We start from the raw sequence: 57,671 nt of genomic DNA, 5'->3' as shown, positions 1-57,671 counted from the left end.
ATTTCCGCTTAGACAACAACGCAATCGATTTCAGCGACTCGCCGCGGTTGCCAGGGTAAAGGTTCAGTCTCCAGAATAAGAACCTAAACCCAGAAAGCCGCCTAAGTTGGCCGGTAATATCCAGCCGGCGGCCAAGAGCCGCCGCATTAAACATCCTCTCTGTATTTACGCGCATCCAATTGATATTTCTTCAATTTGCCGTAAACCGCCCGTGGTGTTAAGCCCATCGCGACGGCCACGTGTTTGATGTCTCCCTTGTGGGCTTGCAGCGCCCGGCTTAAAAAAACCTGCTCGGCATCCGCCAGGGTTTGCTGCTTGTAGGCACTCCAGTCCGCAACGATACCGGACTGCGGTTTCCGGTCCAACTCCAGCTGCGTCAATTCAGTGCTGTTACAAAACAATACGCTGCGCTCCAGGGTATTTTCCAATTCGCGCACATTGCCGGGCCAGTCGTAGGCCCGAATCCGTCCCATGACTTCCCTGCTCACCGAATCGACATTTTTGCCGTATTTGTCGTTCAGGCGCTTCAGGATCAACTGCACCAAATACGGCAAATCTTCCGGGCGTTGCGCCAGCGGCGGAATCCATAAGCGCACCACGTTCAAACGGTAAAACAAATCCCGCCGGAACAGACCCTGCTCGACATGCTGCGCCAACTGTCGGTTGCTGGCGGCGATAATGCGCACATCCACGCTCAAGGTATGCTTGCCGCCGACCCGTTCCATCTCGCCTTCCTGCAATACCCGCAGCAAGCCGGTCTGGGCGGCGGGCGACAATGCATCGACTTCATCCAGAAACAAAGTACCGCCTTCCGCGCGCTCGAAAAAACCCTGATGTACTTCCACCGCGCCGGTAAACGCGCCCTTCTCGTGGCCGAACAAAGCGGTTTCGATCAAGGTTTCCGGGATGGTGCCGCAATTGATGGCGATAAACGGCTTGTGGCCGCGTTCGCTCATGGCATGCACCGCGCGCGCAATCAGTTCCTTACCGACGCCGGTTTCGCCGTTGATCAGCACCGTGGCGCGGGTCGGCGCCACCACTTCCACCTGCTGCAAGACTTTCTGCATGGCCGGCGATTTGGCGATAATCACCGGCGCCGGCTTGGCGGCGTGCTGCTTGGGCTTGCTCCACCAGACGTTACGCATGCGTTCTTCGATCAAGGAATGCAAGGCCAGCATTTCCATTTTGGCGTCGGGCTGATCCTGGCGCCGGTACTCCAGTCCCGGTTTATCCGCCGCCGCGTTGCAATCAGTGTGAATGCAAACTTCACACGCGCCGTCTTGGCGGGCTATGCTTTTTTTGATTTCGACCTTGGCATAGCCGAAGTTACGGGCGGCGATGCCGCCGAACACGCTGGAGGTCATCCGGCACAATTCCGGAAAATTGGTCACCCCATCCCCGAACGGACAGCGGCTGTTCACCACCGTGACGGTGTCGTTTTCCAGCGAAGCCAGGGAAAAATTGCCGCCGATCCGATTCTTCAGGCCCAATATCAGATCGATATAGCTTTCCCTATCCAATTCATGTTGTTTACGGTATTCGTCGCGGTAGGTCTGCTCGAAATACTGGCCGGCGCTCTTGGCAATGCGTTCGATCAGGGATTCACAATAGCCGCCGCCTTCCTGTTCGCAGGCATGCATCAATTCCAGAATGAAAGTCTGCAGAAAAAACACCGGAGAAATTTGGGAAAAATCGTGCTCGTTCATAAGGTTTTTTGAAATTTAATTTCACTCATTGAAACACAGCTTCCATCGACGCCCAAATCAAAAAGACATCCTCTTTGATTTTAAAGGCAAAATTAGCGCGGATGGTTTGGCCCCAAAAATGCTCTACCGAAGCGTGGCCGGTTTCTTACGGCCGCGCATACCGCCGCAATAGACGGCGGATGACAACAAACCACACTGGAGACCTTACATGAGCGATAAACCAGCTTTAAATCCGCATCCCCTCAGCGAATACGTAGCCTGGGCCGGCAACCGCAACCGCGAGCCCATTCTTGGCGTGCTGAAGGAGAAACTACCGACGGAAGCGGGCCGGGTGCTGGAAATGGCCAGCGGCAGCGGCATGCACATTAATTTCTTCGCCCCGCATTTCGAGCATCTGCATTTTCATCCCACCGACAAGGATGAAGAAGTGTTCGACAATATTAAAAAGCTGACCGCCGACCACGCCAACGACAACATCGCCGACCCGGTACATCTTGATCTGACCCAGCCGGATACCTGGTTCAACCCCGGCGATAAAAACAGCTTCGACGCCATTTTCTGTATCAACATCTTCCAGGTCGCGCCGATTTCGATTGCCGACGGCATGATGGAATGCGCCTCGCACCTGTTGAACGACGACGGCATTTTGTTGATCTACGGCCCATTCCGCGTCGAAGGCGCCTTCACCACTGAATCCAACGAGGAATTCCATAAAACCCTGTCCTCCTACGATGTGCCGGAATGGGGTCTGAAAGACGTGGCCGACTTGAAAAAAGCCGCCGCCAATCACGGCATGGTGTTGAAGGAAATCATCGACATGCCGGCCAACAATTTCTCTTTAATCTTCGGCCGCGCCTGAAGGAGGTACAGCATGAGCAACATACTCAACGAAGTTTTAAGCGCCAACCGCAACTACAGCGCCGATTTCGACAAAGGCGACCTGCCGATGCCGCCCGGCCGGCGCTTCGCCATTTTGACCTGCATGGACGCCCGCCTGGACCCCGCCAAATACGCCGGTTTGTCCGAAGGCGACGCCCACGTGATTCGTAACGCCGGCGGCCGCGCCAGCGATGACGCCATCCGCTCGCTGGTCATTTCCTACAAATTGCTGGGTACCAAAGAGTGGTTTGTGATTCACCATACCGACTGCGGCATGGAGACTTTTACCAACGACATCATGAGCGATTTGTTGAGCAAAAGCCTGAAAACCGCCAGCGTCGACAGCAGCGGCTGGCACGATTGCGGCGAGGGTCCCGGCTGCACGGACGGCAAATTCATCAACTGGCTTACCATCAAAAACCAAGCAGAGAGTGTTACCGAAGATGTGGCACGCATTAAATCCCATCCGCTGGTACCGGCGAATATTCCGGTCTACGGATTTATTTATGATGTTAAAACCGGCCAACTTATCGAAGTACCTGCCGCCACGGCGGCCGGCCGCGCCGGATGACGGCCAAGCCGCAAGCGGCGCTGGTGCTGGGCGTGGGGCCGCTTGCGGGCCTGGGCTCGGCGTTGGCCCAACGTTTCGCCGCCGCCGGTTTACAGGTATTTATTGCTGGCCGCAGTCCAGCCAAGCTGGCTTTGGTGGCGCAAGCCATTGCCGGCCAAGGCGGCGCGGCCACCCCTGTCATTGCTGATGCGACTTGCGAAGCCGATGTGTTGCGTCTGCTTGCAACGGTAGCCGAGGCCGGCGGCGAACTGGCGATTGCCACTTACAACGTAGACAGCAATATGCCGGCGCCCTTTTTGGATACCGATTTGGCAACCTTTACCCAACTGTGGCAACAAAACAGCCTGGGGGCGTTTTTGTTCGGCAGGGAAGTGATCAAGCAGATGTTGCCTCGGCAACGCGGTACCTTGATTTTCACCGGTGCCACCGCCTCGTTGCGCGCCAAGCCGCCGTTTACCGCTTTTGCGGCGGCCAAGGCCGGCGTGCGCGCCTTGGCGCAAGGCATGGCGCGGGAATTCGGCCCGCAGGGTATCCATGTGGTGCATGCCGTCATCGATGGCGTCATCGACGGCGACCGCGCCCGCGGCCAGTTTCCCAAATTTGTCGAAGCGAAGGGCCGGGACGGCTTGTTGCAAGCCGCGGCGATAGCCGAAACCTATTGGCAATTGCATTGCCAGCATCCCAGCGCCTGGACCCATGAACTGGATTTACGCCCGTTCAAAGAGCCGTTCTAACTGAATTCAACAGAGGTAAAACCATGAAAGTATTTTTATACGCGGAATATCAAGTCGCCATTCCCTTCGGGCAAATCGACTGGCGTCCCATCAACGTGGACATGAAACAATTTCCGGGCTTGCAATCGAAAACTTGGTTGAGCGGCGTCAACAACCAAACCGTCGGCGGCTTTTACGAATTCGATTCGGTCGAAAACGCCCAGAACTATATTGACGGCTTATTGCTGCCGTTCGCGAAAAAGGTCAACGGCAATCTGTCGGTGAAACTGTTCGACGGCGAAATTACCCGCGAAGCCAATATCGGCATGAATTCGCCGTATTATTCGACAGTATAAGCCTATGAAAGCTGTTGAGCCGACAGCGGCTTGGCGCCGGATCAACGCATTTGCCGGCAGTTAAAGATCTTGCCGGCTAGCGGCCAAATCCAGGTGGTTCAAAGGCGGGGATTACCTTACCATTTTTTAAAGGTTAACTCGCCGGGCGGGCACGGCATAAATAATACACAGCGCGGCCACTGCCGCGGTTACGTGCTTAATTGCATGCCCGCCCATAAACCCCAGGATCGAAAAAATCCGGCTGTCGAAATGCTCCAGCAACTTGGCGATAAAGTACAGCGCAAAAGCCGCCAGCAATAGCCGATTACTCAAATAACGCTCCGGAAACATAAGCAAAATAAACGGCATCAGCAGGATAGGTAGAAACTGCACCAACAAGTAAGGCCGCAAGTCGCCACGGCCCAAGGATTCGGTCCATGACCAGTAAAACGCCGAAGCCACGCCCGCCGCGACCAACAGCCATAGCCTGTAACGGTTTTGGCTTGGCAAAACCCGCTCCCCCAGCAGCAACGAAAACAAGGCCATGAAGGCAACCGTCATCGGCAACCTGTCCCACAACAGCGTATCGTTTGAAGGATTGGCGTGATAGTAGGCCGAACCGAAGCCGACCAGTAATACACTCCAACACATAACCCGGTAAGCCTCGGCGCTTTGCGCTTGCGAAAGCCTTCCAAGTCGGTATAAACCGAGACAGCCGGCCACCGGAAACGGCAGATTCGACACCACGTTCCAGAAGTTCGCCAAGCCGCATAACGATCTGGCATCGGCAAAATTATGGTAGGCCGGATCCTGCGAGATAGGATCGACCAAGAACAGCGCCAAGCTTGCGATCATGGCAATGCCGCCGAGTATGGTGGTACGGTGATTATCAGATAGCATTTTTGCCGCCTATCGGAACCGGGTAACGATAATAAAACCAGGGGCAACGACGCATCGGCAAGCAGTATCGCGATGGGGTTTTCTAAACTTTAAACCGCGCCACAATGGACTGCAATTGGGACGCCAGCCCCTCCATTTCCCGCGCGGTCTTGGCATTGCCGTTTGAGGCCGCGTTACTTTGCTCGGACATCTGCGCAACCCGCTCCACCTGACGGCCGATTTCATTGGTAGCCATGCTTTGCTCCTGGATGGCCACGCAGATATCGGCCACGGCAACGCTGACATGTTGGGTGCCTTGCTGGATCTTTTGAATGGATTCGCCCGCCGATTGCGTGGTGGAGAGTTCATGGTTGACCTTGTCCACGCCGATATTCATGCTGGAGACCGCTTCCTGGGTTACATTTTGCATGTCGGCGATCATGGCGGCAATGTCCAACGCCGAATTGGTGGTCCGCTTGGATAGGTTGCGCACTTCATCGGCGACCACCGCAAAACCTCGCCCCTGATCGCCCGCTCTGGCCGCCTCGATAGAGGCATTGAGGGCCAACAAATTGGTTTGATCGGCAATTTCCCGAATCACCTGAACGATGGAATTAATTCGGGCGGACTGTTGATCCAACTCCCGCATCTTGGTGGCCGACTGCCGCACGGCATCGGCAATTCCATTCATTTCCGCTACCACCTTGAGAATAACGGCCGTGCCATGGTCGGATAATTGGTTGCTGTTTTCGGTAATCGTTTGCACTTGATTGGCGTTGTCGGCGACCTGTTCTATGCTGGCGCTCATTTCTTCTATCGCTGCCGCCATCGATGAAGCGGCATTGCTCAGATCGGCGGTTCCGGAAGCCATTCGGTTGGAACTTGAGGCAATCGATTCGGAAAAATGCAACACTTTTGCGGCGCTTTGGTTGACTTGCCGCATGCTGTCATGCAGCCCGTCCATCAGTCGATTGAATGCGGCGGCGGTTTGGGCAATTTCATCGCTACCGTCCACTTGCAGCCTGAGGGTCAGATCGTTATTGCTTTCTATACGATCTATGGTGGCATGCAAGGCATCGATACCCCCGGCAATGCTGACGGAAACCCGGTAGGCCAACAGGGTGGATGCCAGAAAAATAATCGCACTAATCGATGTACCCAACCAAAAGCCCTGTTTGGCGGCGGCGGCCTTGTCGCTCGCCATGGCTTTGATTCGGCCGGCGAGGGACTTCTCGATGACGTGCATGGCGTCGATACGCGCCGTGGCGCTTGCAAACCAGGCCGTGGCCTCGATACCTAAGCCGCCGCCATTGGCATTATCCAGCGCGGCCTTACGCATGCTTTCGACCATCAGGAAAGGTCCGCTTTCTTCGGCTGTCCGATGCTCTTTACGGATTTCAGACGGCGCATAGTCGGTAAAAAAATGCAGATAGGCTTTTTGCGCCGCCATGTGCCCCACAAACGCCCGATAGCGTTCCGGGGTAAATTCGCCGGCGGTAAACACGCCCGTCATCAAGGCGCGTTCCTGGCCGCTGCGTTCCTTGGCATTCATAAAAGCGTTGTAAGCCGTCATCAGCCTGATAAGCTCTGTATCGCCGCCATGGTCGGATATGGCGGGAGTGATTGCCTGTATCTCGGCAATGGCACGGGTGTAACGCGCGGCGGCTTCTTCGGCTTTTATATCCAGGCCGGAAACCGACTGGCGGGTATCCGTCAACATCGCCAAGTTATGCAGGGCGGTGTCGACCCGGTCGGTAACCGGCTTGGGCAATGCCGTTTTTTGCAGCGCCGAGTACAGCGTTACGACATCATTCAATGCCCGGTCGGTTTCCGCCCGGAACAAGGGCAGTTCACGGACGAATTTGGCGCCGCCGGATTGGATGAAACCGAAGCTGGAACCGCGCTCGACCTGCAGGGCATGCGTCAACCCGCCCAGACCCACCGAGAGATTGATCAGTTTCTCCGTGCCAACCATCTGCCGCCAATTTCTATAATTATTGTGGACGCTAATTCCCGAATACGCCAAAACACACAGTAAAAGCGGCGCCAGCAACAGGGTAAGCTTTTGGTAAATAGACAGCTTATTCATGGTTTTATCCCGGTTTTTTAATTTCGCCAGCGACTGGAAGACGAATTGAGTTGTCCGCAGGCCGCCAGGACATCGTCGCCTTTGGCGCCCCTTATCAAAGTCGGTATCTTAAACGCATCCAAAGCTTCCTTGAACTTTTCGACTGTTTCCAAGCCCGGCGTTGCATAACGTGAGCCAGGGAAGGCATTGAAGGGAATCAGGTTTATATAAGCGCTTTTGCCGGCCAGTAGCGTTCCCAATTTATTCGCATCATCCGGAGCATCGTTAAAATCCTTGATCAAAATATATTCATAAGTAACAAATTGCTTTTTCGCTAACGGTATCCGGTCGATAGTTGCCAACACTTCATCCAGCGGATACTTTCTGTTAATCGGAATGAGCTCATTGCGTTTTTGCGCGAACGGCGAATGCAGGGATAACGCCAGGTTAACTCCGGGAATTTCCTTGCTCCATCTTTTCAACCCCGGAATATAACCGGCCGTGGAAATAGTGATTTTTTGCGCGCCGACCGAGGCGCCGTGTTGGGATAAAAAAATTTCACAGGCTTTTTTAACGGCATCAAAATTATGTAACGGTTCGCCCTGCCCCATAAAGACAATATTCAAAATCCGCTCTTCTCCTGGCCTGTTGGCCGCCAGCCAGCGCCAGGCCTGTAAAAATTGCCCGACAATTTCACCGGCAGCCAGGTTTCTGGTAAGCCCTTGTGCTCCGGTAAAACAAAAAGAACAATTCATCGCGCAGCCGACCTGCGACGAAAGACAAAGGGAATATTTGTTATTAAACGGGATAAGGACGCTTTCTACCTTGTATTTGTCCTTGAGCTTGAACAGAAACTTTACCGAACGGTCTTTTTTTGACTCGTAAACCGTATAGACTTCCGGCAGCGAAAAGTCGAAATTTTGTGCGAAAAAGTCCGCCGAGGATCTGGAAATTTTGCCCCGACAACAACCGAGATTCTTTTTCTTGTAATACCAGTTAAAAAGAACCGACGCTGTTGAGGAGTTAAAATCATTCCGGCCGGCAATCGCTTCCAGTTCGGCAAAATTCAACTCGTAAAAAGATGGTTTCAAACGACTCCCCAAGCAATATCAATGTTCCTTCCGCGCGCGTTGCATTGCAAATATCGGCGGCCAATCAAATTTCAATGCCCCGGTTTACGCGAACGAACCGGGCAGCGGCGGATGAGCCGAACCGGCCGCTCACTCCTTGCTGTTTACCAGCATTTCCACCAATTGCCGGACTTTATGTTGAACGATACGGGTGTTATCCGGCCCCATCCGCAGCATTTGCCGGGCGACCGGATTCAAAGCTTCCAGTTCGGCATCGGCATATTTATAAAACAGCGCATGTTTATTCAAGGCTATCGGCCGTTCGAGCACGGGCGCGGCCAAAATTTGCGCGGCGGATTTCAAGAACAGATCTTCCATGGGGCGTTCGGCCGGATAGCCGAATTCGGCATACACTTCCAGCAGCAGCGGTTTAAATTGCCGGTAAACCTTGCCGGCGGCCTGGACATCCAGCGCATCGATGGCGGCGGCCAGTTTATCGTAACGCCGATAGCCTTGATTGCTCATATATAAGCCGTCGGCGCGCTCTTCCACCACGAAAGCCTCGGTTTGCTTTAGAAAACCCAGGTGCTTTTGCAACCGCAAGCCTTGCGAGAAATCGTTGGCAATTGCAAGATATTTTCCTATCAAGCGGTCGGTCTGCAACCAAGGCGAAAGCGCGGCGGACACGCCCAGCATGGCATCGCGAAACGGCTGGTCGCTGGCGGCGAGTGCCGGTAATTCAAAGGGCTGCTCGGGTAGTTCGGTTTCGGCAATGGCCGCGCCGTCCGCGGGCTCTTCGCCAACCGGATTCTCAACGGCATTTCCAAGCCGGGGCAGGCTGAGGGTTTGTATGCCCGGCTCTGCCGGCGACTGTTGCAAAGTTTGCCAATAAAACCAGCCGCCACCGGCTGCAACCGCCAGCAATAAAACAGCAGCTGGCGCCTTAGCGCCGGGCCTTTTGTCGTCCGTCAAATCGTAACGTCCCATGGCTTTTACCTCCAAAACAGCAAGGCAGTTAGCATATCATGCGGCCTGCCCATGCCAAACCCGATACCGCCAAGTCAAAACCCTTGCGAATTCCAATACCACCGGCAAATCGGAGCGACCGGACAGCGCGCCAAGAGCGTATACCGTGGCGCGGTCAACCAAACATTCGACTCAACGGATAGCAAGCGTTTCCGCGACACTTCGATATGTGTTGCTATCGGCGCGGACCGGCCTTTAGCGCTTAGCTGTGCGCCGCCGGCCGGCCGGTTTTGCCGTAGCTCTAGCTGTTGGCGAGGAACGCCCCGGCCGCGCCGAACCAGCCTTGGCGGGTTGCGCTGAATTTTGGCTAGCCTTGGGCTTGCTGCTCGTCACTTCCAGCGAGACCTTTTCATAGCCCGTATCGGCCACGCGCGGAATTTCCCGTTTCAGCAGTTTTTCAATGGCGGCCAGCAACCAGGCCTCCTCAGGATCGACCAGGGATATCGCCTGACCGTCGGCGCCGGCACGGCCGGTACGACCTATGCGGTGCACATAATCTTCCGCCACTTGCGGCAAGTCGAAATTGACCACGTGCGGCAGCTGATCGATGTCCAGGCCGCGGGCGGCGATGTCGGTGGCAATCAAGGCGGTGATTTTGCCGGCCTTGAAATCCTCCAGGGCCCGTACCCGCGCGCCCTGACTTTTATCGCCGTGCAAGGCGGCGCAGCGGATGCCGTCCTTGATCAATTGCTTGCTCAAGCGGTCGGCACCATGCTTGGTACGCACGAATACCAACACTTGCTGCCAGTTTCCGTTACCTATCAAAAAAGACAGCAGTTCGCGCTTGTATTCGCGCTTGATTGGGTAAATCAATTGCGACACGGTATCGGCGGCGGCATTTTTTCTGGCGACGGCAATTTCCACCGGGTCATTTAAAATCTGTTCCGCCAACGCACTGATTTCCGGCGCATAGGTGGCGGAAAACAGCAGGTTTTGCCGTTTGGCGGGCAACAGGGCAATGATTTTGCGGATGTCGCGAATGAAGCCCATATCCAGCATGCGGTCAGCCTCGTCCAACACAAAATGTTCGACTTTGGCCAAGCTCAAATGCTGTTGCTGAATCAAATCCAGCAGGCGTCCGGGAGTGGCGATAACAATATCGGTACCGCGCTGAATTTTTTGTATCTGCGGATTGATACTGACGCCGCCGAAAATCGCCTCGGCAAAAAACGGTAAATGCTTGCCGTAAGTTCTGACGCTTTCATACACCTGCATGGCCAACTCGCGGGTAGGGGTCAAAATCAGCACTCTGACCGGGCGCGGCTTTTGCGGTATCACCTGCCCCTGCAGGATTTGCAGCAACGGCAAGGTAAAGCCCGCCGTTTTTCCGGTTCCGGTTTGGGCTCCGGCCAACACATCGCGACCTTGCAAAATAACCGGAATGGCCTGAGCCTGAATCGGCGTGGGTGTATGGTAGCCTTGCTCGGCAACAGCTTGAAGTAACTGCTCCGATAGAGCCAATTCTGAAAACAACATGTATCAACCTTAATTTAGCGCCGCGTCTAACGGCAAATAAAATCCTACTGCGAATGGTATTTTTATTAAAAACCTATACAATTCAACAGGGCGATAAAAAAATAGACCCAGGCAGGCAAGCATAACCGCTAGAAGGAGAGGCCAAATGAAGCCAGACAAACGTAGTCACAACCGCATCAAACCCAAAGGCCTGCGGGCCGGATTAATCTTTAACTCGGCACAACGGGAAATTGCCTTGGATGCAGATATTTTGGACATCAGCTATAGCGGCATTCGGGTTAAATTAAAACAGCCCATTGCCTCGGATATGACAGGCAATATCCGAATCAACATGATACTGCCGGAATCTAACACGCCGTTTTGCGTACACGGCATTTTAAAACATCAGCCCGCAAACGACGAGTGCGGCCTGCATTATGTCGACCATGTGCACGGTTCCATCGACGATTTGATGTTCGAGTGCGTGGAACTTGACGAGACCACGGTATTGATCAAAACCACATAAAGCGACCGTCGGCTGCCGCCAAGAGCCCCGTTTTAAGCGCTAATCAGAAAGCGCACCGCGTCCAGCCGTAATTGGGCATCTTGTATGCTTTCGTGCGCCAGCATGGTCATTTCCTTCAGTTGCTGGATTTCCTGATCCTTGATGGCGGGGTTGATTTTTTTCAACCTGACCATGCGCTTGATTTCGCCGGTGAAAGCCGCAATCATCTGATTGCCGCTCTCGGTAATCAGCCCCCGCATCAGGGCTTTGGCTTTTTGTTCGCCAACATTGATCATCTCCTGAATATGCGGGCGTTGGCTGTTTAAAAACTGGCCAATCTGCTCCCTGTCCACGCTTTCGCGCGTATCCAGCATGGAATCATGCGATATCGCGGCGGTCAGGTCTTTTTTGTTTTGATCGATCAATACCCTTAGCGGCGTGGGCGGTAAAAAACGGCCTATCCGCAACTCCGCCGGAGCGCTGCATTCCACGATATACAACAGCTCCAACAGGAATTGGCCGGCCTTCAGTTGCGGCTGTTTGACGATACTCACCGCAGCGTTGCCGGTCTCGCTAGACAATACCAAATCCATGGCCGCCAGCACCATAGGATGTTCCTGAGTCAAAAACTGCATGTCTTCGCGCGCCAGTGCAATGTCGCGGTCCACGGTTACCGTCAAGCCATCGTCCTGCAACATCGGAAAATGCGCGATACGCAAATTCTCGCTGGGCCAAAGAATATGGCAATCCCTGGAATGATACTCCACGTCCACGCCATAACAGTCGAACAGCGCTTCCATGTATGGCCACAAACTGCCGTCGTTTTCGATGGCATGCAGCTGTTGAATCAAAGCGGCCGCTTCCGCCGGCCGGCAGGAGTTCAACTCCAGCAGCTGGTCGCGGCCGTTCTGCAACTCGGCCTCTATTTGTTGGGTGAGTTCGCGAGTAAGCAAAATGAAAGCGTCGATCTCGGCCTGATCGCCACTGTCCAACAAGCGGCTCAGTTGCCCGTCCAATTGCTTGGCGACCTGACCGGCCGCCGAACAATTATGCCGGAAGGCATCCAGGCCTTCTTCATACCATCGGAACAACAAATGCCGCGAACTATTCAGCAGATAAGGGATATGAATTTGAATGACCTGTTTCTGGCCGATGCGGTCCAGTCGCCCTATGCGTTGTTGCAACAAGTCCGGATTGCGCGGCAAATCGAACAAAATCAAATGCCGCACAAATTGAAAATTTCGCCCTTCGCTGCCGATTTCAGAACACAGCAGCACCTGCGCCCGGCTTTCGTCGTCGGCAAAAAACGCCGCCGCCCGGTCCCGCTCGACTATGCTCATGCCTTCATGAAATACCGCCGCCACATGACCGAGATGCTGACGCAACAATTGCTCCAGTTGAATCACCGTCTCGGCGCGCCGACATATCAACAAGGCCTTTTCCTCGCCCAGGGCTTTCAGCTTGTCGACCAGCCAGACGAAATACGGGCTGTCGGCCAGACCGGTTCCCGCTTCGCCTTCCAAGGGATAAGCATATCGTTGTCGATCCGGAAAACCTTGCACGGTATGCCGGGAGTTTCTGAACAAAATCCGCCCGGTGCCGTGATGGTCCAGCAACAATTTGGTCAATTCCTCCCGCACTTCGGCATCGGCCGGGCGCTCGCCGAATTGCTGCAACAGTTTCTCGACATTGTCATGTTGCAGCAGGTTTTTAAGTCCGGTCAGTTCGTCGCCGCTCAAAGCTTGCCCGGATATCAAGCGATTAGCCAATTCCGCAACCGGGGCAAAACGGCTTTCTTCCTCGATAAAGCGTTGAAAACTGTAGAAACGGTCGGGGTCGAGCAGACGCAAACGGGCAAAGTGGCTTTCCTTGCCCAACTGCTCCGGCGTTGCGGTCAGCAAAATCAATCCTTCCACGCTATGGGCCAATTGCTCGACGAACAGGTAATCCGCACTGGGCGCCTGTTCGCTCCATTCCAGATGGTGAGCTTCGTCAACCACCACCATATCCCAACCTGCATCCAGAGCTTGGGTTTGCCGCTCCGGAAAATCGGCAAAAAACTGCTGGCTGCACAACACCAATTGTTCGCTCGAAAACGGATTTTCTTCCATGCTCGCCAAACAGCGGGTTTCATCCAACAGGCTGAAACGTAAGTTGAAGCGGCGGATCATTTCCACCAGCCATTGATACATCAGGGCTTCCGGCACCAATATCAGTACCCGTTGACTCAGGCCGTTAATCAAGCGGTGTTGCAGAATCAAACCGGCTTCAATGGTTTTTCCCAAACCCACTTCGTCGGCCAGCATAACCCTGGGCGCGATACGATTGGCTGCCTGATGGGCGATATACAACTGATGCGGAATCAAGGCCGCTCTCGCCCCCTGCAAACCCTTGACCGACGATTGTTGATGGCGCTGCTGGCGGCGCCAGGTTTCATAACGCAAACCGAACCAGGCACTGGGATCGAATTGCCCGGTAAACAGGCGATCCTGCGGCTTGTTGAATTGAATGTGGTGATTCAGTTCCATTTCATCGATTTGCTGAAACTGCCCCTCCTCATCCAAACCGAAATAACTCAGCAAGCCGTTTTGCTGCTGCACTTGTTGTACGGTAATTTTGCAATATTCGGTGGACTCGATCACATCGCCCTCGGCGAAACGCACTCGGGTCAATGGCGCGTTATCCCGCGCGTAAACCCGTTTATCGCCGGTGGCTAAAAACAGCACGGTGACGCGGTTAAATTCCGCCTCCAAAATCATGCCCAAACCGAGTTCCGATTCGGTATTACTGATCCAGCGTTGGCCGGGGGTGAAGTCGTTCATGGAAATATAAAAAAGCAATTAAAAGAGATAATTAAACGCGCCCAAAGACTGCGTCATTATTTGATATAAAAAATTTATAGAAACTTAAGCAAGGGCTTTTTCGCGTACATTATTCAAGGGCCATTGTAAAGCCGCAAAAAAAACGGCAAATGTCATCAAGGTTGTCTGCGGCTCGTCGATATATTCGTCCGTCAACCCCAAACCTATCATGGCTATCATGGACGGCACGATGGCAATAGGAATCGACTCTCCTGAATCAAGCAATTTCCATTGATGTCGAAAACCAAAACCGATCAACAGTATAAATAACAGCAGGCCAATCCAGCCTTGTTCGAGCCACACCTGGAGAAACAATTGTTTGCTATGCCAGGGTAAATGCTCGAAATCGCTAATCCAAAACCAATGGTTCAATCTATTATCAAAGTCGGAGTTTTTTAAAATTTGCACGCCGGAAGAATCGGTAATCTCAATCGTATCGACAGACATTATGCCGCTGCCATAATTGTGAATTTGTAAGGTCGGCGGCCAATCCAACCATCCCCGGCGGCCCAAATTACCCGAATTAAAAGACCACTGCAGCGTTTGCCATCCGCCCAGTTTCAAGCGGAAGTCCTTTTTTACACAATCCGGCTGCCACTGATCGCTAAATAAAATGTGTTTGTGGCAGATATCGACACCCAAAATACCTCCCTCGTCTTCAAACTTGACTACGGCAAGCAAGTTGTAAACGGTATCAGGCTTAAGCGTTATCTTTTGGAAATAAGGATATCCGCCCTTGCCAATTTCAAGCAAAGTCTTACCGTCGTTTTCCACCCAGCGGTAATTAGGCAGAGGCATGTCATCCAAATGACTACGATAGTAGAGTTTTGGCATGCTACCCATGCCAAAACCCCAAAATGGCCGCCAGAAACTATCCGAGTATGCCGAATCGATTACATCGGCCCAGTGTCTGGAGCGGGTTTGCAAATCCGAAGATACGCCCTGCATTCTTTCCGTCATCCGGGTGGAGCCCATTCCGACAATTATTATTAGGAAGCCACCGCCCACAAGCGCCGGTATTCCGATGTCCTTTAATTTTATTCCCTTGATTTTAAAAATGACGCCGCTGGCAACACCTAAAAACATCAATACAACGACGCTGGTCACGGCGATAACCAACGCATTCAAAGAATCAACATCCTGATGCCATTGACTTTCCGTAATCGAGTCATTAACTCCGTATACTCCAAGAGAAAAAAGCATAATCAATAAAAAGCCAACAAACACGATATCCGGTTTAACTTTATGAATCACAACTATCGACGCGAAAAAAACCATGATGCCGAATAATAAGGCCTGATAACCGGCCTGACTTTTAATCACCGTCAAGATAAAAATAACGGCAACAAATAAAAATACATAATAGACATCAAACATCCGTAATCCGGATTTGACTACCAACCTTTTATTATCCCTATAGAGTAAAATTCCGGATATCACAAACGAAATAGCAAAACCCGCAATGGTCATTCTGGTAAAAGTCACAATTAGACTATAAAGTCCCAAGGCGAACACCAATATCGACAACAAAAAATAGGACTGTTTTTTTTGCCGGGTAACAATATAAAATACCAGAGGCAAAACGCAAACCAGATACCCATCCAGCGCGGTACCACCAACATGCATGCCGCTGAAAAAGCCTGTTATTCGATAGGTGCTGGAAAAATCAAGCAGCGTTTCAAAAAACTCATAAATATTGCCGGAAAGCAGTATGGATGAAAACACATGACGTTCCCATAACACACCCAATGCAAGCAGCAGAAGACCGCATAATATGCCGGCACCCAGCATCAGCAATGTCAACCTGTAGTTTTCCAACAATGATGCCCTAGTTACATACCAAGCCAGCCAAGCCGATATAAAACCCTTACCCACTCTGATGCCATTTAATGGACTCTGATAAATATCGTCGGAAAAGTGTTCGGAAAAATAGTCGAAAAAACCAATAAAACCGCACAGCACATACCAGATCAATAACGCATAAAACAAGGTGTCGCCTTTATATTTTACGGAAAAAATATTATTCTGTTTCCAAAATAAAACAGCCAGCGTCAACAGAAACAACACATCGTATTCGCTGAACAATATATTTCCCGTCCACACCCCAAAGTCCAAGACCGGAATAAATGCCGTCAAAAAGAAAAAACCCAGTTTAGGTTCAAACAGCAACAATCCCGCATAGATAGCGCAAATAACAAACTTAAACCACCCAATATCAGGATATATGCTGATCAAATAGCCAGCAGCAAAAACCGCAAGCAGCGAAAACCCCTTGGACAAAAATGAATATCTATTGGCAGCGAGACTACTCATGATTCACACAAACTGAATGTCCGGGTTGATTAGTTATATTGGCGAACAAAAGCGTTAATAAACGCTGCAATTTGATTGCCGGGTAAATGATTGATCCCGGCCGCGGCTTTTCTGCCGCCGCCGCCCGGAAATTGACCGCAAAGCACATCGGCCCCGGCTTTGTTATTGCACGGCGCTCTTACGCTGACGGTGTAGCCTCCTTGCCGGTTCAAGCCCATAACGGCATGCGCCCTGTCCGGATTCCGATTGGCCAATTCGTTACTCCAGACGCCGCTTACCCTCCGCGCCCATTTTTCATCGGGTAGTATAAAAACGGCGACTTTTTCGCTTTCGTATTCCGGCAAAACTTGCCAGACTTGTTCCATATCCGCCATATAACCGGTTAACAGCGCCTTGTATATCTCGGATTTTTCTTCGACGAATTCAAACGGGGTCTGAAATCCGCGCAGCTCGCCAAACAACCGGCTAGGCGGAATATGTAAGTCATCGACATGCTCGCCGTAAGCATTGTAGTTTATGCATACCCCCAATTGCCGTAACCGTTGCAATTGCCGGTCCGACAAGTTCAAGCGTTGCGCCGCCCTCGCGGCACTTTCCATTAAATTATCGCCGAACGCGGCAGTCACCGCCCAAGCGGTAAAACGATGATGCAAATATCGATCAACCAGTAGACTGGTGCAAACATCGGCGTCGGTATCGATTACGGAGCGAAGTTGCGGGTGAACCGGAATATCGCCAGCCTGATGGTGATCGAAGTAAAACACATCGATCTGCCTATCCAGTAACCCCAGCAAAGCCTGGCGATTTTTGGCCAGGGAAATATCCAGCACGGTAACCCGGTCGCCCGGCTTGGCGTCGACGCGTTCGAGCAGACCAATATCTCGTTTGACGCCCGTCACCAGTATTGAGTCGACCGGCTCGGCAAGACGCAACTGCAACAACGCGCAAATGCCATCCGCGTCGCCGTTGAATACGTCGAAATTCATGGGATGGCGTCCGGTTTAGCCATGCCGACGATGCCGCGTTTCCGCAGGAAATCCAAGACTTGGTCGACACACTCTTCCAGGCTCTTTGTGCCGGTAGCTACAGCCAATTCCGGCTGTTCCGGCACCTCGTAGGGAGAGGAAATACCGGTAAAATGACTGACTTGCCCTTGTCTGGCCTTTTTATACAGGCCTTTTACATCGCGCTCTTCACAGATGGATAAATCGCAGCGACAGTAAATTTCAATAAAATCCCCCGGCAAAACCAGATTTCTGGCCAGTTCCCGTTCCGCCCGAAACGGAGAAATGAATGCCGTCAGCGTGATGATGCCGGCCTCCAACATCAGCTTGGCCAATTCGGCGACCCGGCGAATGTTTTCCCGCCTGTCCCGATCGGTAAAACCCAGATCCCGGCATAAACCATGCCTGACGTTATCTCCGTCGAGCACGAAGGTCCCATAGCCCAATTGATGCAAACGCTCTTCAACCGCATGCGCCAAGGTTGACTTCCCCGCCCCCGACAAACCGGTAAACCACAAAATGACGGATTTATGCCCGTTTTGCCGTTCCCGTCTATTTCTGGTCACGGTCGAGCGGTGCCAAACCGTGTTGCTGCTGCGATTATCCATGGAACCGCCAAAAACCCCTAATCAAAACCACGGCCTAGCGGGATCAATTTCCATAATCCAGGTTTTCAATTTTTTTTAACACGCCATTTTCAAATTGCAAAAACTGCTTGAATTTTCTGCGTCCGAAGTTATAAATCCATTCGTCTATCACAACTTCTTCATATTGGTTCAGTTCCAAGGCGCCATAAGGGTGTCGCAAGCGGCTTCCGCGCGTGCCGTAACGCCTTTCCGTCCATTCCGGCTCCCCGCACTTTTCCAAGACATCTAGTTTGTGATCGCCGACCTGCACCAGTTCCCGACCGCAACGAAAAGCCAAGGCATCCGTCGCGGCCAACATCAGACAAATCATCAGCACGCTGGTTTTCACTGACGACCTTTTAGGGCGATACAGCGTATTGCTGGCTATAGCTGGCGCCCTTGTCGCACACCTTCCTGCTGGTCGGCGACTCGCAGGAAATATCGCTGAATTCCGCCTTCAATTCGCCCGGCTGGTCCGGAACGAAATAAAAACGGAAATTGGGATCGGCGCTAATGGCAATATCGATTTTGGCCTTTAAAACCGGTTTATTGTTAAAGCTCACTTTCAATTGATCGATAAAATGCGACTTTCTAACATATCTCGTCATCTGATCCATCTGCATGCCGGTCAAATTCGGGTGGCTGATCATCAGCTGCGCTTCAGTCGGCTGGCCTGACTTCAGACCTTCATCCAAGCGGAACTTCACTTTCCCCAAGCGTTTCATGGCCTCGTCCAGATCGGCTCCCACCGGCGCGGAGCAACCGCCGCTGGCCTTGACGAATTTTTTGCTCATGGTCAGCTGGCCGTCGTTGGTTTCGGCAATCGCCCGGATGTTACTGTAGGTATTCACCCTCACCCGCATGGCCAGATCCGCCTTGCCGCTTTCCGGAAAAAATTCGAATTCGCCGACAAACGGAAACGGATTTTTATCCACCAGCACCCAGATTTTTTTGATGTATTTGTCTTTGCCTTGCGGAATTTTACTGATGACCTTGACCGGGACGATAGCGGGGTCTTCCGCCCGATACGGCGCATCCAGCTCAATGACCTCATTCGATTCGGCAATGGTTTTGCCGGCGAAAAACTGGCTTTTCAGGACATTGTTCCAGGTGCTGTCGTCATCCTCGGCCAACGCAGCAAGTGGTAACAGCGCGATTAAAAAGGCAAATTTGCGTAGCATTTTCATCAATCTCTCTCAGGCGTTAATGATATTCAGTCTTCCCACTCAAGTTCAGCAAAGGCTATGGTGACGTTTTTCCGGTGAAACTCTTCAAACAAGCGCCAGAGCTGCCTTGCCGACAAGCCCACGTGGTCCACGGCGTATTCCAGGGTTTTTCCTTGTTTGAGCATGATGCGGATTTCGGCGGCCAATTGCTCCAAATAGGCCTTATGCGCTTGTAATCCGGCCGGCCAATCCCTGACCAATCGACCATGCCCGGGTATGACCAATTTATACTGATTTTTCTCCAGGCGTTCCAATTCCTTCAGCCAGCCTCTGATGCTGCCGTCGATCACCGGAATATGCTCCAGAAACAGCAAATCCGCCAACCAAAGCGTGTCGGTATTTTTATCGTAAACACTCAAATCGTTGTCGGTATGGGCGGACGGATGCGCCGTTAGCTGGAGTTCCCGGTTGCCCAAATTCAGGGTCATGCTCTCCTTGACCTGTAAGTCGGGCGGAATGATGTTATCCGGGCCGACCCGGATATCCAGCAACTCATCGGCCTTGCTTAAATAGTGGGGCCCGCGGGTAGCCATGGCGCGGGCCAGTTTATGATGGCCGACAAAACGCACGCCCGGCGCTTTAAAGGCGCTGTTGCCGTAGATATGATCAGGATGTACGTGGGTGTTGATCACATAACAGACCGGCTTGGCAGTGACTTTCTTGACTGCCCGCCGCAGCGCCATGCCTTGTTGCGGACTGCCGCCGCTATCGATAACCGCCACGCAGCTGTCGCCGACGATAAAGCCGATATTGGCGATTTCGCCATGATTTTCCCTATCCGGCCAGTGATGCGCCGATATGTGCACAAACACCCCCGGCGCGACTTCCGCTACTTGCAAAACCGGCAAGGCCCAACTCACTGGACTTAAGCAAAACCCCAACCACACCAACAGTAAGCGCATACGCCACCTTAAGCCGCTATTCGTTTAAAAAATTCCAGTTCCGAAATGATGTCTCGATTGGACTCAAGCCTATCCAGATAAACCAAGCCTTCCAGATGATCGTATTCGTGCTGAAATACCCTGGCCGGAAAATCCTCCAGCACCAAATCCTGTTCCCGCCCCTTCTCGTCCCGATAATTTACCTGTATGGCCCGGAAGCGCGGCACCAAGGCCCGAATGCCCGGCACGCTCAAACAACCCTCCCAATCCTTGTGTAAGCTGTCATCCACTATCTGAAATGACGGATTGACCATCACGATAGGCGGCATTTCCGGTGCGTTTGGGTAGCGAACGGTGGGCCGCGATGCAACGATGATAATCCGCCAGGATGCACCCAATTGCGGGGCGGCAATGCCGACACCGTTGCTTTCCAGCATCGCGTCGCGCAACACAGCCAGTAATTGCGGGAACTTGGCATCGCTAAAATCATCTACGGGACGTGCTGTTCGGCGCAAGACGTCAGCGCCCAATTGCACAATTTCGGGTTTTTCGGTCATCATAAATTCCGGGGCGAGTCATTCGGCTCAAGCATGTTATTAGGCGGCAGTATACTGGTGTTTATTAGAATTTACTCACCTTTACTTTAAGCGGCTTTTTTGTGATAGTAACCCGAATTAAAGCCATAAAAATCTCGCACTCAAGTGCCGGAACACTTCAACCCATCGATCAGGAGACAACATGAAAAAAACTCATAAAACCCCATTCGCACTGGCCATGAGCGCTTCCTTGCTACCTTTCGCCGCCAATGCCGTGCAAAGCGATAGCAATCCGTTCGCCATGCAGGACTTGAGTTCGGGCTATATGCAAACCGCGGAAGCCGAAAAAGACGGCGCGTCGAAAATGAAAGACGGCGCTTGTGGAGAAGGGAAATGCGGCGGCCAAATGATGGACAAGGCCAGCGACAAGAAAGCTATCGAAGCGGTTTGCGCCGGTAAAAAAACCGCCCCGGCGCCCGCCGGCGACAAAGCAGACGATAGCAATAAATCCGAACCGGCCAAATAAAATGCCATCCGACACCGGTTCAGCACCGGTGTCGACTTAAAAATCACACCGTAAAGCTTTCCCCGCAACCGCAGATACCCTTGACGTTGGGGTTGTTGAATTTAAAGGCTTCGTTGAAACCCTCCCTGGCATAATCCAGTTCAATACCGTTCAATTTATCCAGATCCGTCTGCTTAACCAGCACTTTAACATCGAACTGATCGAACACGATTTCATCTTCGGCCTGTTGATCGGCATAATCCAGCACATAGGCATAGCCCGAACATCCCGCCGGCTTTACGCCCAACCGCAAGCCCAATCCCGATCCGCGCAGATGCAACTGTTTCCGAATCTGTTTTGCCGCGCGCTCTGTGACCGTAATACTCATTGACTTCTCCTAAACTCTTGCAAGCAATGCCTTTAAAACACTGACAAATTCGTCGATTTCCCGCGCGGTATTGTCTTTACCCAAACTGACCCGAATGGCGGATTTAGCCAATGAATCGGCCACACCCATCGCCGCCAAAACCGGGCTGATTTGTCCGGAGCCGGCGGCGCAGGCCGAACCGCTGGAAACCGCAATGTTCTTTTGATCCAACTGCATCAGCAGCATTTCACCATTGACGCCAGGAATACCAAATTGCACGGTATTAGGCAATCGGGGCACCCGTTCGGCAAAAATCACCAATCCCGGAATAGTCTTTAATTGCTGTTCCAAGCCGGCCCGAAGGGATTGCATGCGAGCCAACCTATCGTCAAGCTCCAACCGCGCCAGTTCCGCGGCTTTACCGAAACCCACAATCGCCGCCACATTTTCTGTTCCGGCGCGCAAGCCGCGCTCCTGATCGCCACCGTAAATCAATGGCCGGACATCGACATCGGCTCGCCAGACCAAGGCACCACAGCCTTTCGGGCCGTATATTTTATGACTGGACAGGCTCATTAAATCCGCGCCGAGCTGTTTAAAGCTGACCGGAATTTTACCCGCCGCCTGCACCGCATCGGTATGCAGCAATCCGCCGACCGCCCGCGTGGCGGCAGCCCATTCGGCTACCGGTTGCACGGCTCCGGTTTCGTTGTTGGCCAGCATCAACGATACGAAATCACCTGCTTGCGGGCTTTGTTCCGCTAGCATACCCGGCAAAACCAAGCCGTAAGTATCCGCCGGCAGGGTATTTATGGCTGTGTACCGCTCGGATTGCCGAACGGCATTCTCGGTCACCGCCGGATGTTCGATGGCGGAAATCCATAACCGTCGGTTCCGCGCACTGGACAGAGCCAGCGCATTGGCTTCGGTACCGCCGTTGGTGAACACGATTTGCGCGGCTGGCGCATCAATCAACGCCGCCACTTGTTCCCGGGCCGTATCAACGGCGCTACGGGCAATGCGGCCCAATCGATATAAACTGGAAGGGTTGCCGTAAAGTTGCCGCAAATACGGCAACATGGCCTCCACCACCCGTTCGTCTGGCGGCGTGGTGGCATTGTGATCCAAATAGATCATTTAGGCCGTTTTGCGTTCCTGCAACGTTTGAATATCAATCACTTGCTCGGAAAGTTTGGCCTGTCTCTTGGCAACTTCGCTGACCAACTCCCGTTCCAACAACTGCCCCAGGGTAATTTGTTTCAGATAGGCCCGAATCTGCTCGCTCAAACCCATCCACAAATCATGCGTGATGCAGGGTTGATCGTTGTGACAGTTGGATTTTCCGCCGCATTTGGTGGAGTCTACCGGCTCGTCGACAGCCTCGATAATGTCGGCGACGTTGATTTCGCGCGCACCGCGGCTCAAGGTATAACCGCCGCCCGGCCCCCTGACGCCCTTGACCATGCCCGCCTTACGCAGCCGCGCAAACAATTGCTCCAGATACGACAACGATATGGTCTGCCGGGTAGCGATATCGGTTAAAGTGACCGGATGCTTTTGACTGTGATAGGCCAAATCCAGCATGGCCGTAACCGCGTAGCGCCCTTTGGTGGTGAGTCGCATAAAGCCTCCTCCAATTAAACCTAGTTAAAGTAGGGCGACTATAAATAAACCCAGTATTTTAGTCAAGTATTGAACGGCAACCACCTTCAGCTTTTATCCTTGATCTGGCAATCATCCAACTGAGCAATGTTTTTTTCACCGCATTGAATGCCGGCATCATTGAGCTTTTGGCACATGATCTCAATCTGTCTGTCCATTTGGTGAATATGATCCAGCATCAGATTAATAGCATTGGCGATAGGGTCGGGCATATCGGTAGCCCCGTAGGCGTCGAAACCGATTTTTTGCGCGGTGGCATCGCGCAGGGCCTGTTCCCGCTTGGCCTTGGCATCAATAATATGGGCGGGTATCCCCACCACGGTTACGCCGTCGGGTACCGGCTTGACCACCACCGAATTGGAACCGACCCTGGCACCCTCGCCGATTTCAATCGGCCCCAGCACCTTGGCGCCGGCACCGATCACCACCCCGTTTTTCAAGGTTGGATGCCGCTTGCCCTTGTTCCAACTGGTGCCTCCCAAGGTCACGCCATGATACAGCGTGCAATCGTCGCCGATCACGGCGGTTTGACCTATCACCACCCCCATGCCGTGATCGATAAAAAACCGCCGGCCTATCCGCGCGCCCGGATGAATTTCGATACCCGTCAACCAGCGCCCCAAAAACGATACATAGCGGGCCGGCCAATTGAAACCGCGCGCCCATAACCAGTGACTCAGGCGATGGATCAGGACCGCGTGAAAACCGGGATAAGTGGTTATCACTTCAAACACCGAGCGTGCCGCCGGATCGCGCGCAAATACGCATTGAATATCTTCTTTGATTCGGCTGAACATAAGGTTTATTTCAAGTTGTGATTTTGGGAAAAGCGCAAGATGCCACGCAATATATCCAACTCCTTGGTATCCAACTGGGCGCGATTGAACAACCGCCGCAAACGGCGCATGATGGACTTGGAGCGCTCGGGGTGCAAAAAACCGATATCGGCCATGGTCTGCAGCAAATGCCGATAAAAGCCTTCCATCTGTTCCGCCGTTGCCAACGGCTCTTCGCCCCTATCGCCGATATTGCTCGAAAACTGCACGCCCGTCGCAACAAACAGTTCGTAACAGACCACTTGGACGGCGGCAGCCAGATTCAAAGAGCTATATTCAGGATTGCAGGGAATGCGTAACAAATAATGACAAAGGTCCAACTCATGGTTTTTCAAACCGGAGTTTTCCCGGCCGAATATCAGGGCGATATTGTCCTCGCCGCCTTGGCAAGCCCATCGTTGGGCCGCTTCGCGCGCGGTTACCGACGGCCAACTGATGGTCCTGTCGCGCGCGCTGGAACCCAAAACAATCCTGCAATCCGCTATGGCTTCCGGCAAGGAAGAATAAACCGTGGCCGCCCGCAATACATCGTCCGCCCCGGAAGCCCGCGCCGTGGCATCGGCATGCGGAAATACCTTGGGAGACACCAGCCGCAACTGATTCATGCCCATGTTTTTCATGGCCCGGGCCACGGCGCCGATATTACCCGGGTGCGATGTTTCCACCAAAACGACTTTAAAATTGGCAAGCAAAGACAGTTCCCAGCCACTAAAAAACCGGCGATTTTAACAAAAGATTTGCTATGCTATCGCGGTTTTCCAACTGCTCATTACCAATTCGATCTATGCATCCCATGCTCAATATAGCCGTGCGGGCGGCACGCAACGCCGGCGACCTGATTCAACGCTCCTCGAACAATATCGGGAAACTGACCATCGATCAAAAAAGTCGAAACGACTACGCGTCGGAAGTGGACCGCATGGCCGAGCAGGAAATCATCAAGGTCATCCGCGCCGCTTTTCCCGAGCACGCGATTTTGGCCGAAGAGAGCGGCGAACACCAAGGCAACGATTACGTATGGATCATAGATCCGCTGGACGGTACCACCAACTTTTTACACGGTTTTCCGCAATATGCGGTATCGATTGCGCTAAAACTGAAAAATAAACTGGAAATCGGCGTCATATACGACCCCCAGCGCGATGAACTATTCACCGCCGAACGCGGCGGCGGCGCCATGCTGAACAATCGCAAAATCCGCGTAACCAAACAGGCCAGCATGCGCGGCGCCCTAATCGGCACCGGCTTCCCGTTCAAAACCATGGAGCATATCGAACCCTATCTGGGCATGTTCAAAGCCATCGCCGCCGATACCGCCGGCATTCGCCGGGCCGGCGCCGCCGCGCTGGATATGGCCTATGTAGCCTGCGGCCGCCTGGACGCTTACTGGGAAATCGGCGTCAAGGAATGGGATATCGCCGCCGGGGTATTGTTGATACAGGAGGCTGGCGGCGTCGCCACCGATTTTTCCTTTAACGACAAATACTTGCAATCCGGCAACATCATCGTCGGCAATCCGCGCATGCACCAATTGATGTATCACGCCATCGCTCCGCATGTCACCGACAAGCTTAAATAAACAATCGACTGGCATTATTCGCCGCCAGCCCTAAAATTGTTATCGGCCTGCCTTTTCTTTTATACTTGAAGGCTAATCAAAATCTTAAGAGGAAATCATGGAAAAACCGTTCATCCTACACATGCTGACCACAGCAAAAAACCTGAGCCCTTTCGACGTCAACATGGCGATGGATGCCGGCTGGATTCAAGCCGTTCCCTATATCAACGTGGAACCCAGCGAAGTACGCGGTTTGGTACAAGATGCGATTTTCTCCCGCAGTCCAAAAGGTTTGAAGCGCACCGCCATTTTCATCGGCGGCCGCGAAACCAAACAAGCCATGGACATGTTGAAACTGGCAAAAAACTCCATGTTTCATCCCTTCGAAGTATCCGTGTTTGCCGACCCCAGCGGCGCATTCACCACCGCGGCCGGCATGGTAGCGGCCGTTGAAAACGAGCTGACCGGCAAGTTCGGTAGCACGCTGGAAGGCAAAAACATTTTGGCCCTGGGCGGTACCGGCCCTGTCGGCCAAGCCGCCGCGGTCATTGCCGCCCAGGCCGGCGCCCATGTCAGAATCATAGGCAGACAGCTGGATAAAGCCCAACGCACGGCGGAGTTATGCAGCGAAGAATTCGGCGACGGCAAAATCGCCATTAGCGCCGGCGCCGATGCCGACAAAGCGGAGTACATGCAAACCGCCGATATCGTATTCGCCACCGGTGCCGCCGGCATAGAACTGCTGAGCGCCGAACTGATCGCCGCCGCCCCACAATTGAAAGTGGTGGCGGACGTTAACGCCGTGCCGCCCGCCGGCGTGGCTGGCGTGGATGCATTCGACAACGGCAAACCGCTTGCCGGCTCCAACAGCGGTGCCGTGGCAATCGGCGCGCTGGCAATCGGCAATATCAAGTACCAGGCCCAAAGCCGTTTGTTGAAACGCATGCTGGAATGCGACAAGCCCTTATTCCTGCACTTTGAACACGCTTTCGAAGTGGCGCGCGAATTTATCAAGTCGACCAATTAACGCATTTTGCCAACGTTAGCATCCGTCCATTACCGAGGTTAAGATCAAAAATGTCAAAACGCAGCATACTTCATATGTTCGACCCGATGCCAAACAACAGCCCGTTTGACATCAACATGGCGCTCGATGCCGGTTTTGACGTGCTGATGCCATATGCCAACGTCAAACTGGAAAACATCCAGAACCTGACCCAGGATGCCATTTTTTCGCGCAGCCCTTCCGGCATCAAAAAAACCGGTATTTTCATCGGCGGACGGGATATCGGCTTGGCCATCGACATGCTGCAAGCCACCCAGCCGGCCATGGTGCCGCCGTTCGAGGTTTCCGTGTTTGCCGACCCCAGCGGCGCGTACACCACCGCCGCCGCCTTGGTGGCCTGCGTGGAAAAGGCCCTCAAGGAAGTTCACGGCAAGAAGTTAAAAGACTGCAAGGCCCTGGTATTCGGCGGCACCGGCCCGGTCGGTATCGCCACCGGCATTATCGCTTCCCTGCAAGGCGCCGATACCGTTTTGGTAGACCATTTGTCGGTGGATACCGCCAATGATGCCGCCAAGCAATATAACCGTCGCTTCAGCGCCAACATGAGCGGCGCCGTCGCCAGAACCGATGCCGACAAAATCGCCTTGCTGGCGGATGCCGACATCGTCTTCTGCACCGCCAAGGCCGGTATTCGGGTATTGAGCGCGGCAGTATTGGCGCAATCCCGGCAATTGAAAGTGGCGGGCGATGTCAATGCAGTGCCGCCCGCCGGGATAGAAGGAATTGAGTCCAACGACATGGCCGCTCCCCTGTTGCATGCCGGCCAATCGCCGAATTCAGTCGGTGTAGGCGCCTTGGCGGTCGGCAATGTCAAATATCAGTTGCAGCATGAATTGTTGAAGTCCATGCTGAAAAGCGACAAGCCGGTGGTCATCGACTTTAGAGAAGCTTTCAGCAAAGCCCGCGAATTGGTTTGAGCCTGACTGGTTTGCCCATTCCTAGGATTCCTCCCAAAATAACTTCCGCATTCTGTCCCCTCTCCCTCTGGGAGGGCTAGGGAGAGGGATATAGGACGGAATCCTTAGCGACGGGATGGGCACGCCGACCGATTCACATCGGTTCGGAATAATGGTATTTGACCGCCAACCGCGTCAGCTCGACATCGTTTTTGATCTTCAGTTTGGCGTATAAGCGATAACGGTAGGTATTGACGGTTTTGTCGCTCAATTTCAAGGTGTCGGCGATTTCCTGTATGCCCCTGCCTTTCAATATCATCTGCGCCACTTCCGCTTCGCGCTGCGACAATTGCGTGAACGGCGAAGCTTCGCCGCCCTCGATGGACTCAAACACCAGATTGCTGGCCACATCCTGACATAAATAACGTTTCCCGGACATCACGGCCCTGATGGCACCCACCATTCACTGACCGGCGACGCTTTGGACACGAAGCCCTCAACCCCCAGTTTCAACAATTGCTGCGGAATCGCGCCACCATTGTGCACGGACAGCGCCACGATTTTGACCTTGGGAAAATTCTGCAAAATTCTCCTGCAGGCCTCGAAGCCGCCCATGCCGGGCATGTTCACATCCATCAACACCACATCGGGCAGTTCGGTCTCAATGATTTGCAAGGCCTTTTCGCCACAGTCGCAGACGGCAACCACGGTAATATCTTGAAAAGCATTCAACAATGCTTCAACCCCGCTTCTAATCAATTCGTGATCGTCAACCAGCAAAACCCTAATCATATTCTCCAGTACCTTACACTGTCATCGATGCGCACCCTACAAATATAGTCGGATAAAACAAACTCACTCATGATAGGACATTTTTGCCGTAAAATTAACCCCGCCTGAAATTATCCGTCTACCGCTTGATCGGTAAAATAACCGCTTATCGTCTTAATTAAACCTCACCAACATGCGCACATCTCAATTCCCACTCAGTACCGTAAAAGAAACACCCGCCGACGCCGAAATCGCCAGCCACAAACTCATGATACGCGCCGGCCTGATCCGCAAAATCGCGGCCGGCGTCTATACCTGGCTACCCCTGGGCTTGCGCGTATTACGCAAAGTGGAACAGATTACCCGCGAGGAAATGAACAAAGCCGGCGCGCTGGAAGTCCTGATGCCGGCGCTGCAACCCGCCGAACTTTGGCGCGAAACCGGACGCTGGGAAAAATATGGCCCGGAACTGGCGCGCATGCAAGACCGCCATGCCCGCGAATTCTGCCTGGGACCGACACACGAGGAAATCATCACCGATTTGGCCCGCAACGAACTCAAAAGCTACAAACAGCTGCCCATCACGTATTATCAAATCCAAACCAAGTTTCGCGATGAAATCCGCCCCCGTTTCGGCGTGATGCGTTCGCGCGAGTTTGTAATGAAGGATGCCTATTCCTTTCATCTCGATCAAGACTCGTTGCAGCAAACCTATGCCGTCATGTACCAAGCCTACACCAATATTTTCAACCGTTTCGGCTTGAAGTTCCGCGCGGTCATCGCGGACTCCGGCGCCATTGGCGGCGCGGTATCGCACGAATTCCACGTACTGGCTGATTCCGGCGAAGATGCCATTGCCTTTTCCGATACCAGCGGCTATGCCGCCAATGTCGAAAAGGCCGAATTGCATCGCACGCCATTGAATAGAGCCACATATACCCAAGAAAAAGTACTGACGGAAACACCGGGCAAGAAAACCATCGCCGAGGTCGGCGAGTTTTTGGGCGTAAGTCCGGACAAAATCCTCAAGACCTTGATCGTCGTCAGCCGATTTATCGATGCCGGTACCGGTGAATCCAGAAACAGCTATTGCATGCTGTTGCTGCGCGGCGATCACGAGTTGAACGAGATCAAACTTCAAAAAATCATCGGCGATTTCGATTTCGCCAAGGAAGAGGAAATCGAAGACCTTATGCATTGCCGGCCCGGTTATATCGGCCCCATCACCGCCGAAGCGTTTCCCGGCCGCATCATCGCCGACTATTCAGTAGAAAACCTCAGCGACTTCGTCTGCGGCGCCAATCAAGCCGGATTTCATTACACCGGCGTCAATTGGGGTCGCGACTGGAACCTAATGGATGAATGGCTGCACGACATCCGCCAAATCGTCAACGGCGACCCCAGCCCGGACGGCCAAGGTCAAATCACCATTGCCAGGGGCATCGAAGTTGGCCATATTTTCCAACTGGGCGACAAATACAGCGCGGCCATGAATGCGGCCATCATCAATGAAGCCGGTAAAAACCAGATCATGCTGATGGGTTGCTACGGCATCGGTATCTCCCGTGTAGTGGCGGCCGCCATCGAGCAAGGGCATGACGAACGCGGCATCATATGGCCCAACGAACTAGCCCCCTTCCAGGTTGCCATTTGCCCAATGAACATGCACAAATCCGACCGCCTGATCGACACCGTCGAGAAAATTTATCGCGAGCTTTTGGACGCCGGCATAGAAGTGTTGTTGGACGACCGCAAGGTCCGGGCCGGCTTCATGTTCTCGGACATGGAACTGATAGGCATCCCGCATCGAATCGTGATCGGCGACCGCGGACTGGACAACGGCACGGTGGAATATCAAGGACGCACCGAGCACGAAAGCCGGGAAATTCCGTTTGCGGACATCGTCGGCTTCCTGAAAAGCAAACTGGCATAATCCCTTCAGCCACAAAAAAGGGCGCCTGGGCGCCCTTTTCCTTGCCAAGAAATCAAATTTTTCCGCTTAGCGCATTAAGGTAAACATCGCTTTAACCGCGCCGCATTTCGGACAACCCCAATCTTCCGGCACGTCTTCCCAACGCGTTCCGGGCGCAACGCCGTTACGTGGATCACCCAATTGCTCGTCATAAATATGACCGCAGGTTTTGCATTTGTATTTTCTGAACTCAGCCACGTTTTTCTCCTGGATTATTTGTGAACGCTCGAGATTGTAGCCAACAGATGCTCAAAAAAAAACCACGAATTTTTTGGCATTACCCCCAATCACGTCATCGATACATGCCCGGAATTTTGCCCAAAACCACGGTTATTGGCATTCGAGGGTCGGCAATCCGCACGACTCCGGGTTAAACCAAACCGGTGAAGTCGCTTGAGTTATCGAGACTCTTTGTCCGCCAAAATCAGCCCATTCCTTACCAGGCATTGACAGACGTTTATTCATTTGACTCCAGTCAGCTTAATCCTCAATACTCGATTGCAAGACTTGCCGGTGTGTTGCCAAGCAATATTCAGACTACGCGGGCGTGAGATACAGGCCGAAGCGGAGTTTTTCTGCCCGCCACCAACTGCCTAGCGGTCATTAAAAACCGGAACCCATGCTAGAATCGTTGCGAACCTGAAATGAGCAACTGGACCATCAAATATCCGGTAACTCCTGAGCTCCTCGAAGGGCGAGAGGGATTTTCCATAAACCCGCGGCTGTGTTTTGCGCCATTCAGACCTAGACATTTCAATGCACGGTCGTTTAGCCCAATCGGCGCTATACATCGAAACCAAGCGTCTAAATTCACAATAGAGGCAGCAGCATGATGACATTAAATATCGACGACGACACCGCGAGCCTGCTCCGCCAATTATCCGAGCAAGAACACATCAGCCCCGCGCAACTGATCAAACATTTACTCAGTGATTATCTCGAAGACTTGGCAGACGCCGCAGCAGGCGATGCCGCATTAGCAGAATTGATGAACGGTAAGGACGATACGATCAGCTTGGCGGAATGGGAGCAACAACTCAATGCCTTGGAGCGTTAAGCTTAAGACGGGCGCCGCCAAAGCCATCAACAAACTGGACAAACCCGTCCGCGACAGAATCAAAACCTTTCTCACTCAGTTAGCCGAGCAAGACAACCCGCGCATTACCGGCAAAGCCTTGCAAGGCAAATTGTCGGCATACTGGCGCTATCGGGTCGGCGACTACCGCTTGATTTGCCAGATTCAAGACGAGGTATTAATCGTTTTGGTCATCGAATTGGGCCATCGAAAAGACATTTATCGGGACAAGAATTAATTGCTAAGAATCTAACCTACCCCACCACCTTACTTCGATCCATTCCAATTATGTTCAGTTTACGCAGCTCTCTTGTTAGAATTTCGGCATGACTTTCGATTACCTACCTTCCGAATCAATCAGCGGCGCAACCGACTGGAGCATCCAGAAACCAGTGGCGTTCAATGATGCTGAAATCGAAATATCCATCTCAAAACCTCAAATTAAAAAAACACCATATGCCTCGGGAAAAACTAAATAACCCAACTAATATAATATATTATCTAGCTCACGGACTTGTCTTCATAATTGGAGTCGTATTAATCCAAATAGATGGAGAATATAATGCAATATTTGATTCAGTAGGCACATCTTTAGTAGCCGCCTCAATTGCCGGTTTGATTATTTATTCCTATATAAAGTATGCCGATGATTTAAGAATCCACGTACAAATGCTTGTAACTCTGGGATTGCATCAAGCCTTTAACGTGAGAGGGTTAAAAAACGACAACGAATACAAAACACGACTACAATAAGCAAGCAAAAACATTGACGTTCTGGGTTATGGTTTAAAAACATTTTTAGAAGAGCATTTCAATGACTTTGAAACCTGGAAAGACAAGTGCGATGTGAGAATCCTTCTTATAGATCCGGATTTTCCGTCTAATGCCGTATCAATATCATCCCAAAGAGATATTGAGGAAGGAAAAGCACAAGGTACTTTAGCAGGAGAAGTAAACACATTTATTAGTCGCACGAAAGACATTGTAGGTAAAGGGCGCAGAGGATCATTTTCAATAAAATATTTTAAATGCATCCCAAGCATCACTATTTTCAGAATAGATGATGAAATATTATGGGGGCCCTACTTTGTAAATAAGCTCAGCAGAGATACACCTATGTTCATCGTTAAAAAAGGCGGGTTGTTATACGATCAGATTTTAGGGCAATTCGACAGCATTTGGTCAAGCAACGATTTTTCTCGAGACGCAAATTGAATAATTAAATCTTTTAATAAAATATGATACGAATTTTTCCATCTCCTCGTATTCATTTAACTTTACTTTCGCTTCAAGAGAGCGGCTATCGCGTAAATGGTGGATTAGGATTTTCAATTAGTGAACCTACTTGCGAATGTTATTTTTCTATAGCCAATTCTTGCTCTATTAATGATATTCGACCAAGACCGGCAAATTCAACGGAATTGGAGCAATTAAAAACAATAATTCGGGCGGAACAAACAAAACGTCGGATGAAGCAATCCTTGGAGATTTCCATCAGTGGCAACATGAGTCCCCACGCCGGCTTCGGTTCTGGTACCGCATTAACCCTCGCCTGCCTGGAAGCTTTGCATATTCTCAACGGCTCCGAAATATCGCCAGCCGAACTGGTGCACGCATCCGGACGCGGCGGCACGTCGGGCGTCGGCATCCACACTTATTTTTCCGGCGGTTATGTGTTCGATCTGGGCCGCAAGGTTGATGGCAGTCCGTTCTCGCCGTCGCATCTGAACGGCAGCAAATCCGCGCCTTTACTGCTCGACCAAGGCCCGATGCCGGATTGGGAATTCGGCATCTGCATGCCGGCGGCGATTGAGCATAAAACCCAAGCCGAGGAACGCGAATTTTTCCAGCGCACATGCCCGTTACCGGCCGACAAGGTTTACGAAACTGTTTACCACACCTTGTTCGGGTTATATGCCGCTCTGCGCGAAGCCGACCGCGCGGCGTTCTGTACCGCTTTGAAAGCCGTGCAAAACTGCGCCTGGAAACTGGCGGAACGCCGGGAATACGGAGAAGCATTGTTCGAACTTGAAAAGACCATTTATGCGGCGGGCGCCGATGCGGTCGGCATGTCCAGCTTGGGGCCGAGCTTGTTTTTTCTGGCCGACGACGTGAACAGCGTCGTTTCCAAAATGCGAGAGATGCGGCCGGATTGCGATTGGCTGGTCACGCGCCCGGACAATAGCGGCCGGGAAATCATTTATGGTTGAAATCGTTTTTTTCACGTCCAACCCGATCAAACTGGCTCACGCGCGTTATCTTTGCCGGGATTACGCCGTGCGCATCGTCGGCTTTCGCGAAAAGACTTTTGGCGCCAATTACGAAGAGCCGCGCATTTACGACCGCGCGGAATTGATTGAGCGCAGTTATCAAGACGCCTTGCAACGCTGGAAACGTTTCGTCTCTGAGAACGAGCAGAAACTGTTTTTTCTCGAGGACACTTCAGTCATCATTGAGGCATTGAGCAAAGAGCGGGAAATACCCGGCTTGGACGTCAAATACTGGATGAAGGAAACTCAATTTGCCCAGTTGGACGAAACCATACGGAATCTGGGTAACGACCGGCGCTGCCGGGTACGTTCCGATTTGGTTTTGCATTTGCCGCCGGAGTTGCGACCGAAAGATTCGAACGATAGCTACCGAATATTTACCAGTTTCAGTTTCGGCAACGTTGTCGAGTATGAGCAGGATTTCAAAACCAATCTGCTTTATCCGTGGCTGGATAACAAAACGTTCAATAAATGGTTTGTACCGGAGGGGTGCCAAGACCCGATTAGTTTGTTGCCAATCGAAGAAGCCGATAAGCACGATTTTCGTTCCCGTTCTTTCCAGGAAATGCTCGGTTTTTTAGAAAACCGGGGTGAAATCCGAAAACGCTATACGGCACCCAAACAATATCAGCTTGAGGCCTCCGCGCCCTTGTTCGTCATTTGCGGCCCTTCTTGCGCCGGCAAGACTACGTTGGCCGAGCATTTGGCCGACAGCTACGGTTATTACCACATCGAAGCCAGCGATTTCATGTACCGCAGCTATTACCAGCGCCACGGCGTCAGTTCGACGGTGCCTATCGGCGATTTTGCCGAGCAAGCTCTGAAAGATCAGCCTGAAATCGTCGCCGAACAAGTATTGGAAGACATCGAATCCAGTCAACCACTAGCTGCCGTGGTTACCGGCTTCCGCTCGCCAGAGGAGTTGACCTGGCTTCAAGAGCACTATGCCGGCCACCAACCCATTGTGCCGGTATATATCGACGCTCAGCCTTCGATTCGATTTCAGCGTTCGTTGCTTCGGGGGCGTGAAACGTCGCCAGAGACGAAAGGACGCTTCGATAAACGGGATTCACAACAGTTGGCGATGGGGCTTGATGATTTAGCCCGGATTTTGCAGTCGGACTTATTCAAAAACGAAGGCAGCAAAGAAAAATTCTTCAACGCATTTGCGGATCGGCATCTTCAGGATTGGCCGTATCCGAAAGACAATCCAAGGCATCCATTAAACGCCGGAGAACTCGAAAAATTGATTCTGAAAGCTTTATTGGGGGAATACCCTAGCCGGACTTATTTCACAACCACCGAAATTGCCCACCTGATTAACAGCAACCTACCTACCGATCGGCAACGCAGCAAAAACAATGTCAGCCGTTATTTCAACCAACGTTTTTATCCGTATTACGAAATAAAACTAATCGACGGCAAGCGCAAATATCGCTTGTCCAATACCGGGCTAGGGAAGGCGAAATTATTATAACGATCTCAGTACGCTCCGATTGGCACTAGCGAAATCGGAGGGATATTGACTTCGACATGCGCTATTACACAAGCCAATCGCACCCAAATTCCGAAGGACAACGCGTCGGTCTTTTCCTCTCTCCGCAAATTAAATATTTTATCCGGCGACAATAGGGTGTAACAAAATAGCCACACCTTACCGCACCAAACCGTAAAATTTTTCGGGAAGTTAGCTCCAACGCCCATTTACAATTAGCCAAAGCAACTTCGATGGACCGGTGCAACGGATTATGCCCGGCTCGACCAAATGAAGATCATGGCTTGCCGATGACGCGCCGCTCGCCGGCATTTATACCCTGACGGCAATCACCGAGATATTATCCCGCCCGCCCCGGCGCTCAGCTTCATCGATCAGGTTACGGGTGATGCTCTCGACCGTGCCCTCGCCGCAAAAAGCGGCGATGTCGTCATGGGATAATTCCTTGTCCAGGCCGTCGCTGGACAGGATAAATAAATCGCCCGGACATATCTCGCCCTGCCCCCAGTCCAGATGCAATTGGGTATCGGCCCCCACGGCGCGAGTGATGACATTACCCCGCCCGGCTTCCAGGCTGCCGTCTTCCGGCAACAAGCCCTGGCTGACGGCCTCGTTATACAGGGAATGATCCAGCGTCAATTGCTTTAGGGTAGCTTGGCGATAGCGGTACAGGCGGCTGTCGCCGGCCCACAAATAAGCGAACTGATTGCCGGCAACCAACAACACCACTATCGTGCTGCCTATGATGCTGGCGCTGCCGCGTTGTCTGGCCAACTCCAACAGCCGTCGATTGACGGTTTGTAGACTGGCGGCCACCTGCGAGCTGTAATGCTCCAGGTCTTCAACCGGCGCAATTTCGGCCAAGGCCGCCACCAAAGCCTGACTCGCCACATCGCCGGCGCTATGGCCGCCCATGCCGTCGGCAACCGCCCACAGTCCGGCATCGTTGCGCACCAGGATAGCGTCTTCATTCAGCTTGCGCCGCAAGCCCACCACGCTTAAGCCGAAACTTTGCCTGGGTCTGGTTTGGGCCTGCAAGGCTGCTTCGAGAATTTTAAAGTAGGCGGCCGGGTCGACATTGCCCGACCCGGCGACCGAGTCGTTCGCGGATTCCGGTTTCGCTTCGGGCGGCTTGCTCGGCGCGGTCCGCGCTTCGACCGTCGCCTGTTCCCGCCTGATCTTGGCGCTGGAAAATTGCCAGCCATGCCGGGGCCATTGACCATTCAAAAACCCCACGTATGCGTCCGAAGGCGGCAAACCCTCGCATAGTAACAGACTGGATTTCTCCTCCTCGCCCTCTGACGAGCGCCACATGCTGCTACCGGCCAAAAAGCGCTCTTTCAACATATCGCCCAATTCCGCAAAAGCCAGCGGGGTTTGAGCGTGACCGTTTAGTTGGAATTGAATCGCCAGTTTGGCGGAGCCGGGCAACAAGCGTAAGGTTTGGCTTTCCGCCGGCTGCCCGGGTAAAAAATCGTGCAAACACAGCCGTTCCAGATCGGCGTCGAAACGCTGCAAGTCGAATTGGTATTCCAGCGAGGATAGCGCCAATTCGGACAAGGCCTCAAACCAGCCGCAATCCGGAGCAAACAAGTCCATCAGCTGCCGTGACTGAATTTTGGCCGCCAGCGTCAACGGAAAGTAGCGGCCGACCTTGTCGACGCTGGGCATCAACACGCCGGCCCAGGCATCTTCGCCGCACAGCCCGGGAGCCAGACCGAATTGCCAGATCGGACTGAACAGGAAGGTATCCAGCCAAGCGGCGTTCAGTTGCTCTCGGCTGGCGGCTATGCCGCCCTGCAACCACTGGTCCCAGGGCTCGATGAACTGGCGCGGCAAGCGCCTCGATAAAAAGTCGCCATGGCTGGGTAATTTGCCGTAAAAGCCGGCCGCGAAATCCGGCCTACTCACAACGCATCCGGGCAGCGGAAACTTTGCAGCTCCCGCAGATTGAACGGATTGTTGACGCTAGCCGCCCGCAGTTGGTAGCTGGCGCTCATGCCTTGCAGTTTGAAGGTCAGGGTAAATTGTTCCGGCGCGTTACCCTGCACGATGGTAGCTTCATCCAGCAAGCGAAAAAACGCCCAGGTGCCTTCCTTGCCGCGGCTGACTTGCCGACCGTCCAAGGTTTCGAACACGATACGCACGCCCTGGCTGGGATTCGGGCCCGGCCATTTCATGCTGATGGATTGTTCCGGGCCGTGCCGATACACCGCTTCCTGGCCTTCCACCTGCAAGCGAAAAGTACCGACCGTGTTATCCAGCAATTGCGGTTTTAGTTCGAATTGCACTTGCGGCATGCTACCGACCGCGAAAAAGGCATCGCGTATTTTGGCGGCGGTTTGAAACTGGCGGATAGAGGCCTGCGCCAAACCCAACGGCTTTTCGGCGGCCATTTCCGTCCACACCGGCTTGGTGGTATCGACGAAAGCTTTTAAATTGGCTTGAAAAAACTGGTCGATCAAACCGGCCGGAGCAAACAGTTTGGCGAAGTCGGCCAGCAAAACGTCCTGCGTCGACGCACTGGAAAATGGGTAGCGCCCGTTTAAGGCCGCTTTGCAAGGTGACGCCACCCCGGTTTTCACCATTTCGCTCAATTGGCCCTTGGCCGCCGAGGTCAGTTTTTGGCCGCCGCTACTGACTATGATTTGAAACCAACTTTTCAAGGGCTCCGGTAAGCGGGCAAACTCCAATTGCGCCTGTTTCAGCACGTCCATGCCGCCGCCGCTGAACAGATTGGCCTGGTTTTGCAGAGCTTGACCGCCGGTGTTGGCGCTGCTGAGTTGCAAAAAGTAATCGCGCAGGCTTTTCAATTGCTGCAATACCGGTTCCAAGGCCGTGGGCTTGTCGGGGCCGCCGGCCACCAAGTTGCGCAAGGGTTCGAACCTGTCTTCCACCGCCTGTACCGGATCGGGTCCGGAATCCAGACCCGCCGCATCCTGAGCCAAGGCCAGCGCCTGACTGCCGGCACCGCCCGCCGCCGCCAGCGCCTTGCCGGCAACATTGGCCAAGGCGTCGCTGACTTGCTTGCTCAAGCGGCTTAGCGAAGTATTCTGATCGATGGCGACCAGCAAGGCATTTAACGGCCCATCCGGGCGGGACAAAATATCCAGAATTTGCGCGGTCTGATTGGTCGACACAGCCGTTTGCAATTTCAATTTGCCCAGCAAATCCGACCAGGCCGCCTGGTATTCGTTTAAATACAACTTCTTCAATTCGCCGTGCAATTGCTGGATTTGCAAAAGGTCGGCCTTGCCCTCGCTACCCAACACCCAATTTTGCTCTACCGCATCCTTGACGAAATCTCGGCTTTTTTTCAAAAACAGTTCGGTGTAGCCGTATGCCGTGAAAACGCCCGGTATGGTATAAGCGGCCACGTCCTTGCCGTCGGCCAGCACGAACACCCGCGTGACGTCCGGCCCCAAGGCCTTGCCCAGTTTAAAGTCGCGGCTTTGATCGACTAAGGCTTCGGTTTTGAAACGGGAGTAAATCTGCCCGATCAAAGGTACCTGGGTGAGTTTATTCCGCACGCCGCCGACAAAACCCTCATCGATCTGCATCGGATCCAGTTGCAACTTGAGCAGGTTATCCAAATGCCGCACCAGTTGGCCCAGGCTTTCCGGGTCGGTGGCGTACTGCCTGTCCCAATCCGCGCGTATCCAGGCCATGGCGGTGGCCGGATCGAGTTTGTCGGTTTGATTGAACATCAAATACACTTTCAGCAGCTGATACAGCACGTCCAGATTATTGGCTTCCGGCCCCTGCATGCGTTCTTTCAAACGCATCTGAATGGCGGGCAAAAAATAATTGCGCAACAGCTGCTCGTAAGCATGGCCGGCGGCGGCCTGAATCTTGTCCGCTTGCGACAGCCCCCAGCCGGACATGATGCCGCTATCGTCATAAACCCCGCGGATGGCCAGCAAAATGTTTAGGCGCGGCAGCAAGGCATTGAAATTGCCTTGCGTATCGATAGCGCTGGTTTTGATGGCGTGGTATTGGGCAATTTGCGCCTCCACTTTATCCAGCATGGTCTGGTTATTGAAATAACTGGCAGTCCACAATCCGATCACCAGTAAAAACAACAGTCCGGAACCGACGTATGCGGCTATTTGCAACAAGCGCGTGCGTTTGGCCAGTTTGGGGTCTTGCCCGGCCAGTTCGGCTTCCGGAAACAATACATCCTTCAGCAAACGGGTCAGGAAAAAACTTTTACCCTGGCCGCTGTACATCGGGGCCGTCTGCCTGTCCAGGCGGAAGGCGCCGGCCAGAATCCCCAGCACACGGTCGATCGGCGTGCCTTCCTGAGTGCCGCTGGTGAAATACACCCCGCGCAACAACACGGCCTGTTCATAGCGGTTGACCGCGAAGGTAGCTCGCAGAAAATCCAGCATGGCCGGTTTTAACAAGGCCATCTGCTGCGGAAAATCCAGGATAGCCGCCCGCCGCTGCATGTCCCGCTCATCCTGAATACGTCCCAATGTGCGCATTTGCAGGCGTTGCAGCAACTCGGCATAAGCCTCGCCGAATTGCACCACCAAGTCGTGGTCACCCTGCAAGGTGGTGGCGGAAAAGGTTTCCCCCCAGACCTGGGCGCGGGCTTCCGCGCTGAAATCGGCGAAAAAATCGCTGAAACCGGCCACCAGATCGGCCTTGGTGAACAACAAATACACCGGCAGGCGCACGCCCAACTGTTGATACAACTCATTGATACGGGCGCGGACGGCCTTGGCATGCTCGGCCCGCTCCTGCTCGGACTGCTGCAACAGGTCGGAAACGCTGGTGGCGACGATGACGCCGTTCAAGGGCCGCAAGGGCCGGTGTTTTTTGATCAGGTTTAAAAACCCGGCCCAGCCGGCCGCATCCACCGCCTGATGGCTTTCCTGCGTGGTGTAGCGGCCGGCGGTATCCAGAAACACCGCATCGTCGGCAAACCACCAGTCGCAGTTACGGGTACCGCTGACGCCCTTGACCGCGTGTTTGCCGAGCTTTTCCGCCAAGGGAAAATGCAGGCCGGAATTAATCAGGGCGGTGGTCTTGCCGGAACCCGGCGCGCCGATAATGGCGTACCAGGGTAATTGATAGATAAACTGGCCGCCGGATTTGGCTTCCGTGCGCGATTGCTTCAATATCGTCAAGGCTTCCTCGAAGCCCTTGCGCAGCATATCGACTTCGTCGGCGGAGGCCATGGCTATCTGGTCGGCATCGTTGGCAACCAACTGTTCGACCAGCTGTTTTTCGGTGTTGCCGGCCCTGATCTGCATGATCAGCCGGTAAATCACCCAAAACACGAACAAGGCCGCGATCACCAGAATCCTGACCAATTCCGACTCCAGCGGTGCGTTGCCGGCAATGGCAATCAAGGGTCCGGCCAGCCAGATCAGGATGCCGAAGGCCAGCAAACCCAGAAACTGAATCACCCATTTATTGGTAAAAAATGCTTTCAGCTTGCCCATTTATGCTCTCATTGAATCAGTAAATCGACGCGGCGATTGATCGCTTTGTGCTCGGGAGTATCGTTAGGCACCAAGCCTTCGCTGTCGGCCCGCCCTTCCGAACGGATTTTGCCTTGCAGCGGCGGCGCGATTTTCATCATATCGTCGGCGACCGATTTGGCCCTGGCGGTGGATAAATGCCAATTGGACGGGAAACGGGCCGAACGGATGGGTACGTTATCGGAATGGCCGGTCACCAGCAGCCTGTCGTTGCCGGCCACCAATTCGTCGGCGATTTTTTTCAGCATGGGCTCGAATTCGGGCTTGAGCTGGTCGCTGCCGGAACCGAAGGAATTACGCACCCGCAGCAGTCGGTCGTCCACCACTTCCACCATATTGGCGGCAATCTCGTTGGCCAAAAGCTGTTTGAAGCGTTCGCGGCGATCCGGAACGGGCGGTTTCGGCACCGGTGCCGGTATCGCGACGGCGGCCTGGGCCATTTCCACCGGCTGTTTGGCCAGCCCGAACAATTCGGCAAACAGTTGGTCCGAACGGGCATTCAAAGCCAGCACAAAGCCGATATAAACCAGAATCAAGGCCACGCCCAATACCGCGCCGACCACCCACAGCGGCACGTAACGCACCAAGGCATTGCGTACGTCGCGCAAGCCCCGCCAGCGCGGCGACAGTTCGCGTTCGTAATCGCCCTTCACCCGCTGAATCAGCTGATAAAGCTCCAAGCGGTATTTTTCCAGTTCGTTCAGGCCGTTGGCCAAAATCCGGAATTTGCCTTGAAAGCCCAAGCTCAGAAACAGATAAGCCAGCTCGATCAAATGCAGATTTTGCGCCGGCTGCTTCACCAACAAGCCGATGATGTCGAAAAACTTTTCGCCGCCCCAGGCCTCCTTGTGAAAGGAAATCAACAGACTTTGGTGCCCCCAATTGCTTTGCGAACCCCAGGGCGTGTTGAGTATGGTTTCGTCCAGGAAACTGCACAGCGCATAACTGGCCATGCGCACATGATCGGCGCTGATACCGGTCTGCAACAATTTATTTTCGAAGCCGCTGACTTCGGCCGACAAACGCTGGCGCAATTCGTCCACCGCCGGATAAACCGCTGTCTGGCGCAAGCGACTGGCCAACGAAATCATCGACAATGCCGCCGCCACCATGGGGTTCTGTTGAAACTCCGTGCTCGGCAGGGTTAGCGGCGCCGACGGATTGAAGCCCGGCATCGGCGCGGCAGCGGGCTGGGGAGGCGGAGTGAACGCGGACGCAGGCGCGGGCTGCGCGGGAGGCGCGCTGAAAACCGGCGCCGGTTGCGCGGGCGCCGGAGCGGGACGCCGTCCACCCGGCGTGGGCCGGATCACGGTGCGGTCATCGTCGCCGAAAGGTCCGAAGGGATCGTTTTCACTCATGACTGTCAACCTTTTCTAATGGCCCAAAACTCGAGCTCCAGTTCCGGGAAACTGCCGCCGATGTGAATGGCAAAGCCGCCGGAAACAGGCATTTTGCCCCACAGTTCGCTTTGCTTGTTCAGTTCGAAATACGAATAGCCGGCGTGGTAGGGAATTTGCCGGGGCGCCACCGGCAAGGCCTGAATATTGATACCCGGCAAGGCCGAACGAACCAATGTCTGGATATCTTCGACCGGGCCGATTTTGACTTGCGGCGGAAAATGCGAGCGTATCAGTTCCGACGAGACTTGCGCCTTGGCCGCCAACACGAAGATGGCGCCTTCCAACAGATTCAGCTCCGGCCGCTTGGCCACGTAAACCCCCGGTTTGACTTCCGCCAGCGGCAATTGCACCGCGTTCTGTTCCAGCACCATGCTCAGCAGACCGCGCAATTCGTCGATCAAGGGTATGAAGCTGAATTTCAGGTCGTCGTGTTTGTAATCGGGAAAGGCCAGCGGCCGCTTGCCGGGCCGGTAAAACGTCGATAACTCGCCGGCCAACTGTAGGCATAATTGAAAGAAGGCTTCCGGATGCATGGCGGCCGCAACCGCCAAATGCGCCAGCAGGGGTTGATAGCGGTTGATCATTTGCAGCAACATGAAATCGGCGATTTCCGCCACGCCGCCGCCCTGCCCGCTGCCGGCCACCCGGGCCGCCAAGGCCTCGCCGCGGGTGTGAAACAGGCCTTGCAACTCGCGGGCAAAGCCGGCCAGGATGCCGGCGCTGGCGCAATGCACCGCCGGCGGAATGTATTGTTCGTCCAGAATCACGGTTTTATCGGCCCGCACTTCGATGATGCGCGCCACGCCCAGACAGACGTAACCGGAGCGCTCCTGGCTTTCGCACATCAGGCGCGGCCGCAGACTACCGATCTGCACCTCGTAACGGCCGTCCGCGCCGCTGTTGTGGTCGCGCGCCTGCCGTTCGCTCAAATGATAGCGGGCCATGTTGTCGGGATAGGATTCGCTATCCACTTCAACGGCGTCTGAACGGCGCAATGGCAGCGCCAGATAGACCACGCTGGCTTTCTCGTTCTCCGGCACCGCCAAGGGCAGCGGCAAATCGTCGTCCTGCGGCAGATTGAAGGGCGTGCCGTCCTGAAATACCCCCGCGCATTCGCTCAGCCCGACTTTACCGATGGCCAGACAGGTTTGGTCCAGCTTGAGACGGGAAAACCCCCACAAGTAACTTACGACGCCCTGCGACAGGCCACGCGCCAGGCTTTCGATGTAGCGATCATGCTGTTGAAAATGCTGAGGGCGGAGAAACATCCCCTCAGACCAGACTACCCGATTATTTTCCGACATTTTTTCTTCTCAAGCCCGTGGGCAATGGAGTTTGTTAATTTTAATTATTCCGCGCGGTATTTTCCGCGGCACAACCCAATACGCGGGCCGCTCTGGTTGCTCGATTATTTCGCCGACCGACTCAGCTGTTTCAGGCGTTTTGCCCTCATTGCCAAAACCTACCGTTACGCAGTCGATTCACATCGGCCGGCATGCGCCAAACGGAAGGCTAATTTTTTGCCGAGCGGCTAAGTAACAGCATCTGTTTTTCATAGGCGTCGGCAAATGCGTCACCAAAAAACTCTTCCTGAGCAACCGCCTTGAGTTGCGGATATTTTTCGACGTAATACTCCCAGCACTTGGCCTTTTTCTGAAACATCACGCCTTCCGTCTGGGTCCTTTCTATCAGCTGCGGATCGAAGCTGCGCAATATTTCCGCCAAGGCGGCTTGTATGCCGGCGGTCATGGCGATCTGGTGGTTCATGATGTCGTTGAATCCTTCGCTGACAGCTTGTTTGGGCGGCAAAAACCCGGGATTGGTGGGCGCCAGGATCAACTTGATGGCATCGTCGACATTCGGGGTGAATTTGAGCGGGTTGTTATCCACCGATCGCATGGTGGTCACCGAAACCCGAAACTGGCTTTTCAATTCCGCCCTGGCCCGCAGCACCTGCATCAAACCCTGCACCATGCCGCGCAACAACTCGCCGGAAGTTCTCATCAAGGCCGGCCATTGTTCGGGCGGGAGAAAATGCGGGTCGCCCACGCCGGCCCCGGCCAAAAATTCGCGCAATAATTGCTCTTCGGTAACCGTGGCTACCGCTTGCGCCGGCTGCGGCGCAACCCGCGTCGGCTCGGCCGCCGTGCGAACGTCTTCCTGAATCGGCGAAAAAACCGGCTCGACGGGCGGCGGCGAAAAAACCGCCGGCGCGGGTTCCGGCATGTCGAACGGCGCCAGCGGCGGCAACTCCGCCGGAGTTTCGCCAAACGACGGCCAGGGCGCTGCCGCCTCGGTGACCGGAGTGACCGGAGTGACCGGAGTGACCGGAGTGACCGGAGTGACCGGAGTGACCGGAGTGACCGGAGTGACCGGAATTTCCGGCTCCGTGGCGACAGGCTCATCGGCGAAAAAATCCGCCGGCAAGGGCGGCAAATCGAGCGGCTGGGCATGGACGGCGGGAGCCGGGCTTCCCGGCAATTCATCCAGCTTGGACAACAGATCGCCGAAATCCAGCTCGTCCACCGCCGCGTGCGTGGGCGTTTCGGCAATTTGCGGCGGGGTAAAACTTTGGTGAAAGACCGAAGATTCGGATTGCTCGACAAAACTGGAAAAAAAATCCGCCTTGGCTGGCGGCGGCGCGGAAGCGAAAGGGCCGTCCAGCACGCTGTTTTGGGCCAGATCCAGTTGCCGCACGGGTTGTTCTATGCTGACGGCAAAGCCCGCCGTGGCGGACTCGGACAATGTCACCAGCAATTCGTATTCGCCTATGCGGACTTTTTCCCCGTCCGACAACGGCGCCCGGCCTTGCTGCAATGGAACGTCGCTATCGTTGAGAAAGGTGCCGCCGGTACTGCTGTCTTCGATAAAATAGCGGCCGGCCTCGAAATGGATGCTGGCATGCAGGCGGGAAATGAATTTATCCGGGTCCGGCAACACCAGATGATTGTTGGGCGCCCGGCCAATCGAGCCGCCTTGGGCGTCGAACTGGGCACTGATGGGTTGAGCGGACGGCAAGCCCTTATAGCTCAGGACTCTGAGAATCAACACCATGCTTCAAACCTGCCGCGCAATGCACATCATTGCCATCAAGCCTCGGGGACAAAAAAGAAAGGACTGCCTTCATGGCCGGCATGTTGCAGCGGCGCATATTGCGGCGTTTGTTCGAAACCGACCTTGGAAGCGGAGACTCTTACCTGATTGGCGACGTCCCGGAAAATGTCGTAATCCTCTATCACCCGCTTATTGCCGCGCAGCACTTTTAAAAAGGCGTTGGCGAACACAGAGTGGCTGCCGCCGCCCTGGTCCATGACCGGCTTGACGCCGCCGGAAGTCAGAACGGTGCGAGCCTTGCGGCTGTTCATGGCCTTGAGCCAGCGTTCGCGCTTGGCCTCGTCCATGCCGTCCGGCAAACGCGCCACCGCCGAACCGGTCAGGGCGCCGGAATAACAGGAGTCCGCCACCACCATGATGTGTTTGGCCGGCATGATGCTTAAATATTCGGTGATGCTTTGGCTGGAAATCCAGTTGGCGGTATTGCCGGCTTCCGAGTCCACCGGCAACCAGTAGGCGCTTTGGGACTTCTGGTCGATTTCGCCGTGGCCGGCATAATAAATCAGCAGATTGTCCTGCTCGGTGAGTTTCTGATTCATTTCGTTCAACGCCGACATGATGGCGTGGCGATTGGCGTTCAGCAATATTTTGGTTTTGAAGCCGTAACGTTCGCGCAGCAACACTTCCAGGCTTTTGGCATCGGTAACCGGGGTTTGCAGACTTGGATAGGCTTTGTAATCGTTGTTACCTATGATCAAAGCATAAAATTTGCCAAACTGGATATTGCCGACCTGACGGGTTTGGGCGGCATTGCCGCTGTTGGCATAAGCGGCCTGTTCGCCGTTTTCGGACGCCAGCAGGCGCAGGCTTAAATCGCTGCTTTGATTGCTTTTATCGGTTGCGACCAGCCGCACCACGGTTTCCTTGCCCTGCAAGGCCAGATCGGTTTCGAATTGACCATTGGCATCCACCGTCAGCGGCTTATCGTTGAGCAACAATTGCGTCAACCCCGCCTTGGTATCGATGCGTCCGACCAGACGCTTACTGGCCTCGCCGGAACCGAATTGAATGCTGGGAATGCCCCGGGTCACGGTAACGGCGGGTTCCAACAACTCTATGTTGGGCCCGTTGCCGGCGGATGCCAGTTGGGTGGGTTGTTTTTGTTCCAATTTTTCCTTCAGGCTGGCGATTTCTCGCGCCTGTTGTTGCAACGAGGACTTGCGGGCATCGATTTGGTTTCTGTCCAAATTCTTGCCGGACGTCAGCCAGCGGGTCAATTCCGCCGACTGGTTTTGATAGGTTTCAATCTGTTGGTTGAGGCGGTTTTCCAATTCGTTGCTGGCGCTATCCGCCGCTTTGTCCACGGTTTTTTGCTGCCGGGCGCTTTGCAATTCCCGCTGCATACGTTTACGTTCCTCGCCGAGGGTTTTGGTCAAGGCGCCCAGTTTGGCTTGCTGGCTTTTTAATTCCGCCTGCTTTTCCCTTAGCTGCATCTCCAGGGCGGATACTTCGCTGGAACCGGCCGGACTTTCGGATTTTTGCTGCTGCAATTTGTTGCGCAAGGCTTCCAATTCATCCTGGGCCTTGCGCAGACTTTCCTGCTGATCCAGGGCCTCCTGGCGGGTATTGCGCAATTGCTGACGCAATTGTTCGGCTTCCCGGCGAGATTCGGCCACTTCCTCGCGCAACGCGGCCAATTCATTTCCGGCATCGCGGCTAACGGCGCCGAGGGCTTGCGCGTCAACCGCCGGCGTGTATTGCAGACCTGCTTCATCCAGACCGGCGGATTTACGGTACCAGCGCATGGCGGTTTCCTTGTTTTGCGGCACGCCCAGGCCTTTTTCGTACAAATGCCCCAAATTCAACTGGGCTTGAAAATTGCCTTGATTGGCGGCCTTTTCGTACCATTGCGCCGCCGCCTGATAGTCGGCTTTTTCGCCCAGGCCTTTTTCGAAAATTTCCCCAACATACAATTGCGCCGCCGCGTCGCCTTCCTGGGCCTTGGGCAGCCAGATGTTCAGGGCGCTGGCATAATTGGCGCGGTCGTAGGCCACATATTCGCCGCCGCGCACTTCGCAATCGGCCGCCGTGGTGCGTATCGGTCGCCTTGCGGTCAGATAAGTCATTTGCGAACCCAGTTTCCGCACCTGTCCGGGCAATAAACAATCCACCACAAACAGTTTATTGGTGTCTTGAATCACAAAGCCTTCGGTGGCCTTGGCCATTTCTTCCTTACTGGCTTCATGGGCACAGGACGCCAATAAAACGGTGGAAATCGCCAGCACCAGTTTACGCGCTTTAAAAAGCTTTACAGACATACGGCCGCCTTGTTGTTGTGTTCAAAAACCTGCATCGAAAATAGCAGAAAACCACCATAGCGACAAATGCCTAACGCATTTCCGCAATCCTGTTCAATATTTGCGGCCACTGCTCCAGCCAGCCCTCATGATGCTCAAGGCCCGGCACGACTTCGACATGTGCCCGCGCTCGCCGCCGCAGCGCGCTGAAAAACAATTCCGGCGGCACCGTTCGGTCCCGTTCCGCCAGAAAATGCCATTCCGGCAAGCCGGTCTCGGCTTGTCCGGCTGGATTGAGCGAATCATCCAGACGCGAGTAATGGTGATAATCGGCCCAGGCGTCGATGTCGTAATTGCCCGCCAAGGTAACGATCAACGCGGTTTGCGGCAGGCGGGCGGCCAACAGCATGGCCAGACTGCCGCCGCCGCTATGCCCGAGCAACACGATGCGCTTGAACGCATGACTTTCGCAAAAGCTTGCCAGTGCATCCGCCATGGCACTTACCACCGTCGCGCCGTAACGGGCCGAAGTCCACAAGCTGGCTTCGCAGCCGGGATCCGTCGCATGACCGTTATAGCATGGCCGCCCCAGATATAGAGCCGGTTTGGTATCCAAAGCCAACAACGGCAACATCAAGGACGCATGCGTGGTGGGGTCGGCGGCCGGCCATTGCCCCCGCAGCCAAGGCCTGCCGTCGCCCTCCAGGTAGACGTGCAAAATCCGCTCGTTTGCCTGCCCGGGCCGGTAAAAAGCCGTCAAGCGATAAGACCCACCCGGCAGTTCCAGCGTTTGCAAGCCCAACTGTTCGGCCCGCTGATGCAGTTTTGCCGCCGGCGAAGCGCAAGCCGTAACAGCCAATGACAAACCCGCGCAGGCCAAATGGCGGAAAAACGGCATCAATTTGCGGCTTCCACCGTCAACTGGTTATTTTTCAATCTGATTTGCAAATTTTGAGTTTGATGCGCCTTCAACTCCAGCCCTGTCCGCCATTGCGCGGTATCCAATTGCCGAAAACCCGCAAACAGGCCGATGGCTTGCACATCGTCGGCGGGAGTCAGCATCAGGCTTTTTGTTTCGCCGGGCTGCAGCAGCAGTTCCTGCTTGCGGGCCAGATCGGCCGCCAAGGTGGCTTTTTCGTCGTTGAATATGGCGAAAAAATCGGCGGAATTGAAATTGCTTTGCTCGCGCAATTCGAAGATCCGCAACATGACCGGCGCGCCATTGCCGTTGACGTCCGCATTTAAATCAGTAGACGTTTCGATCAGCAGATTGACGATGGTGGGCGGTGGAGGCGGAGGCGGTAGCGGCGGGTCGCCGGCGCAGCCCGGCAGCAAGGCAGTCAACAAAACCAAGGATAAAAGTCGTTTCATGTTTATGTCCTTATCGAATAAAAATTTACCGCCGCCATTGTGGACCAGCCAGCGCAGATTCGCCAACCGGACAATTCTGTAGCGGCGCAAACTCCCGAATTTTTAAGGCCGACAGCGGGCAGCGCCTTCAACCGAACTCGCCGGACGACAGCAAGTCGGGGTTTCGGCTAAAATCAGGCAAACATCATCATACCGCGACATCATGAACTCATTTGACCAGGCATTAAAAGCTTTTCAGCTGTCGAGCATCAGTTTTGACGAATTATTGCAAATCGCCCGCCGGACGGGACAGGCGGCCGAACCCACGTTGGCGGAAGCAAAACGCTGCCTGGACGCCGAATTCCAGGCCGGGCGCCTGTCGCCGCAAAATTATGCCGCATTGGACGCGGAGCTCAGCGACAAAACCCACATCGCTCCGCCCGCGAGGCAGGTAACCGTCGTTCCCTCCGCCGCCCCGCGCGGCGAGCAAGCCACGCTGATACAGGATGCGCGCACGGCCACCGCGCCTCCCACCGTCATGGACACCGAATCGTTGCTGAGCGGCCTGCGGGAGACCCACCCCCACGAGGAGTTGACGGTCGGCAGCACGCTGAAAAATCGTTTCGTGTTGCAACAGTTGCTGGGCGTGGGCGGCATGGGCATGGTGTTCAAGGCCACCGATTTGCGCAAAATCGAGGCGCAGGACAAGGAGCCCTATGTGGCGTTGAAAGTGCTGAACCAGGATTTCCAGGCCAACCCCATGGCGCTGGTCTCGCTGCAGCGCGAAACCAAGCGCGCGCAAACCCTGTCCCACCCCAACATCATCAAGGTTTACGATTTCGACCGGGACGGCGGCCACGTCTTCATGTCGATGGAGTATCTTGAAGGTAAACCGCTCAGCCACCTGATCAAGGAACACCCGGAGGGCATGCCGTTCAAACAGGCCTGGCCCATCATACACGCGATGGCGGACGCCTTGCGGCATGCACATAAAAAGAGCATCGTGCATTCGGACTTCAAACCCGGCAACGTATTCATCGACAACAGCGACGAGGTCAGGGTGCTGGATTTCGGCATCGCCTGCGCCATCGGCCGCGGCGACAAGGACCATCAGGATGCCACGGTTTTCAACGCCCGCTCGCTGGGCGCTTATACGCCGGCCTATGCCTCGCTGGAACAATTGCAAAACAGCGATCCGGATCCGCGCGACGACATTTACGCCCTGGCTTGCGTCAGTTACGAGCTGTTGACCGGCAAGCATCCTTTCGGGCGACTGTCCGCCGAAAAAGCCCAGGAAGTGAATTTGCAGGTCAAACCGGTTGCCAAATTATCCCGCCGGCAATTCAAGGGCTTGCAGAAAGCCTTGGCATTCGAGCAGGCCCAGCGCACCAAAACCGTGGATGCATTTTTATCCGCCCTGGGGCCGCGCTCCACGGTGTTCTATGGTTTATGGGGCACGGGCGTTTTCGCCGTTGGCTTGTTTGCCGCCAATATTTATTTGAGCATGATCGCCCCGCCCAAGATAGTGGAAGCCCCCAAGGTCAACGTGCAACTGTCGCCGGAACAACAACAAAAAATCAAGGATCTGCTGGAATTGGCCGGCATTCACGCCGATGTCGGCTACCTGACGGCCCCAACCGGCAGCAACGCTTTGTGGGCCTATCGGGAAGCTTTGAAAATAGACCCTTACAACAAGGCCGCCGCCAACGGTATTATCGGCATCGCCGACACCCTTGAACAGCAAGCCTGGGAAGCTTATGAAAGAAACGACCGCTCCACGGCCTTGAAAAGGGTCCAGGACGGTCTGGAGGCTTATCCTACTCATAAGGGTTTGCTCAGCCTGAGGGAAAAGCTCAGAGCCAGCCAGTGACTTATTCACAACAAACATTCAAAAATTCGCAACATCGACTATAATCGGTCCAAAGTTTTTTGGAGATTTCAAATGTTTAAGTCCATATCCGCTCAGGGCGGCAAATGCCCAAACGTCTCACCCAAGCCTAAGTCCCAGCTGACGCGATTGTGCTGGAGCCTGTCCGCGTTATTGGCAACGGGCCAGGTTTCGGCCGAGTGCTTCAATGCCAATCAATCGACCACGATAGACGCCTTGACCAGCCTGTTTCAGAACTCCAGCGCGTTTAGTGGTTTTAATACTTCCATTCCAAGTCAATTCGAAGGGAGCTTTTCCGACTATTTTCAATACTTGGTGTCCTCATCAAACTGCGACCCAAACTTGGTGCAAAACGTCACTCCGGATCAAATCACCGCCATGGGCTCGATGGCCACCCGTACCAACGGCGGCAAGATTGGCCGGCCCGCCAATTATTTCGGTTTGAATCAAAAGAAACGCGGCGGCGGCTCCGGCGACAGCGACTTTCCGCCGTTGAACTTCTGGGCCAAAATCGACAGCGATTTCGGTTCGCGCGACCTGACTTTCAGCCAGCCCGGCTTCGAATTCGACAACCATAATTTCGTCTTCGGCGCCGATTATCGCCTGAAAGACAACTGGGTGGCCGGCGGCTCATTCTCCTATCGCCACAACAACGCCAGCTTTAACGGCAATCGCGGCGAAACGGTCAACGACAGTTACACCGGCATGCTGTACACCTCCTACAACATTACCGATGCGGCCCATGTCAACGCCACGGCTTCCTACGGCGGCTTCAGCTACGACACCACCCGCAACATCAGCTTCCTGGGCGCAAACTCCGTTGCCAAGGCCAAACCGAACGGCGGTCAATATGCCTTTAGCTGGGGCGGCGGCTACGATTTCATTTTCGATGCCCTGACCGTCGCACCCTATGCGCGCGGCGAATATTCCAATCTGGATATAGACGCTTACAGCGAGTCCGGCAGCGTATTCGCCGTCAGATTCGGCAAACAGGCCATAGAATCCTTGACTTCGACACTGGGCATCCAAACCAGTTATGCTTTGAGTTTCCCCTGGGGCGTTCTGATTCCGCAGTTGCGCGGCGAATGGCATCACCAATTCATGGACGGCGCGCGTCAAATCGAGGCCGGTTTTATCGCCGATCCCAGCGGCCAGAGTTTCGTTATGACCAGCGACGGCCCCAGCCGCGACTACTACACCTTCGGCGCGGAAGTTTCCAGTGTATTTGCCGGCGGCGTCTCGGCATTTTTAGCCTATGAAACCCTGCAAAGCTATACCAGCATCAACAGCAACAAGTTAATGTTGGGCGCCAGACTGGAATTTTAAGCACCTATCCTCGCAAACTACAAAAAAGGGCGCCAAGCGCCCTTTTTTGGGTATCTTCTCTCTTTTCGTTCCCACGCTTCGGCGTGGAAACGTGTACCAACTTCAAGGTACGGCATGAGTTCCCATGGAAGACTGCGGGAAACCGCAAACCCGTACCTTACAACAGGCAAGAGTATCAGGGTATATCTTAACCTGAGATGCTTTAGGAATTAGCAACTGCAAAAGCCAAAATGCTATCTTTGTCCGCATACGGAAGCACGGTCGCTCCGGCTTCTTGCAGCCCCCCTACAATTTCTCGGTAGGCATTGCCTTTCGGGCCATCTTCTTGAGGCCCCTGGACGGCAAACAATACGCTGTCCGGCAATTTTTTTCGCTTGCGTAGCTGATTGATCCGCAATAGCCATTGGCCGCCGTGCTCAATAATCTTGGTAGTCTGGTTATGGCCGAGGTGCAGCGGCTTGATAGCCTTTACCGCATGATCCTTGCGCTGCTCAACAAAGGGGAAGGTCACGTGGTACTCGTCATTGCCCAGCTCGGCGCGCTCAAAGCGTTCGACAATCCCGGCCTTGTAAAGCCATTTGCGCATGCCCCGTTCCAGCACTGTTTCCTGATATTCCCGAGTCACGAAAGAGCGTTCGACATAATGCCCGTAAAGCTCCGCTAGCGTTTCCTTCAAGTCGTCGGCCAAAATGGCCCGTGGCTCGCTGAATTTGATGATGGTTTCGCGTGGCCGGATGATCTCGGCGAATAGGGGGCCAGGGTCAGGGGGACAGGGTCAGGTCTTGCAATCAAGCACTGATGCTACCTTGATCGACAGGTATGCATTCTATTGTCGCCAATAAAGCCCATGTGACGGATGTCTGAAATGGGTCGATAACCAACGATCGACGTTCAATTTTCCAATGACTGCTGTCCGACCCGACTGATTGAGCGGCGCAGCAAGTCAAAGCTTTCAAGTTACCCTCGCCTCCAGCATCAAGCTCCGATTTATGAATGGATTGTAATGAGGCTTTGCTACAACGCAGTTGTAATATTTGCAATCAACATCCGCCCGAATATCCCCCGTTTTATGCGCTCAAAAATCCGCCATTACCCGGCCGCTTTGTCGACCAGCCGAATGCCTTTGTCTTCAATCACAATCCGACGCTGTTTGTATAAACCGCCGATCGCTTGTTTGAACACTTTTTTGCTCACGGCAAATGTGTCGTAAATCATCTCCGGCGGACTCTTGTCGGTCAAGCCGATGTAGCCGCCGTGTTTCGCCAAAACAGCCAGAATTTTGTCGGATGTTGCGTCGACTTTTTGCCCGTATTTTTCCTGGCTCAGCATCAAATCCAGCTTGCGGTCCGGACGTACCTTTTTGATAAATCCGCTCAATACCTGACCGCGTTGCAGGGGTTGGAAAATTTCGTTTTTATACAAAACACCCCAATATTTGTGGTCCACCACAGCTTTAAAGCCCAATTCGGTTTCCTCGGCGATAATCAGCGTCACCGCTTGGCCATCCTTGTGATAAAACGCCTCGTCCCGGATAAAGTCGTCCAGCAACATCGACGCGGCGATGCGGTTATGTTCGTCCAGAAACAAACGCACCAGCACAGAGCGGCCCTCCACCATTTTGCCCTTTTGCTCGCTGAACGGCAGCAGCAAATCCTTGGGCAAACCCCAGTCCAGAAAGGCGCCGGCGTGGCTCAACGACACGACCTTCAACCAAGCCACCTCGTCGACCTGGGCCTTGGGTATTTGCGTCGTCGCGATGGTCTGATTTTTGCCGTCGATATACACAAACACTTGCAGGCTATCGCCCACTTGGCCGTCGACCTCCTTATCCGCAAGGGCGATTTCGCCCAGTTCGCCGCCATCCAGATACAATTGCCGGTCGCGCTTGTCAGTAATGGTCAGCGTGTTGAGTCTGCCGAGTTCTATCATGATGTTCCGTAGTAAAGATGAATGCGTCGTTGCGAAAGTATCAGCCTACCGGCATCAAACCTCCGCCAAATTACCCTTGTCTTCCAGCCAACTTTTGCGGTCGCCGGCGCGTTTTTTGGCCAGCAATAAATCCATGCGTTCGAAGGTCTCGTCGTTTTCCGCGATGGTCAATTGCACCAAGCGCCGAGTGTCGGGATTCATGGTGGTTTCGCGCAATTGCGAGGGATTCATTTCCCCCAACCCCTTGAAACGCTGGATATTGACTTTGCCGGAGAGTTTTTCGGCCTCTATGCGCGCCAGCACACCCAGGCGTTCCGATTCGTCCAAGGCATAAAACACCTTTTTGCCGACATCGATCCGGTACAGCGGCGGCATGGCCACGAACACATGGCCCGCCTTGACCAAGGCTTTGAAGTGTCGGTAAAACAAGGCGCAGATCAGGGTGGCGATATGATTGCCATCCGAGTCGGCGTCGGCCAGGATGCAAATTTTGCCGTAGCGCAGGTTTTGCAAGTCGCTGCTGTCCGGCTCTATGCCCAACGCCACCGCGATGTCGTGTACTTCCTGCGAGGCCATCACCTCGCCGGAATCGACCTCCCAGGTATTCAGAATTTTCCCTCTTAACGGCATGATGGCTTGGAATTCGCGGTCGCGGGCCTGCTTGGCCGAGCCGCCGGCCGAATCGCCTTCCACCAGAAACAGTTCGGTGCGGCTGAGATCCTGACCGGAGCAATCGGCCAGTTTGCCGGGCAGGGCAGGGCCGCTGGTGATTTTCTTGCGGACGATTTTCTTGCCGGCCTTGAGGCGTTTTTGCGCGCTAAGCAGAATGATCTCGGCGATTTTCTCCCCTTCCTGCGGATGCTGGTTAAGCCACAGACTGAAGGTATCCTTGGCGACACCGGAAACGAAGGTCACGCATTCGCGCGAACTCAAGCGCTCCTTGGTTTGACCGGAAAATTGCGGATCTTCCAGCTTTACCGACAACACGAAATGGCAGCTTTCCCAAACGTCTTCCGGAGCGATTTTGACCCCGCGCGGCAACAGGTTACGGATATCGCAAAACTCGCGCATCGCCTCGGTCAAACCGGCCCGCAGGCCGTTGACGTGGGTGCCGCCTTGGGCGGTAGGCACCAGATTCACATAACTCTCGGCGATGGTTTCCGCCAGACTGTCCGGCGTCCAGACTATGCCCCACTCCACCGCCTCGTTGCTGGCAACCATGTTGGCCATGAACGGCGGCTGCGGAAATATCTCGGCGTCGCCAACCCTGTCCAGCAAATATTCTTGCAGGCCGTTTTGGTAACACCATTCGAATTGTTCGTCGCTCAATTCCGAATTCAGCCCGATTTTCAGGCCCGGACACAGTACCGCCTTGGCCCGCAATACATGCTTGAGCTTGGATACCGACACCCGGTTCGAATCGAAATATTTGCCGTCCGGCCAGAAATGCACGCTGGTGCCGGTATTGTTTTTACCCACCGTACCGGTTTGTTGCAGTTCGCCGGCCTTGTCGCCGCCGGCAAACTGCATTTGATATACCCCGCCGCCGCGCTTGATCTCGACCAGCAGCTTCTCGGACAGCGCGTTGACCACCGACACCCCCACGCCGTGCAAGCCGCCGGAGAATTGATAATTCTTGTTGGAAAACTTACCGCCGGCGTGCAACTGGGTCAGGATCACTTCCACGCCGGGAATGCCCTGCTCCGGATGCATGTCCACCGGCATGCCGCGACCGTTGTCGACCACTCTGACCGAGCCGTCTTTATATAAGGTGACCTCTATGCTGTCGGCATGCCCGGCCAAGGCTTCGTCGACACTGTTATCCACCACTTCCTGCACCAGATGGTTAGGGCGGGTGGTATCGGTATACATCCCCGGACGTTTACGCACGGGATCGAGACCGCTCAAGACTTCGATCGCCGCCGCATTGTATTCGTTACTCATTGTTACTCATCATTGGCTGTAAATTCATACTATAATGCTCGGTCATTTTTTGAGCACTGTTTTGTACATTATATGTCGAGAAGAAAAAACGCATCCCAATTTGAAGAGGCCATGCGGGAACTGGAGCAGTTGGTCGAACAAATGGAACGCGGCGAACTCTCCCTGGAAGAATCCTTGAAATCCTTCGAACACGGCATCAAGTTGACCCGCGCTTGCCAGCAAGCCTTGCGGGACGCCGAACAAAAAGTGCAAATATTATTGGAAAAAAACGGCCAACAAAGCCTGGAGCCATTTAACGATGAGTAACTTAAAAGCCTACCTGACTGCCTGCCAAAACCGAGTCGAACGCGCCTTGGATGCCCGTCTGCCCGGCGAAAACATCCTGCCGCAAAAACTGCATCAAGCCATGCGTTATACGGTACTGGACGGCGGCAAACGCACCCGCCCGCTGCTGACCTATGCAACCGGACAGACGCTGGGCTTGAGCGAAGATGTGCTGGACGGCCCCGCCTGCGCGGTGGAGTTTATTCACGTGTACTCCTTGATCCACGACGATTTGCCGGCCATGGACAACGACGATCTGCGCCGCGGCAAGCCCACTTGCCATAAGGCGTTTGACGAGGCCACCGCCATACTGGCGGGCGATGCGTTGCAGGCGCTGGCTTTTGAAATATTGGCTAGCGACCCGGGTATTCAGGTAGATGCCGGCGCCCGTTTAAAGATGATCACCGCATTAACAAAAGCCAGCGGCTCGCAAGGCATGGTAGGCGGACAGGCCATCGATCTGGCGTCGGTGGGCAGCAAATTGAATTTGCCGGAACTGGAAAACATGCACATTCATAAAACCGGCGCCCTGATCCGCGCCAGCGTCAACATGGCCGCGCTATCCAAGCCGGACCTGGATCCTGTAACAGCCAAGAATCTGGATCATTACGCCAAATGCATAGGCCTGTCCTTCCAGGTCAAGGACGATATTCTGGACGTGGAAAGCGACACCGCCACACTGGGCAAAACCCAAGGCAAGGATGTCGACAACGACAAACCCACTTATCCGGCCTTGCTCGGCATGGCCGGCGCCAAACAAAAGGCCCGGGAATTGCACGAACAAGCCGTTGCGAGTCTGGCCGGTTTCGGCGGCGAAGCCGATTTGTTGCGGGAACTATCGTTGTACATTATCGAGCGCACGCATTAATTTCGACCACCCCCTTCGCGCGCGAACCCTAGATCAAAGGAAGCTTTACCAGCATGACATTTTCAGGAAATTTCCCCTTGCTCGACACCATCCACGGCCCCTCCGACGTCAGAGCGCTGGCCAAGACCCAGTTGAAAGCACTGGCGGATGAAGTGCGGGAGTATCTGACCCATACCGTCAGCATTTCCGGCGGCCACTTTTCGGCCGGTCTGGGCACGGTGGAACTGACCGTGGCGTTGCATTACGTGTTCGACACCCCGGTGGATCAGTTGGTCTGGGACGTGGGGCATCAAGCCTATCCGCACAAGATCCTGACCGGGCGCAAGGAGCGCATGCCGACCATCCGCACCCTGGGCGGGGTATCGGCGTTTCCGTCCCGCGACGAAAGCGAATACGACGCCTTCGGGGTCGGCCACTCCAGCACCTCGATCAGCGCCGCCCTGGGCATGGCGATTGCGTCGCAATTGCGCGGCGAAGACAAGAAAATGGTCGCCATCATCGGCGACGGCTCCATCACCGGCGGCATGGCCTACGAGGCGATGAGCCACGCCGGCGACGTCAATGCCAACCTGTTGGTGATCCTGAACGACAACGACATGTCGATCTCGCCGCCGGTGGGGGCGATGAACAATTATCTGACCAAGGTCTTGTCCAGCAAACTGTATTCGTCAG

Annotated in this window: 53 protein-coding genes and 1 pseudogene; 21 read left to right on the top strand and 33 right to left on the bottom strand. The window is 54.1% G+C overall.

The genetic code is table 11. The annotated features are described in order from the left end of the window. Positions 1 to 146: 146 nt before the first annotated feature. Complete coding sequence (locus NP590_RS05810; RefSeq protein ID WP_256601322.1) at positions 147 to 1,706, bottom strand: sigma 54-interacting transcriptional regulator; 1,560 nt, start codon at positions 1,704 to 1,706, stop codon at positions 147 to 149. A gap of 208 nt (positions 1,707 to 1,914) precedes the next feature. Between NP590_RS05810 and NP590_RS05805 the strand changes: the two genes are divergently transcribed. Genes NP590_RS05805 through NP590_RS05790 form a run of 4 tightly spaced genes read left to right on the top strand, consistent with a single transcriptional unit; the run spans position 1,915 to position 4,225 of the window. Further along, positions 1,915 to 2,565 (top strand): DUF938 domain-containing protein, encoded by a 651-nt coding sequence (locus NP590_RS05805; RefSeq protein WP_256601321.1) that lies wholly within the window; start codon positions 1,915 to 1,917, stop codon positions 2,563 to 2,565. 12 nt (positions 2,566 to 2,577) lie between these two features. After that, entirely contained in the window at positions 2,578 to 3,156 is a 579-nt protein-coding gene (locus NP590_RS05800) for a beta-class carbonic anhydrase (protein ID WP_256601320.1), read from the top strand. After that, positions 3,153 to 3,890 carry an SDR family NAD(P)-dependent oxidoreductase gene (locus NP590_RS05795; RefSeq protein WP_256601319.1) on the top strand — a complete coding sequence of 246 codons (738 nt, stop codon included), beginning with the start codon at positions 3,153 to 3,155 and terminating at the stop codon, positions 3,888 to 3,890. The genes NP590_RS05800 and NP590_RS05795 overlap by 4 nt, the downstream gene beginning before the upstream one ends. 23 nt (positions 3,891 to 3,913) lie before the next feature. Beyond that, positions 3,914 to 4,225, top strand: a complete 312-nt coding sequence (locus NP590_RS05790) for a YdhR family protein (protein WP_256601318.1) — start codon at positions 3,914 to 3,916, stop codon at positions 4,223 to 4,225. A 126-nt stretch (positions 4,226 to 4,351) separates the two neighbouring features. Here the strand turns inward: NP590_RS05790 and NP590_RS05785 are convergent, their stop codons facing one another. The 5 genes from NP590_RS05785 to NP590_RS05765 form a co-directional block, all read right to left on the bottom strand. Beyond that, complete coding sequence (locus NP590_RS05785; RefSeq protein WP_256601316.1) at positions 4,352 to 5,104, bottom strand: ceramidase domain-containing protein; 753 nt, start codon at positions 5,102 to 5,104, stop codon at positions 4,352 to 4,354. Between the two features lie 82 nt (positions 5,105 to 5,186). Then, positions 5,187 to 7,172 (bottom strand): methyl-accepting chemotaxis protein, encoded by a 1,986-nt coding sequence (locus NP590_RS05780; protein ID WP_256601315.1) that lies wholly within the window; start codon positions 7,170 to 7,172, stop codon positions 5,187 to 5,189. Positions 7,173 to 7,189: 17 nt separating this feature from the next. Beyond that, positions 7,190 to 8,242, bottom strand: a complete 1,053-nt coding sequence (rlmN, locus tag NP590_RS05775) for a dual-specificity RNA methyltransferase RlmN (RefSeq protein ID WP_256601314.1) — start codon at positions 8,240 to 8,242, stop codon at positions 7,190 to 7,192. A 129-nt stretch (positions 8,243 to 8,371) separates the two neighbouring features. Beyond that, positions 8,372 to 9,208 carry a DUF3014 domain-containing protein gene (locus tag NP590_RS05770; RefSeq protein ID WP_256601313.1) on the bottom strand — a complete coding sequence of 279 codons (837 nt, stop codon included), beginning with the start codon at positions 9,206 to 9,208 and terminating at the stop codon, positions 8,372 to 8,374. A gap of 234 nt (positions 9,209 to 9,442) precedes the next feature. Next, positions 9,443 to 10,723 (bottom strand): DEAD/DEAH box helicase, encoded by a 1,281-nt coding sequence (locus NP590_RS05765; RefSeq protein WP_256601312.1) that lies wholly within the window; start codon positions 10,721 to 10,723, stop codon positions 9,443 to 9,445. A 145-nt stretch (positions 10,724 to 10,868) separates the two neighbouring features. On the opposite strand from NP590_RS05765, the gene NP590_RS05760 reads away from it, so the two are divergent. Continuing rightward, complete coding sequence (locus tag NP590_RS05760; protein ID WP_256601311.1) at positions 10,869 to 11,228, top strand: PilZ domain-containing protein; 360 nt, start codon at positions 10,869 to 10,871, stop codon at positions 11,226 to 11,228. 32 nt (positions 11,229 to 11,260) lie between these two features. Here the strand turns inward: NP590_RS05760 and rapA are convergent, their stop codons facing one another. From rapA to def, 8 genes are all read right to left on the bottom strand, one after another. Further along, a complete protein-coding gene (gene rapA, locus NP590_RS05755) occupies positions 11,261 to 14,029 on the bottom strand; it encodes an RNA polymerase-associated protein RapA (RefSeq protein ID WP_256601310.1) in 2,769 nt (922 codons plus the stop codon). A gap of 84 nt (positions 14,030 to 14,113) precedes the next feature. Next, positions 14,114 to 16,381 (bottom strand): hypothetical protein, encoded by a 2,268-nt coding sequence (locus NP590_RS05750; RefSeq protein WP_256601309.1) that lies wholly within the window; start codon positions 16,379 to 16,381, stop codon positions 14,114 to 14,116. A 29-nt stretch (positions 16,382 to 16,410) separates the two neighbouring features. After that, positions 16,411 to 17,367: a DHH family phosphoesterase gene (locus tag NP590_RS05745; protein ID WP_256601308.1), complete on the bottom strand. Its 957-nt coding sequence runs from the start codon at positions 17,365 to 17,367 to the stop codon at positions 16,411 to 16,413. After that, positions 17,364 to 17,993: an adenylyl-sulfate kinase gene (cysC, locus tag NP590_RS05740; protein ID WP_256601307.1), complete on the bottom strand. Its 630-nt coding sequence runs from the start codon at positions 17,991 to 17,993 to the stop codon at positions 17,364 to 17,366. Before cysC ends, NP590_RS05745 begins: the two co-directional genes overlap by 4 nt. Positions 17,994 to 18,036: 43 nt before the next feature. Then, on the bottom strand, positions 18,037 to 18,360 hold the full coding sequence (locus NP590_RS05735) for a DUF2845 domain-containing protein (protein ID WP_256601306.1): 324 nt from the start codon (positions 18,358 to 18,360) through the stop codon (positions 18,037 to 18,039). A 10-nt stretch (positions 18,361 to 18,370) separates the two neighbouring features. Beyond that, a complete protein-coding gene (locus NP590_RS05730) occupies positions 18,371 to 19,198 on the bottom strand; it encodes a quinoprotein dehydrogenase-associated SoxYZ-like carrier (RefSeq protein ID WP_256601305.1) in 828 nt (275 codons plus the stop codon). Positions 19,199 to 19,224: 26 nt separating this feature from the next. Then, positions 19,225 to 20,139, bottom strand: coding sequence for a quinoprotein relay system zinc metallohydrolase 2 (locus tag NP590_RS05725; RefSeq protein ID WP_256601304.1), 915 nt, complete (start codon positions 20,137 to 20,139; stop codon positions 19,225 to 19,227). 8 nt (positions 20,140 to 20,147) lie between these two features. Then, positions 20,148 to 20,675 carry a peptide deformylase gene (gene def / locus NP590_RS05720; protein ID WP_256601303.1) on the bottom strand — a complete coding sequence of 176 codons (528 nt, stop codon included), beginning with the start codon at positions 20,673 to 20,675 and terminating at the stop codon, positions 20,148 to 20,150. A 181-nt stretch (positions 20,676 to 20,856) separates the two neighbouring features. Between def and NP590_RS05715 the strand changes: the two genes are divergently transcribed. Further along, positions 20,857 to 21,180, top strand: a complete 324-nt coding sequence (locus tag NP590_RS05715) for a hypothetical protein (protein ID WP_256601302.1) — start codon at positions 20,857 to 20,859, stop codon at positions 21,178 to 21,180. Between the two features lie 43 nt (positions 21,181 to 21,223). Here NP590_RS05715 and NP590_RS05710 read toward each other — a convergent pair whose 3' ends face one another. The 5 genes from NP590_RS05710 to NP590_RS05690 all read right to left on the bottom strand — a co-directional run bounded on the left by NP590_RS05710 (position 21,224) and on the right by NP590_RS05690 (position 24,716). Continuing rightward, entirely contained in the window at positions 21,224 to 21,547 is a 324-nt protein-coding gene (locus tag NP590_RS05710) for a HesB/IscA family protein (RefSeq protein ID WP_256601301.1), read from the bottom strand. Positions 21,548 to 21,556: 9 nt separating this feature from the next. Beyond that, positions 21,557 to 22,663 carry a cysteine desulfurase family protein gene (locus tag NP590_RS05705; RefSeq protein ID WP_256601300.1) on the bottom strand — a complete coding sequence of 369 codons (1,107 nt, stop codon included), beginning with the start codon at positions 22,661 to 22,663 and terminating at the stop codon, positions 21,557 to 21,559. Then, positions 22,664 to 23,149, bottom strand: coding sequence for a Fe-S cluster assembly transcription factor (locus tag NP590_RS05700; protein WP_256601299.1), 486 nt, complete (start codon positions 23,147 to 23,149; stop codon positions 22,664 to 22,666). 86 nt (positions 23,150 to 23,235) lie between these two features. Next, positions 23,236 to 23,985, bottom strand: a complete 750-nt coding sequence (gene cysE / locus NP590_RS05695; protein WP_256601298.1) for a serine O-acetyltransferase — start codon at positions 23,983 to 23,985, stop codon at positions 23,236 to 23,238. 5 nt (positions 23,986 to 23,990) lie between these two features. Next, the gene (locus NP590_RS05690; RefSeq protein ID WP_256601297.1) at positions 23,991 to 24,716 is read right to left on the bottom strand and encodes an RNA methyltransferase; all 726 of its coding nucleotides are present in this window, start codon (positions 24,714 to 24,716) and stop codon (positions 23,991 to 23,993) included. 92 nt (positions 24,717 to 24,808) lie between these two features. Between NP590_RS05690 and NP590_RS05685 the strand changes: the two genes are divergently transcribed. From NP590_RS05685 to NP590_RS05675, 3 genes are all read left to right on the top strand, one after another. After that, entirely contained in the window at positions 24,809 to 25,603 is a 795-nt protein-coding gene (locus NP590_RS05685; protein ID WP_256601296.1) for an inositol monophosphatase family protein, read from the top strand. Between the two features lie 97 nt (positions 25,604 to 25,700). Then, entirely contained in the window at positions 25,701 to 26,609 is a 909-nt protein-coding gene (locus tag NP590_RS05680; protein WP_256601295.1) for an NAD(P)-dependent methylenetetrahydromethanopterin dehydrogenase, read from the top strand. 50 nt (positions 26,610 to 26,659) lie between these two features. Next, positions 26,660 to 27,565, top strand: coding sequence for an NAD(P)-dependent methylenetetrahydromethanopterin dehydrogenase (locus NP590_RS05675; RefSeq protein WP_256601294.1), 906 nt, complete (start codon positions 26,660 to 26,662; stop codon positions 27,563 to 27,565). Between the two features lie 133 nt (positions 27,566 to 27,698). Here the strand turns inward: NP590_RS05675 and NP590_RS20575 are convergent, their stop codons facing one another. Next, positions 27,699 to 27,983, bottom strand: coding sequence for a LuxR C-terminal-related transcriptional regulator (locus tag NP590_RS20575; protein WP_371927252.1), 285 nt, complete (start codon positions 27,981 to 27,983; stop codon positions 27,699 to 27,701). Next, positions 27,983 to 28,336, bottom strand: coding sequence for a response regulator (locus tag NP590_RS20570; RefSeq protein WP_371927251.1), 354 nt, complete (start codon positions 28,334 to 28,336; stop codon positions 27,983 to 27,985). The genes NP590_RS20575 and NP590_RS20570 overlap by 1 nt, the downstream gene beginning before the upstream one ends. 172 nt (positions 28,337 to 28,508) lie before the next feature. Between NP590_RS20570 and NP590_RS05665 the strand changes: the two genes are divergently transcribed. Beyond that, on the top strand, positions 28,509 to 30,248 hold the full coding sequence (locus tag NP590_RS05665; RefSeq protein WP_256601293.1) for a proline--tRNA ligase: 1,740 nt from the start codon (positions 28,509 to 28,511) through the stop codon (positions 30,246 to 30,248). A 66-nt stretch (positions 30,249 to 30,314) separates the two neighbouring features. Here the strand turns inward: NP590_RS05665 and NP590_RS05660 are convergent, their stop codons facing one another. Continuing rightward, positions 30,315 to 30,485, bottom strand: a complete 171-nt coding sequence (locus NP590_RS05660; protein WP_013820495.1) for a rubredoxin — start codon at positions 30,483 to 30,485, stop codon at positions 30,315 to 30,317. A gap of 631 nt (positions 30,486 to 31,116) precedes the next feature. On the opposite strand from NP590_RS05660, the gene NP590_RS05655 reads away from it, so the two are divergent. The 6 genes from NP590_RS05655 (at position 31,117) to NP590_RS05630 (ending at position 35,109) form a co-directional block, all read left to right on the top strand. Next, a complete protein-coding gene (locus NP590_RS05655; protein WP_256601292.1) occupies positions 31,117 to 31,344 on the top strand; it encodes a DUF6290 family protein in 228 nt (75 codons plus the stop codon). Then, positions 31,328 to 31,600, top strand: a complete 273-nt coding sequence (locus NP590_RS05650; RefSeq protein WP_256601291.1) for a type II toxin-antitoxin system RelE family toxin — start codon at positions 31,328 to 31,330, stop codon at positions 31,598 to 31,600. The genes NP590_RS05655 and NP590_RS05650 overlap by 17 nt, the downstream gene beginning before the upstream one ends. A gap of 164 nt (positions 31,601 to 31,764) precedes the next feature. Further along, on the top strand, positions 31,765 to 32,115 hold the full coding sequence (locus NP590_RS05645; protein WP_256601290.1) for a hypothetical protein: 351 nt from the start codon (positions 31,765 to 31,767) through the stop codon (positions 32,113 to 32,115). A gap of 93 nt (positions 32,116 to 32,208) precedes the next feature. Further along, positions 32,209 to 32,577 (top strand): hypothetical protein, encoded by a 369-nt coding sequence (locus NP590_RS05640; RefSeq protein WP_256601289.1) that lies wholly within the window; start codon positions 32,209 to 32,211, stop codon positions 32,575 to 32,577. A gap of 23 nt (positions 32,578 to 32,600) precedes the next feature. Then, entirely contained in the window at positions 32,601 to 33,572 is a 972-nt protein-coding gene (locus tag NP590_RS05635) for a beta-ribofuranosylaminobenzene 5'-phosphate synthase family protein (RefSeq protein WP_256601287.1), read from the top strand. After that, entirely contained in the window at positions 33,565 to 35,109 is a 1,545-nt protein-coding gene (locus NP590_RS05630; protein ID WP_256601285.1) for a non-canonical purine NTP pyrophosphatase, read from the top strand. Before NP590_RS05635 ends, NP590_RS05630 begins: the two co-directional genes overlap by 8 nt. A gap of 330 nt (positions 35,110 to 35,439) precedes the next feature. Here the strand turns inward: NP590_RS05630 and tagF are convergent, their stop codons facing one another. The 8 genes from tagF to tssJ all read right to left on the bottom strand — a co-directional run bounded on the left by tagF (position 35,440) and on the right by tssJ (position 48,741). Further along, the gene (gene tagF / locus NP590_RS05625) at positions 35,440 to 37,038 is read right to left on the bottom strand and encodes a type VI secretion system-associated protein TagF (protein ID WP_256601284.1); all 1,599 of its coding nucleotides are present in this window, start codon (positions 37,036 to 37,038) and stop codon (positions 35,440 to 35,442) included. After that, entirely contained in the window at positions 37,035 to 40,580 is a 3,546-nt protein-coding gene (tssM, locus tag NP590_RS05620) for a type VI secretion system membrane subunit TssM (RefSeq protein WP_256601282.1), read from the bottom strand. The genes tagF and tssM overlap by 4 nt, the downstream gene beginning before the upstream one ends. Positions 40,581 to 40,588: 8 nt before the next feature. After that, entirely contained in the window at positions 40,589 to 41,977 is a 1,389-nt protein-coding gene (gene icmH, locus NP590_RS05615) for a type IVB secretion system protein IcmH/DotU (RefSeq protein ID WP_256601281.1), read from the bottom strand. A gap of 5 nt (positions 41,978 to 41,982) precedes the next feature. Beyond that, the gene (gene tssK / locus NP590_RS05610; RefSeq protein ID WP_256601280.1) at positions 41,983 to 43,323 is read right to left on the bottom strand and encodes a type VI secretion system baseplate subunit TssK; all 1,341 of its coding nucleotides are present in this window, start codon (positions 43,321 to 43,323) and stop codon (positions 41,983 to 41,985) included. Between the two features lie 208 nt (positions 43,324 to 43,531). Then, positions 43,532 to 45,073, bottom strand: coding sequence for a type VI secretion system-associated FHA domain protein TagH (gene tagH, locus NP590_RS05605; protein WP_256601279.1), 1,542 nt, complete (start codon positions 45,071 to 45,073; stop codon positions 43,532 to 43,534). Between the two features lie 35 nt (positions 45,074 to 45,108). Then, the gene (locus tag NP590_RS05600; protein WP_256601278.1) at positions 45,109 to 47,391 is read right to left on the bottom strand and encodes a caspase family protein; all 2,283 of its coding nucleotides are present in this window, start codon (positions 47,389 to 47,391) and stop codon (positions 45,109 to 45,111) included. Between the two features lie 70 nt (positions 47,392 to 47,461). Continuing rightward, positions 47,462 to 48,268, bottom strand: coding sequence for an alpha/beta fold hydrolase (locus NP590_RS05595; RefSeq protein WP_256601386.1), 807 nt, complete (start codon positions 48,266 to 48,268; stop codon positions 47,462 to 47,464). Beyond that, the gene (gene tssJ, locus NP590_RS05590; protein ID WP_256601277.1) at positions 48,268 to 48,741 is read right to left on the bottom strand and encodes a type VI secretion system lipoprotein TssJ; all 474 of its coding nucleotides are present in this window, start codon (positions 48,739 to 48,741) and stop codon (positions 48,268 to 48,270) included. The genes NP590_RS05595 and tssJ overlap by 1 nt, the downstream gene beginning before the upstream one ends. A gap of 202 nt (positions 48,742 to 48,943) precedes the next feature. Here tssJ and NP590_RS05585 point away from each other — a divergent pair, with 202 nt between their 5' ends. Together NP590_RS05585 and NP590_RS05580 are read left to right on the top strand one after the other, a co-directional pair. Further along, positions 48,944 to 50,590: a serine/threonine-protein kinase gene (locus NP590_RS05585; protein ID WP_256601276.1), complete on the top strand. Its 1,647-nt coding sequence runs from the start codon at positions 48,944 to 48,946 to the stop codon at positions 50,588 to 50,590. Positions 50,591 to 50,662: 72 nt separating this feature from the next. Continuing rightward, complete coding sequence (locus NP590_RS05580) at positions 50,663 to 51,934, top strand: autotransporter outer membrane beta-barrel domain-containing protein (RefSeq protein WP_256601275.1); 1,272 nt, start codon at positions 50,663 to 50,665, stop codon at positions 51,932 to 51,934. A 202-nt stretch (positions 51,935 to 52,136) separates the two neighbouring features. Here NP590_RS05580 and NP590_RS05575 read toward each other — a convergent pair. The 3 genes and pseudogenes from NP590_RS05575 to parE all read right to left on the bottom strand — a co-directional run. After that, positions 52,137 to 52,679: pseudogene (locus NP590_RS05575) on the bottom strand (DUF3037 domain-containing protein); the annotation flags it as partial. A 344-nt stretch (positions 52,680 to 53,023) separates the two neighbouring features. Further along, a complete protein-coding gene (locus NP590_RS05570) occupies positions 53,024 to 53,863 on the bottom strand; it encodes a CvfB family protein (protein ID WP_256601274.1) in 840 nt (279 codons plus the stop codon). Positions 53,864 to 53,917: 54 nt separating this feature from the next. After that, the gene (parE, locus tag NP590_RS05565) at positions 53,918 to 55,807 is read right to left on the bottom strand and encodes a DNA topoisomerase IV subunit B (RefSeq protein WP_256601273.1); all 1,890 of its coding nucleotides are present in this window, start codon (positions 55,805 to 55,807) and stop codon (positions 53,918 to 53,920) included. Between the two features lie 72 nt (positions 55,808 to 55,879). Between parE and NP590_RS05560 the strand changes: the two genes are divergently transcribed. From NP590_RS05560 to NP590_RS05550, 3 genes are all read left to right on the top strand, one after another. Next, on the top strand, positions 55,880 to 56,113 hold the full coding sequence (locus NP590_RS05560; RefSeq protein ID WP_256601271.1) for an exodeoxyribonuclease VII small subunit: 234 nt from the start codon (positions 55,880 to 55,882) through the stop codon (positions 56,111 to 56,113). Continuing rightward, entirely contained in the window at positions 56,106 to 56,999 is an 894-nt protein-coding gene (ispA, locus tag NP590_RS05555) for a (2E,6E)-farnesyl diphosphate synthase (protein ID WP_256601270.1), read from the top strand. The genes NP590_RS05560 and ispA overlap by 8 nt, the downstream gene beginning before the upstream one ends. Before the next feature lie 53 nt (positions 57,000 to 57,052). Continuing rightward, on the top strand, positions 57,053 to 57,671 hold a 619-nt coding region (locus NP590_RS05550; RefSeq protein WP_256601269.1), incomplete at its 3' end, for a 1-deoxy-D-xylulose-5-phosphate synthase N-terminal domain-containing protein.

The sequence above is a fragment of the Methylomonas subterranea genome (genome assembly GCF_024505185.1).
Classification (GTDB): Bacteria; Pseudomonadota; Gammaproteobacteria; order Methylococcales; family Methylomonadaceae; genus Methylomonas; species Methylomonas subterranea.
This window is presented reverse-complemented; position numbering and strand designations above follow the sequence as displayed.

Excerpts from the sequence above, each read along its gene's own strand:
- NP590_RS05810 (WP_256601322.1), bottom strand. The coding sequence starts at position 1,706 with ATGAACGAGCACGATTTTTCCCAAATTTCTCCGGTGTTTTTTCTGCAG.
- NP590_RS05805 (WP_256601321.1), top strand. The coding sequence starts at position 1,915 with ATGAGCGATAAACCAGCTTTAAATCCGCATCCCCTCAGCGAATACGTA.
- NP590_RS05800 (WP_256601320.1), top strand. The coding sequence starts at position 2,578 with ATGAGCAACATACTCAACGAAGTTTTAAGCGCCAACCGCAACTACAGC.
- NP590_RS05795 (WP_256601319.1), top strand. The coding sequence starts at position 3,153 with ATGACGGCCAAGCCGCAAGCGGCGCTGGTGCTGGGCGTGGGGCCGCTT.
- NP590_RS05790 (WP_256601318.1), top strand. The coding sequence starts at position 3,914 with ATGAAAGTATTTTTATACGCGGAATATCAAGTCGCCATTCCCTTCGGG.
- NP590_RS05785 (WP_256601316.1), bottom strand. The coding sequence starts at position 5,104 with ATGCTATCTGATAATCACCGTACCACCATACTCGGCGGCATTGCCATG.
- NP590_RS05780 (WP_256601315.1), bottom strand. The coding sequence starts at position 7,172 with ATGAATAAGCTGTCTATTTACCAAAAGCTTACCCTGTTGCTGGCGCCG.
- NP590_RS05770 (WP_256601313.1), bottom strand. The coding sequence starts at position 9,208 with ATGGGACGTTACGATTTGACGGACGACAAAAGGCCCGGCGCTAAGGCG.
- NP590_RS05765 (WP_256601312.1), bottom strand. The coding sequence starts at position 10,723 with ATGTTGTTTTCAGAATTGGCTCTATCGGAGCAGTTACTTCAAGCTGTT.
- NP590_RS05760 (WP_256601311.1), top strand. The coding sequence starts at position 10,869 with ATGAAGCCAGACAAACGTAGTCACAACCGCATCAAACCCAAAGGCCTG.
- rapA (WP_256601310.1), bottom strand. The coding sequence starts at position 14,029 with ATGAACGACTTCACCCCCGGCCAACGCTGGATCAGTAATACCGAATCG.
- NP590_RS05750 (WP_256601309.1), bottom strand. The coding sequence starts at position 16,381 with ATGAGTAGTCTCGCTGCCAATAGATATTCATTTTTGTCCAAGGGGTTT.
- NP590_RS05745 (WP_256601308.1), bottom strand. The coding sequence starts at position 17,367 with ATGAATTTCGACGTATTCAACGGCGACGCGGATGGCATTTGCGCGTTG.
- cysC (WP_256601307.1), bottom strand. The coding sequence starts at position 17,993 with ATGGATAATCGCAGCAGCAACACGGTTTGGCACCGCTCGACCGTGACC.
- NP590_RS05730 (WP_256601305.1), bottom strand. The coding sequence starts at position 19,198 with ATGAAAATGCTACGCAAATTTGCCTTTTTAATCGCGCTGTTACCACTT.
- NP590_RS05725 (WP_256601304.1), bottom strand. The coding sequence starts at position 20,139 with ATGCGCTTACTGTTGGTGTGGTTGGGGTTTTGCTTAAGTCCAGTGAGT.
- def (WP_256601303.1), bottom strand. The coding sequence starts at position 20,675 with ATGACCGAAAAACCCGAAATTGTGCAATTGGGCGCTGACGTCTTGCGC.
- NP590_RS05715 (WP_256601302.1), top strand. The coding sequence starts at position 20,857 with ATGAAAAAAACTCATAAAACCCCATTCGCACTGGCCATGAGCGCTTCC.
- NP590_RS05710 (WP_256601301.1), bottom strand. The coding sequence starts at position 21,547 with ATGAGTATTACGGTCACAGAGCGCGCGGCAAAACAGATTCGGAAACAG.
- NP590_RS05705 (WP_256601300.1), bottom strand. The coding sequence starts at position 22,663 with ATGATCTATTTGGATCACAATGCCACCACGCCGCCAGACGAACGGGTG.
- NP590_RS05700 (WP_256601299.1), bottom strand. The coding sequence starts at position 23,149 with ATGCGACTCACCACCAAAGGGCGCTACGCGGTTACGGCCATGCTGGAT.
- cysE (WP_256601298.1), bottom strand. The coding sequence starts at position 23,985 with ATGTTCAGCCGAATCAAAGAAGATATTCAATGCGTATTTGCGCGCGAT.
- NP590_RS05685 (WP_256601296.1), top strand. The coding sequence starts at position 24,809 with ATGCATCCCATGCTCAATATAGCCGTGCGGGCGGCACGCAACGCCGGC.
- NP590_RS05680 (WP_256601295.1), top strand. The coding sequence starts at position 25,701 with ATGGAAAAACCGTTCATCCTACACATGCTGACCACAGCAAAAAACCTG.
- NP590_RS05675 (WP_256601294.1), top strand. The coding sequence starts at position 26,660 with ATGTCAAAACGCAGCATACTTCATATGTTCGACCCGATGCCAAACAAC.
- NP590_RS20575 (WP_371927252.1), bottom strand. The coding sequence starts at position 27,983 with ATGTCCGGGAAACGTTATTTATGTCAGGATGTGGCCAGCAATCTGGTG.
- NP590_RS20570 (WP_371927251.1), bottom strand. The coding sequence starts at position 28,336 with ATGATTAGGGTTTTGCTGGTTGACGATCACGAATTGATTAGAAGCGGG.
- NP590_RS05665 (WP_256601293.1), top strand. The coding sequence starts at position 28,509 with ATGCGCACATCTCAATTCCCACTCAGTACCGTAAAAGAAACACCCGCC.
- NP590_RS05655 (WP_256601292.1), top strand. The coding sequence starts at position 31,117 with ATGATGACATTAAATATCGACGACGACACCGCGAGCCTGCTCCGCCAA.
- NP590_RS05650 (WP_256601291.1), top strand. The coding sequence starts at position 31,328 with ATGCCTTGGAGCGTTAAGCTTAAGACGGGCGCCGCCAAAGCCATCAAC.
- NP590_RS05645 (WP_256601290.1), top strand. The coding sequence starts at position 31,765 with ATGATGCTGAAATCGAAATATCCATCTCAAAACCTCAAATTAAAAAAA.
- NP590_RS05635 (WP_256601287.1), top strand. The coding sequence starts at position 32,601 with ATGATACGAATTTTTCCATCTCCTCGTATTCATTTAACTTTACTTTCG.
- NP590_RS05630 (WP_256601285.1), top strand. The coding sequence starts at position 33,565 with ATGGTTGAAATCGTTTTTTTCACGTCCAACCCGATCAAACTGGCTCAC.
- tssM (WP_256601282.1), bottom strand. The coding sequence starts at position 40,580 with ATGGGCAAGCTGAAAGCATTTTTTACCAATAAATGGGTGATTCAGTTT.
- icmH (WP_256601281.1), bottom strand. The coding sequence starts at position 41,977 with ATGAGTGAAAACGATCCCTTCGGACCTTTCGGCGACGATGACCGCACC.
- tssK (WP_256601280.1), bottom strand. The coding sequence starts at position 43,323 with ATGTCGGAAAATAATCGGGTAGTCTGGTCTGAGGGGATGTTTCTCCGC.
- tagH (WP_256601279.1), bottom strand. The coding sequence starts at position 45,073 with ATGGTGTTGATTCTCAGAGTCCTGAGCTATAAGGGCTTGCCGTCCGCT.
- NP590_RS05600 (WP_256601278.1), bottom strand. The coding sequence starts at position 47,391 with ATGTCTGTAAAGCTTTTTAAAGCGCGTAAACTGGTGCTGGCGATTTCC.
- NP590_RS05595 (WP_256601386.1), bottom strand. The coding sequence starts at position 48,268 with ATGCCGTTTTTCCGCCATTTGGCCTGCGCGGGTTTGTCATTGGCTGTT.
- tssJ (WP_256601277.1), bottom strand. The coding sequence starts at position 48,741 with ATGAAACGACTTTTATCCTTGGTTTTGTTGACTGCCTTGCTGCCGGGC.
- NP590_RS05585 (WP_256601276.1), top strand. The coding sequence starts at position 48,944 with ATGAACTCATTTGACCAGGCATTAAAAGCTTTTCAGCTGTCGAGCATC.
- NP590_RS05580 (WP_256601275.1), top strand. The coding sequence starts at position 50,663 with ATGTTTAAGTCCATATCCGCTCAGGGCGGCAAATGCCCAAACGTCTCA.
- NP590_RS05570 (WP_256601274.1), bottom strand. The coding sequence starts at position 53,863 with ATGATAGAACTCGGCAGACTCAACACGCTGACCATTACTGACAAGCGC.
- parE (WP_256601273.1), bottom strand. The coding sequence starts at position 55,807 with ATGAGTAACGAATACAATGCGGCGGCGATCGAAGTCTTGAGCGGTCTC.
- NP590_RS05560 (WP_256601271.1), top strand. The coding sequence starts at position 55,880 with ATGTCGAGAAGAAAAAACGCATCCCAATTTGAAGAGGCCATGCGGGAA.
- ispA (WP_256601270.1), top strand. The coding sequence starts at position 56,106 with ATGAGTAACTTAAAAGCCTACCTGACTGCCTGCCAAAACCGAGTCGAA.